This is a genomic window from Enterobacter sp. RCC_40, from assembly GCF_041360735.1.
GTDB lineage: Bacteria > Pseudomonadota > Gammaproteobacteria > Enterobacterales > Enterobacteriaceae > Enterobacter > Enterobacter ludwigii.
This window is the reverse complement of record NZ_JBFUPR010000001.1, coordinates 402831-459611: the sequence shown is the minus strand read 5'-3', so window position 1 is coordinate 459611 and position 56781 is coordinate 402831. Positions and strand designations below refer to the sequence as shown.

58 protein-coding genes and 1 pseudogene (1 of these 59 cut by a window edge) are annotated in these 56781 nt (G+C 55.4%); 24 read left to right on the top strand and 35 right to left on the bottom strand.

The features are described 5' to 3' along the window. From fliK to rcsA, 9 genes and pseudogenes are all read left to right on the top strand, one after another. Positions 1 to 462 carry the end of a flagellar hook length control protein FliK gene (fliK, locus tag AB6731_RS02110; protein WP_371005836.1) on the top strand. 783 nt of this gene lie to the left of the window's left edge, so the window shows 462 of its 1245 coding nt (coding positions 784-1245); its start codon lies beyond the left edge, outside the window; its stop codon occupies positions 460 to 462. A 106-nt stretch (positions 463 to 568) separates the two neighbouring features. Continuing rightward, positions 569 to 1039, top strand: coding sequence for a flagellar basal body-associated protein FliL (gene fliL / locus AB6731_RS02105; protein WP_020883336.1), 471 nt, complete (start codon positions 569 to 571; stop codon positions 1037 to 1039). A gap of 4 nt (positions 1040 to 1043) precedes the next feature. After that, positions 1044 to 2048 (top strand): flagellar motor switch protein FliM, encoded by a 1005-nt coding sequence (gene fliM / locus AB6731_RS02100; protein WP_014170737.1) that lies wholly within the window; start codon positions 1044 to 1046, stop codon positions 2046 to 2048. After that, complete coding sequence (gene fliN, locus AB6731_RS02095; protein WP_014170738.1) at positions 2045 to 2458, top strand: flagellar motor switch protein FliN; 414 nt, start codon at positions 2045 to 2047, stop codon at positions 2456 to 2458. The genes fliM and fliN overlap by 4 nt, the downstream gene beginning before the upstream one ends. 2 nt (positions 2459 to 2460) lie before the next feature. After that, a complete protein-coding gene (fliO, locus tag AB6731_RS02090; RefSeq protein WP_219373159.1) occupies positions 2461 to 2835 on the top strand; it encodes a flagellar biosynthetic protein FliO in 375 nt (124 codons plus the stop codon). After that, positions 2835 to 3572: a flagellar type III secretion system pore protein FliP gene (gene fliP, locus AB6731_RS02085; protein WP_008500316.1), complete on the top strand. Its 738-nt coding sequence runs from the start codon at positions 2835 to 2837 to the stop codon at positions 3570 to 3572. The genes fliO and fliP overlap by 1 nt, the downstream gene beginning before the upstream one ends. Before the next feature lie 9 nt (positions 3573 to 3581). After that, the gene (fliQ, locus tag AB6731_RS02080) at positions 3582 to 3851 is read left to right on the top strand and encodes a flagellar biosynthesis protein FliQ (RefSeq protein ID WP_008500315.1); all 270 of its coding nucleotides are present in this window, start codon (positions 3582 to 3584) and stop codon (positions 3849 to 3851) included. Positions 3852 to 3858: 7 nt separating this feature from the next. Then, positions 3859 to 4660, top strand: a pseudogene (fliR, locus tag AB6731_RS02075) (flagellar biosynthetic protein FliR). 278 nt (positions 4661 to 4938) lie between these two features. Further along, entirely contained in the window at positions 4939 to 5562 is a 624-nt protein-coding gene (rcsA, locus tag AB6731_RS02070) for a transcriptional regulator RcsA (protein WP_008500313.1), read from the top strand. 104 nt (positions 5563 to 5666) lie between these two features. Here rcsA and dsrB read toward each other — a convergent pair whose 3' ends face one another. Next, on the bottom strand, positions 5667 to 5855 hold the full coding sequence (dsrB, locus tag AB6731_RS02065; protein ID WP_020883333.1) for a protein DsrB: 189 nt from the start codon (positions 5853 to 5855) through the stop codon (positions 5667 to 5669). A 129-nt stretch (positions 5856 to 5984) separates the two neighbouring features. On the opposite strand from dsrB, the gene yodD reads away from it, so the two are divergent. After that, a complete protein-coding gene (gene yodD / locus AB6731_RS02060) occupies positions 5985 to 6212 on the top strand; it encodes a YodD family peroxide/acid resistance protein (RefSeq protein WP_008500310.1) in 228 nt (75 codons plus the stop codon). 302 nt (positions 6213 to 6514) lie between these two features. After that, positions 6515 to 7315 carry a mannosyl-3-phosphoglycerate phosphatase-related protein gene (locus tag AB6731_RS02055; protein ID WP_371005835.1) on the top strand — a complete coding sequence of 267 codons (801 nt, stop codon included), beginning with the start codon at positions 6515 to 6517 and terminating at the stop codon, positions 7313 to 7315. On the opposite strand, the gene dgcQ is transcribed toward AB6731_RS02055, so the two are convergent. The 3 genes from dgcQ to AB6731_RS02040 form a co-directional block, all read right to left on the bottom strand. Continuing rightward, positions 7300 to 9000: a cellulose biosynthesis regulator diguanylate cyclase DgcQ gene (gene dgcQ, locus AB6731_RS02050; RefSeq protein WP_025203799.1), complete on the bottom strand. Its 1701-nt coding sequence runs from the start codon at positions 8998 to 9000 to the stop codon at positions 7300 to 7302. The genes AB6731_RS02055 and dgcQ overlap by 16 nt on opposite strands. A 73-nt stretch (positions 9001 to 9073) precedes the next feature. After that, the gene (locus AB6731_RS02045) at positions 9074 to 9256 is read right to left on the bottom strand and encodes a YodC family protein (protein ID WP_014170745.1); all 183 of its coding nucleotides are present in this window, start codon (positions 9254 to 9256) and stop codon (positions 9074 to 9076) included. 78 nt (positions 9257 to 9334) lie between these two features. Next, positions 9335 to 10246, bottom strand: a complete 912-nt coding sequence (locus AB6731_RS02040; RefSeq protein ID WP_020883330.1) for a DUF808 domain-containing protein — start codon at positions 10244 to 10246, stop codon at positions 9335 to 9337. Positions 10247 to 10424: 178 nt separating this feature from the next. Between AB6731_RS02040 and yedA the strand changes: the two genes are divergently transcribed. Further along, positions 10425 to 11339, top strand: a complete 915-nt coding sequence (yedA, locus tag AB6731_RS02035) for a drug/metabolite exporter YedA (protein ID WP_020883329.1) — start codon at positions 10425 to 10427, stop codon at positions 11337 to 11339. Here the strand turns inward: yedA and AB6731_RS02030 are convergent. From AB6731_RS02030 to AB6731_RS02020, 3 genes are all read right to left on the bottom strand, one after another. After that, positions 11311 to 11802 (bottom strand): very short patch repair endonuclease, encoded by a 492-nt coding sequence (locus tag AB6731_RS02030; protein WP_020883328.1) that lies wholly within the window; start codon positions 11800 to 11802, stop codon positions 11311 to 11313. The genes yedA and AB6731_RS02030 overlap by 29 nt on opposite strands. After that, a complete protein-coding gene (locus AB6731_RS02025; protein ID WP_047355482.1) occupies positions 11783 to 13198 on the bottom strand; it encodes a DNA cytosine methyltransferase in 1416 nt (471 codons plus the stop codon). The genes AB6731_RS02030 and AB6731_RS02025 overlap by 20 nt, the downstream gene beginning before the upstream one ends. 61 nt (positions 13199 to 13259) lie before the next feature. Beyond that, positions 13260 to 13961, bottom strand: a complete 702-nt coding sequence (locus AB6731_RS02020; protein ID WP_020883326.1) for a phosphohydrolase — start codon at positions 13959 to 13961, stop codon at positions 13260 to 13262. Positions 13962 to 14313: 352 nt separating this feature from the next. On the opposite strand from AB6731_RS02020, the gene ompC reads away from it, so the two are divergent. Continuing rightward, positions 14314 to 15480, top strand: coding sequence for a porin OmpC (gene ompC / locus AB6731_RS02015; protein ID WP_150343322.1), 1167 nt, complete (start codon positions 14314 to 14316; stop codon positions 15478 to 15480). A gap of 57 nt (positions 15481 to 15537) precedes the next feature. Here the strand turns inward: ompC and AB6731_RS02010 are convergent, their stop codons facing one another. Continuing rightward, the gene (locus AB6731_RS02010; RefSeq protein WP_020883324.1) at positions 15538 to 16401 is read right to left on the bottom strand and encodes an N-acetylmuramic acid 6-phosphate etherase; all 864 of its coding nucleotides are present in this window, start codon (positions 16399 to 16401) and stop codon (positions 15538 to 15540) included. A 164-nt stretch (positions 16402 to 16565) separates the two neighbouring features. Between AB6731_RS02010 and AB6731_RS02005 the strand changes: the two genes are divergently transcribed. Next, positions 16566 to 18182: a sensor histidine kinase gene (locus AB6731_RS02005; protein WP_108648137.1), complete on the top strand. Its 1617-nt coding sequence runs from the start codon at positions 16566 to 16568 to the stop codon at positions 18180 to 18182. Continuing rightward, positions 18179 to 18898, top strand: coding sequence for a two-component system response regulator DcuR (gene dcuR, locus AB6731_RS02000; protein WP_014170753.1), 720 nt, complete (start codon positions 18179 to 18181; stop codon positions 18896 to 18898). The genes AB6731_RS02005 and dcuR overlap by 4 nt, the downstream gene beginning before the upstream one ends. Here dcuR and AB6731_RS01995 read toward each other — a convergent pair. Both AB6731_RS01995 and AB6731_RS01990 read right to left on the bottom strand, forming a co-directional pair. After that, positions 18879 to 19841: an FAD:protein FMN transferase gene (locus tag AB6731_RS01995; protein ID WP_032678478.1), complete on the bottom strand. Its 963-nt coding sequence runs from the start codon at positions 19839 to 19841 to the stop codon at positions 18879 to 18881. The genes dcuR and AB6731_RS01995 overlap by 20 nt on opposite strands. Before the next feature lie 65 nt (positions 19842 to 19906). Continuing rightward, on the bottom strand, positions 19907 to 22687 hold the full coding sequence (locus AB6731_RS01990; RefSeq protein ID WP_371005834.1) for a flavocytochrome c: 2781 nt from the start codon (positions 22685 to 22687) through the stop codon (positions 19907 to 19909). A gap of 612 nt (positions 22688 to 23299) precedes the next feature. Here AB6731_RS01990 and AB6731_RS01985 point away from each other — a divergent pair. Further along, positions 23300 to 24808 (top strand): anion permease, encoded by a 1509-nt coding sequence (locus AB6731_RS01985; protein ID WP_371005833.1) that lies wholly within the window; start codon positions 23300 to 23302, stop codon positions 24806 to 24808. A gap of 55 nt (positions 24809 to 24863) precedes the next feature. Beyond that, positions 24864 to 26513 (top strand): class I fumarate hydratase FumA, encoded by a 1650-nt coding sequence (fumA, locus tag AB6731_RS01980; RefSeq protein WP_371005832.1) that lies wholly within the window; start codon positions 24864 to 24866, stop codon positions 26511 to 26513. Here fumA and AB6731_RS01975 read toward each other — a convergent pair. Continuing rightward, on the bottom strand, positions 26502 to 27383 hold the full coding sequence (locus tag AB6731_RS01975; protein WP_262104809.1) for a LysR family transcriptional regulator: 882 nt from the start codon (positions 27381 to 27383) through the stop codon (positions 26502 to 26504). The genes fumA and AB6731_RS01975 overlap by 12 nt on opposite strands. A 118-nt stretch (positions 27384 to 27501) precedes the next feature. Between AB6731_RS01975 and AB6731_RS01970 the strand changes: the two genes are divergently transcribed. The 3 genes from AB6731_RS01970 (at position 27502) to AB6731_RS01960 (ending at position 31161) form a co-directional block, all read left to right on the top strand. Then, a complete protein-coding gene (locus AB6731_RS01970; RefSeq protein WP_371005831.1) occupies positions 27502 to 28797 on the top strand; it encodes a serine hydrolase domain-containing protein in 1296 nt (431 codons plus the stop codon). A 261-nt stretch (positions 28798 to 29058) separates the two neighbouring features. Then, positions 29059 to 30354, top strand: a complete 1296-nt coding sequence (locus tag AB6731_RS01965; protein WP_262104681.1) for an MFS transporter — start codon at positions 29059 to 29061, stop codon at positions 30352 to 30354. A 15-nt stretch (positions 30355 to 30369) separates the two neighbouring features. Continuing rightward, positions 30370 to 31161 carry a substrate-binding domain-containing protein gene (locus AB6731_RS01960; RefSeq protein WP_371005830.1) on the top strand — a complete coding sequence of 264 codons (792 nt, stop codon included), beginning with the start codon at positions 30370 to 30372 and terminating at the stop codon, positions 31159 to 31161. Here the strand turns inward: AB6731_RS01960 and AB6731_RS01955 are convergent. From AB6731_RS01955 to flgB, 20 genes are all read right to left on the bottom strand, one after another. Next, the gene (locus AB6731_RS01955) at positions 31136 to 32035 is read right to left on the bottom strand and encodes a LysR family transcriptional regulator (protein ID WP_262104683.1); all 900 of its coding nucleotides are present in this window, start codon (positions 32033 to 32035) and stop codon (positions 31136 to 31138) included. The two genes, AB6731_RS01960 and AB6731_RS01955, sit on opposite strands and share 26 nt — an antisense overlap. Before the next feature lie 101 nt (positions 32036 to 32136). Next, positions 32137 to 32658 carry a chemotaxis protein CheW gene (locus AB6731_RS01950; protein ID WP_262104685.1) on the bottom strand — a complete coding sequence of 174 codons (522 nt, stop codon included), beginning with the start codon at positions 32656 to 32658 and terminating at the stop codon, positions 32137 to 32139. Further along, positions 32655 to 34610 carry a chemotaxis protein CheA gene (cheA, locus tag AB6731_RS01945; RefSeq protein WP_262104687.1) on the bottom strand — a complete coding sequence of 652 codons (1956 nt, stop codon included), beginning with the start codon at positions 34608 to 34610 and terminating at the stop codon, positions 32655 to 32657. The genes AB6731_RS01950 and cheA overlap by 4 nt, the downstream gene beginning before the upstream one ends. Then, positions 34597 to 35502: a flagellar motor protein MotB gene (gene motB / locus AB6731_RS01940; protein WP_262104689.1), complete on the bottom strand. Its 906-nt coding sequence runs from the start codon at positions 35500 to 35502 to the stop codon at positions 34597 to 34599. The genes cheA and motB overlap by 14 nt, the downstream gene beginning before the upstream one ends. Beyond that, positions 35499 to 36395 carry a flagellar motor stator protein MotA gene (motA, locus tag AB6731_RS01935; protein WP_252008055.1) on the bottom strand — a complete coding sequence of 299 codons (897 nt, stop codon included), beginning with the start codon at positions 36393 to 36395 and terminating at the stop codon, positions 35499 to 35501. Before motA ends, motB begins: the two co-directional genes overlap by 4 nt. An 84-nt stretch (positions 36396 to 36479) precedes the next feature. Continuing rightward, on the bottom strand, positions 36480 to 37055 hold the full coding sequence (gene flhC / locus AB6731_RS01930) for a flagellar transcriptional regulator FlhC (protein WP_041909315.1): 576 nt from the start codon (positions 37053 to 37055) through the stop codon (positions 36480 to 36482). 2 nt (positions 37056 to 37057) lie between these two features. Beyond that, positions 37058 to 37408 (bottom strand): flagellar transcriptional regulator FlhD, encoded by a 351-nt coding sequence (gene flhD, locus AB6731_RS01925; RefSeq protein WP_041909314.1) that lies wholly within the window; start codon positions 37406 to 37408, stop codon positions 37058 to 37060. Between the two features lie 367 nt (positions 37409 to 37775). After that, on the bottom strand, positions 37776 to 38495 hold the full coding sequence (gene fliA, locus AB6731_RS01920) for an RNA polymerase sigma factor FliA (RefSeq protein ID WP_262104691.1): 720 nt from the start codon (positions 38493 to 38495) through the stop codon (positions 37776 to 37778). 158 nt (positions 38496 to 38653) lie between these two features. Then, entirely contained in the window at positions 38654 to 40279 is a 1626-nt protein-coding gene (locus AB6731_RS01915; protein ID WP_371005829.1) for a methyl-accepting chemotaxis protein, read from the bottom strand. A gap of 76 nt (positions 40280 to 40355) precedes the next feature. Next, positions 40356 to 41249: a flagellar hook-associated protein FlgL gene (gene flgL / locus AB6731_RS01910; protein WP_371006126.1), complete on the bottom strand. Its 894-nt coding sequence runs from the start codon at positions 41247 to 41249 to the stop codon at positions 40356 to 40358. Between the two features lie 10 nt (positions 41250 to 41259). Next, positions 41260 to 42900 carry a flagellar hook-associated protein FlgK gene (gene flgK / locus AB6731_RS01905; protein ID WP_371005828.1) on the bottom strand — a complete coding sequence of 547 codons (1641 nt, stop codon included), beginning with the start codon at positions 42898 to 42900 and terminating at the stop codon, positions 41260 to 41262. Positions 42901 to 43007: 107 nt separating this feature from the next. Further along, positions 43008 to 43928 carry a flagellar assembly peptidoglycan hydrolase FlgJ gene (gene flgJ, locus AB6731_RS01900; RefSeq protein WP_262104697.1) on the bottom strand — a complete coding sequence of 307 codons (921 nt, stop codon included), beginning with the start codon at positions 43926 to 43928 and terminating at the stop codon, positions 43008 to 43010. Continuing rightward, a complete protein-coding gene (locus AB6731_RS01895; protein ID WP_315986161.1) occupies positions 43928 to 45055 on the bottom strand; it encodes a flagellar basal body P-ring protein FlgI in 1128 nt (375 codons plus the stop codon). The genes flgJ and AB6731_RS01895 overlap by 1 nt, the downstream gene beginning before the upstream one ends. Position 45056: 1 nt before the next feature. Beyond that, positions 45057 to 45743 (bottom strand): flagellar basal body L-ring protein FlgH, encoded by a 687-nt coding sequence (locus AB6731_RS01890; protein WP_080337425.1) that lies wholly within the window; start codon positions 45741 to 45743, stop codon positions 45057 to 45059. Positions 45744 to 45807: 64 nt separating this feature from the next. Continuing rightward, positions 45808 to 46590: a flagellar basal-body rod protein FlgG gene (gene flgG, locus AB6731_RS01885; RefSeq protein WP_044856822.1), complete on the bottom strand. Its 783-nt coding sequence runs from the start codon at positions 46588 to 46590 to the stop codon at positions 45808 to 45810. Positions 46591 to 46611: 21 nt separating this feature from the next. Beyond that, a complete protein-coding gene (locus tag AB6731_RS01880) occupies positions 46612 to 47349 on the bottom strand; it encodes a flagellar basal body rod protein FlgF (RefSeq protein WP_371005827.1) in 738 nt (245 codons plus the stop codon). A gap of 9 nt (positions 47350 to 47358) precedes the next feature. Continuing rightward, on the bottom strand, positions 47359 to 48561 hold the full coding sequence (gene flgE, locus AB6731_RS01875) for a flagellar hook protein FlgE (RefSeq protein WP_371005826.1): 1203 nt from the start codon (positions 48559 to 48561) through the stop codon (positions 47359 to 47361). 23 nt (positions 48562 to 48584) lie between these two features. Further along, positions 48585 to 49292 carry a flagellar hook assembly protein FlgD gene (locus tag AB6731_RS01870; protein WP_262104701.1) on the bottom strand — a complete coding sequence of 236 codons (708 nt, stop codon included), beginning with the start codon at positions 49290 to 49292 and terminating at the stop codon, positions 48585 to 48587. Between the two features lie 8 nt (positions 49293 to 49300). Further along, positions 49301 to 49705 carry a flagellar basal body rod protein FlgC gene (gene flgC, locus AB6731_RS01865; RefSeq protein WP_029882533.1) on the bottom strand — a complete coding sequence of 135 codons (405 nt, stop codon included), beginning with the start codon at positions 49703 to 49705 and terminating at the stop codon, positions 49301 to 49303. Positions 49706 to 49711: 6 nt separating this feature from the next. Then, a complete protein-coding gene (gene flgB, locus AB6731_RS01860; RefSeq protein WP_262104703.1) occupies positions 49712 to 50122 on the bottom strand; it encodes a flagellar basal body rod protein FlgB in 411 nt (136 codons plus the stop codon). 237 nt (positions 50123 to 50359) lie between these two features. Here flgB and flgA point away from each other — a divergent pair, with 237 nt between their 5' ends. The 3 genes from flgA to AB6731_RS01845 all read left to right on the top strand — a co-directional run bounded on the left by flgA (position 50360) and on the right by AB6731_RS01845 (position 51886). After that, the gene (flgA, locus tag AB6731_RS01855) at positions 50360 to 51058 is read left to right on the top strand and encodes a flagellar basal body P-ring formation chaperone FlgA (protein WP_262104705.1); all 699 of its coding nucleotides are present in this window, start codon (positions 50360 to 50362) and stop codon (positions 51056 to 51058) included. A 73-nt stretch (positions 51059 to 51131) separates the two neighbouring features. Beyond that, a complete protein-coding gene (flgM, locus tag AB6731_RS01850) occupies positions 51132 to 51425 on the top strand; it encodes a flagellar biosynthesis anti-sigma factor FlgM (RefSeq protein WP_044856816.1) in 294 nt (97 codons plus the stop codon). Between the two features lie 17 nt (positions 51426 to 51442). Beyond that, the gene (locus AB6731_RS01845) at positions 51443 to 51886 is read left to right on the top strand and encodes a flagella synthesis protein FlgN (protein ID WP_262104707.1); all 444 of its coding nucleotides are present in this window, start codon (positions 51443 to 51445) and stop codon (positions 51884 to 51886) included. Between the two features lie 136 nt (positions 51887 to 52022). Here the strand turns inward: AB6731_RS01845 and AB6731_RS01840 are convergent, their stop codons facing one another. From AB6731_RS01840 to fliD, 3 genes are read right to left on the bottom strand one after another with little or no spacing between them, the layout of a single operon-like run. After that, positions 52023 to 52343 (bottom strand): flagellar protein FliT, encoded by a 321-nt coding sequence (locus AB6731_RS01840; RefSeq protein WP_262104709.1) that lies wholly within the window; start codon positions 52341 to 52343, stop codon positions 52023 to 52025. After that, positions 52336 to 52743 carry a flagellar export chaperone FliS gene (fliS, locus tag AB6731_RS01835; RefSeq protein WP_262104711.1) on the bottom strand — a complete coding sequence of 136 codons (408 nt, stop codon included), beginning with the start codon at positions 52741 to 52743 and terminating at the stop codon, positions 52336 to 52338. Before fliS ends, AB6731_RS01840 begins: the two co-directional genes overlap by 8 nt. A 43-nt stretch (positions 52744 to 52786) precedes the next feature. Further along, positions 52787 to 54262 carry a flagellar filament capping protein FliD gene (gene fliD / locus AB6731_RS01830; protein WP_371005825.1) on the bottom strand — a complete coding sequence of 492 codons (1476 nt, stop codon included), beginning with the start codon at positions 54260 to 54262 and terminating at the stop codon, positions 52787 to 52789. A gap of 300 nt (positions 54263 to 54562) precedes the next feature. Here fliD and AB6731_RS01825 point away from each other — a divergent pair, with 300 nt between their 5' ends. Continuing rightward, on the top strand, positions 54563 to 56053 hold the full coding sequence (locus AB6731_RS01825; protein WP_371005824.1) for a flagellin: 1491 nt from the start codon (positions 54563 to 54565) through the stop codon (positions 56051 to 56053). Positions 56054 to 56220: 167 nt separating this feature from the next. On the opposite strand, the gene AB6731_RS01820 is transcribed toward AB6731_RS01825, so the two are convergent. Continuing rightward, complete coding sequence (locus AB6731_RS01820; RefSeq protein ID WP_262104717.1) at positions 56221 to 56670, bottom strand: hypothetical protein; 450 nt, start codon at positions 56668 to 56670, stop codon at positions 56221 to 56223. Between the last annotated feature and the right edge of the window lie 111 nt (positions 56671 to 56781).

The window sequence follows — 56781 nt, the reverse complement described above, 5'->3', positions numbered from 1 at the left end:
ACCGTTGCCACGGCACCGGTATTGAGCCAGCCGTTGGGAACCCAGGAGTGGCAGCAATCCCTGAGTCAGCACATTACGTTGTTCACGAAACAGGGCCAGCAGACCGCAGAGTTGCGTCTGCACCCGGAAGATCTGGGCCAGGTCCAGATTACCCTGAAACTGGATGATAACCAGGCACAGCTGCAAATGGTGTCGGCGCACAGCCACGTACGTGCGGCCCTGGAAGCTGCACTGCCGGTCCTGCGCACGTCGCTTGCTGAGAGTGGCATTCAGCTCGCGCAAAGCAGTGTCAGCAGCGAGAGCTTTGCCGGACAGCAGCAGTCCTCCTCTCAACAACAGCAACAGGCTTCACGTTCCGGTAATACCGGCGGTTTTAATGAGGAGAGCGATGAGTTACTGCCTGCCCCTGCCGCCCTGCAATCCGCGGCGCGTGGCAACAGTGCCGTAGACATCTTTGCCTAAACGCCAGAGGTAGCGTGATTATCCCCGTCTTTTCCACGCTTTGACGACAGCAGGACACGGGATAATCACCTTATTAAGCTGTACCGAAACAGGAAGCTCGTATCAGATGACTGACTCCGCGATCACCAAAAAAAGCAAGCGTTCCATCTGGATCCCGCTGCTGGTGTTAATCACGCTCGCCGCCTGCGCTACCGCGGGCTATAGTTACTGGCGTATGCAGCAGGAACCTTCTACCGCTGCGGCCAAAGCCGAACCGCCTCCTCCGCCGGCACCGGTATTCTTCCCACTGGATACCTTCACCGTGAATCTGGGTGATGCGGATCGTGTGCTGTATGTGGGTATTACGTTACGCCTGAAAGATGAAGCCACGCGTGCGCGCCTGAATGATTATCTTCCTGAAGTGCGTAGCCGTCTGCTGCTGCTGTTCTCTCGTCAGGACGCCTCAACGCTTGCTACCGATGACGGTAAGCAAAAGCTGGTCGACGCCATTAAACAGACGCTGGCGACCCCGCTGGTAAACGGTCAACCCAAGCAGGAAGTCACTGACGTTCTGTATACAGCCTTCATACTGCGGTAACGACATGGGCGACAGTATTCTTTCTCAGGCAGAAATCGACGCGCTTCTTAACGGCGACAGCGATAAGAACGATGATCCGCAACCGGGTATTGGCGGCGATAGCGATATTCGTCCTTATGATCCCAATACCCAGCGCCGCGTAGTACGTGAACGTCTACAGGCGCTGGAGATCATTAACGAACGCTTTGCACGTCAGTTCCGTATGGGGCTGTTTAACCTGCTGCGTCGTAGCCCGGATATCACGGTCGGTGCGATCCGCATCCAGCCGTATCATGAGTTTGCCCGCAACCTGCCGGTGCCAACGAACCTTAACCTGATCCACCTGAAACCGCTGCGCGGCACAGGTCTGGTGGTGTTTTCGCCAAGCCTGGTGTTCATTGCGGTGGATAACCTGTTTGGTGGCGACGGGCGTTTTCCGACCAAAGTGGAAGGGCGTGAATTTACCCACACCGAGCAGCGCGTCATCAACCGCATGCTGAAGCTGGCGCTGGAATCTTACAGCGACGCGTGGAAAGCGATTAACCCACTGGAAGTGGAGTACGTACGTTCTGAGATGCAGGTGAAATTTACCAATATCACCACCTCCCCGAACGATATCGTTGTTAATACCCCGTTCCATGTGGAGATCGGTAACCTGACCGGTGAGTTCAACATCTGCCTGCCGTTCAGCATGATCGAACCGCTGCGTGAACTGCTGGTCAACCCGCCGCTGGAGAACTCACGCAACGAAGATCAGAACTGGCGTGAAAACCTGGTGCGTCAGGTTCAGCATTCTCAGCTTGAGCTGGTGGCGAGCTTCGCGGATATCCCGCTGCGCTTATCCCAGATCCTGAAATTACAACCCGGCGATGTTTTGCCGATAGAAAAACCCGACCGCATTATTGCCCATGTGGATGGTGTCCCCGTGCTGACAAGTCAGTACGGCACAATTAACGGTCAGTATGCGTTACGCGTTGAGCACTTGATCAACCCGATATTGAATTCGCTGAATGAGGAACAGCCCAAATGAGTGACATGAACAATCCGTCCGATGAAAACAGCGGAGCACTGGACGATCTGTGGGCTGACGCGTTAAACGAGCAAAAAACGACTCCGGCCAAAAGTGCAGCGGATGCTGTGTTCCAGCAGCTCGGCGGCGGCGATGTCAGCGGTACGCTGCAGGATATTGATCTGATTATGGATATCCCGGTTAAGCTGACCGTGGAACTGGGCCGCACCCGCATGACCATTAAAGAGCTGCTGCGTCTGACGCAGGGTTCCGTGGTGGCCCTTGACGGTCTCGCTGGCGAACCGCTGGATATTCTGATCAACGGTTATCTCATTGCCCAGGGTGAAGTCGTGGTGGTTGCCGATAAATACGGCGTGCGCATCACCGACATTATTACGCCATCTGAACGTATGCGTCGTCTGAGCCGTTAAGCATGAAAACCCAGGCAACAATATCACAGCCCTCTGCCGTTCCCGGCTCTCCGCTGCTCCAGGTGAGTGGCGCGTTGCTCGGTATTATTGCCTTTATTCTTATCGCCGCATGGCTGGCGAAGCGCTTCGGCCTGGCGGGTAAAACCGCCGGCACCCGCGGTCTGAAGGTCAGCGCCAGCACGACACTGGGGCCACGCGAGCGCGTGGTCGTTGTCGATGTGGAAGATGCACGGCTGGTGCTGGGCGTGACTACCTCCAGCATCAACGTCTTGCATAAACTGCCGCCAGCCCCGGCAACGGGTGACGAGCGCGCAGAAGTCCCTGCGGATTTTCAGTCCGTCATGAAGAGTTTGCTTAAGCGTTCCGGGAGATCCTGATGCGCCGTTTGTTATCCCTTACGCTTGCGGGCGTCGGCCTGTTTGCCCCTGCGGTTTACGCGCAACTGCCCGGTCTGGTCTCAACCCCTCTTGCAGGCGGCGGGCAAAGCTGGTCGCTGCCAGTGCAGACGCTGGTTTTCATCACCTCGCTGACGTTTATTCCGGCGATCCTGCTGATGATGACCAGTTTCACCCGAATCATCATCGTCTTTGGTCTGCTGCGCAATGCGCTGGGCACCCCGTCCGCGCCGCCTAACCAGGTACTGCTGGGTCTGGCGCTGTTTTTAACCTTTTTCATTATGTCGCCGGTTATCGACAAGATTTATACCGACGCATACCAGCCGTTTAGCGAAGATAAAATCTCCATGCAGGAGGCGCTCGATAAAGGGGCTCAGCCGCTGCGGGAGTTCATGCTCCGCCAGACCCGGGAAGCGGACCTGGCACTCTTTGCCCGCCTGTCCAATACCGGCGAGCTTCAGGGACCGGAAGCCGTTCCGATGCGTATTCTGCTGCCTGCGTATGTCACCAGTGAGCTGAAAACGGCCTTTCAGATTGGCTTTACCATCTTTATTCCGTTCCTGATTATCGATCTGGTGATCGCCAGCGTTCTGATGGCGCTCGGGATGATGATGGTGCCCCCGGCCACCATTGCCCTGCCCTTTAAGATCATGCTCTTTGTCCTGGTCGATGGCTGGCAACTGCTGGTCAGTTCGCTGGCGCAGAGTTTCTACAGTTAAGGAGCCGTAATGACGCCAGAATCGGTCATGATGATGGGCACGGAAGCGATGAAAATCGCGATAGCCGTTGCCGCGCCGTTACTGCTTGTCGCGCTGGTGACCGGTCTGATTATCAGTATCCTGCAGGCCGCCACGCAGATTAACGAAATGACGCTGTCATTTATCCCAAAAATCATCGCCGTGTTCGTGGCGATTATCGTTGCCGGGCCGTGGATGCTGAACCTGTTGCTGGACTATATGCGCAACCTGTTTACCAATCTGCCGTACATCATCGGCTGACCCGACGATGCTGCACTTCACCAGTGACCAGTGGGTTCAATGGCTTGGCGTCTATTTCTGGCCGATGCTGCGTATCCTGGCGCTGATTACAACGGCCCCCATTCTCAGTGAGAAAACGATACCCAAGCGCGTCAAAGTGGGGCTGGGCATCATCATCACCATTATCGTCGCCCCTTCTCTCCCGCCCGTGGATATTCCGATCTTCTCGGCGAAAGCGGTGTGGGTTGCACTGCAACAGGTGATGATTGGCGTGGCCGTAGGCTTTACCATGCAGCTTGCCTTCGCGGCCGTGCGGACCGCCGGCGAACTGATTGGCCTGCAAATGGGTTTATCATTCGCCACGTTTGTGGATCCCGGTAGCCACCTCAACATGCCGGTGCTGGCGCGCATTATCGATCTGCTCGCCATGCTGCTGTTCCTGTCGTTCAACGGCCATCTGTGGCTCATCTCCATGCTGGTGGATACCTTCCATACGTTGCCGATTGGGGAAAACCCGGTGAACAGCAACGCGTTTCTGGCGCTTACGCGTGCGGCCGGGCTTGTTTTCCTGAACGGCCTGATGCTGGCGCTGCCGATCATCACCCTGCTGCTGACCGTGAACCTCGCCTTAGGCTTACTCAACCGAATGGCACCGCAGCTCTCAGTGTTCGTCATTGGTTTTCCGCTGACGCTGACGGTCGGTATTTTATTAATGTCATTACTGATGCCCCTTATCGCCCCCTTCTGTGAGCACTTATTCGGCGAGATATTCAATCTGTTAGCAGATATTGTCAGTGAGCTACCGCGTAAATAATAGCCCTCACAGTTGATATTGTCTTTCTGAGGATATTCCTAAAATAAAACGTGAAAAACATCTTCCAGGATATATCTGACGCGGTTTAATTGTTTCTAACCACCTCACAATACTTAATATTTACTTTACTTTAAGAAGATTCCTGGCAAATTATACGTAACTTTACGGGATAGTGAGTCCGCCTGAAAGTCTTTGTCATGCTCACAGGTTTATTAATTTTTTCCATCCCGTATGGCTGTTATGAGCTCTCAGGCAGATGGTGAATTATCGTTACGCATTGAGTGAGGGTATGCCATGTCAACGATCATTATGGATTTATGCAGCTACACCCGGCTAGGGTTAACCGGGTACCTGGCAAGCAGAGGGGTAAGAAAGAGAGACATCAACGATGCACACACCGTTGACGAACTCGCAGCCGCTTGTGACGAACTTAAACCAGGCGTGGTGTTTATTAATGAGGACTGTTTCATTCACGATCCAGCCAACAGTCAGCACATTAAGCAAATCATTAATCAGCATCCAAAAACCCTGTTTATTGTTTTTATGGCGATCGCGAATATCCATTTCGATGAGTATTTGTTGGTTCGTAAAAATTTATTGATCAGTTCTAAATCGATTAAACCAGAGTCGCTGGATGACATTCTGGGTGATTATTTGAATAAAGAAGTTAAAAATGTAGGAGCGGTTAACTTACCCACCCTATCATTAAGCAGGACTGAATCAAGCATGCTGCGAATGTGGATGGCAGGGCAAGGGACTATTCAGATCTCAGACCAGATGAATATTAAAGCCAAAACCGTTTCGTCACATAAAGGAAATATTAAAAGGAAAATTAAAACGCATAATAAGCAAGTGATCTATCACGTGGTACGCCTCACCGATAATGTGACGAACGGGATTTTCGTCAACATGCGTTAGTCGCTAAAAAAACCCTTTGCACCCTACCTTTGATCTCTGGCCTGGCCAGAGATTTTTGCTTCTGTGGACAGTGTCGGGCGCGCCAGTCGCCACCCGACGCCATGCTATTGCGCCTTCTCTACAAAGATGCCATCCGGGTGTCCCAGTTCGTTAAAAAACCAGATGCCGAGCGGGTAGTCTTCAAGTGATACCAGGTACATCGTGCCTTCACTAAACTCTTCAATTGCCAGGACCACACCCGGGCGGCGCGGTCCACCGTCCGTTTTAACGGTTACCCGATCGTTGACCTTCATACGTTCCTCCTCTGGTTTTGAGCCAGTGTAGAACAAAACGCCTTAACTGGCATCGCTGCCCGGTGTGAATGGCGTTTTTGTGCGCAGTCTATACTTACGGTTGGAGACGGCAAAATGAGGTACCCCGTAATGAAGACCGACAAAGAGTACAGCGACACCATCAAACGTGAGGTTGAGGTGGATGTCGATGCCCTGCTGGCCGCCATCAATGAGATCAGTGAGTCAGAAGTCCGTCGTTCAGACGACAATTCAGACAGGGTCATTGTGAACGGAAGGGATTATCACACCTACCGTGAACTGGCGGAGGCCTTCGAGCTTGATATCCATGATTTTAGCGTGTCTGAAGCAAATCGTTAGGACGAAAAAAATCCCGGTCATGGGGATGACCGGGATCAAAACTTGCTTATGCAAGAAGCACTTGAAAATTCGTTACACCAGGAAATCTGATGTACACAAAACACTATCCTCAACCATTTTGTATGACAAGCATATATTCTCATGGCGAATATAATATTTGGTACATAATAAATTTAGTTATGAGGGACAACATGCGCCGAATGCGGGTTTGGCAGGAGAGATACCCTTTTGCCTCACTTAAGCATTAGGAATTTTTTTAGGAATATTCTTAGGTGGCAGTTTGTCAGTTATCAGGAGTCGTTATGCCTTCACTGCAGGATAGCCTGCTGATCTTTTCCGATCTCGACGGCTCGTTGCTCGATATTCATACGTACGAGTGGCAACCGGCCATGCCCTGGCTGGACACCCTCCAGGATAACCAGGTGCCGGTTATTCTCTGCAGCAGCAAGACCGCGGCAGAAATGCTGGATATCCAGCAGGATCTGGGTCTGGAGGGGTTACCATTCATAGCTGAGAATGGCGCGGTGATTCAGCCCGACGTGCGCTGGGAGACAGGTCAACGCCACATCAGGGGGATGACGCACCGCGACATTCGCCCGCTGATCGACCAGATTCGCCAGCAGCGGGGCTTTAAATTCACCACCTTTGATGACGTCTACGAACGGGTTATCAGCGAGTGGACGGGGCTGACGCGCTATCGTTCGACCCTCGCGCGCCGACACGAAGCCTCCGTTACGCTCATCTGGCGCGACAGCGATGAAAAAATGGCGCAATTTGACGAGGCGCTGGCGCAGTGTGGCCTGAAATGCCTGCAGGGAGCCCGCTTCTGGCATGTTCTGGATGCTCGCTGCGGTAAAGACGTTGCGGTTGACTGGCTGATTGAGCAGTACCGTGCGCGGGAAGGCATCGTACCGGTCACCCTGGGGCTCGGCGATGGTCCAAATGATGCCCCGCTGCTGGACAGCGTGGACTACGCCGTGGTGATTAAGGGCATTAACCGGCAGGGCATCACGTTACGTGACGATAACCCCGCCCGGGTGTACCACACGCAACAGCCCGGACCCGCGGGCTGGCAGGAGGGGCTGGATCACTTCTTATCCTGATCGTGCCAGAACACCCGGTTGCGCCCGCACTGCTTGGCCTGATACAACCGGGCATCCGCCACTGACTGCAGCTGTTCGAAATCGTAATTGTCCTTTTCCTGGGCGCTACTTACCCCCAGTGAGGCACTGATACGCACGGTGGTACTCTTTTTCACTAGGATCTCTTTACTGTTGATGCGTGAGCGAATGCGTTCCGCAATCCCCCTCGCCTCTTCAAGCCCGCTGCCGGGCAGTACCACGCAGAACTCTTCCCCGCCCACGCGTCCGGCAACATCATTCTTGCGCAGTGCGCTGCCAATCAGGCCCGCGGCATGGGAAAGCACTTTGTCCCCGGCCTGATGGCCAAAGCGATCGTTAATGCTTTTAAAATGGTCGAGATCGATTTGAATCACCGAGAACGGCAGCGACTGCTGCCGACATTTTTCCGACAGCATTTTGGCACGCTCAAACAGGGCACCACGGTTATTCAGGCGGGTGAGCGGATCGTGCCAGGCCTGCCACTGCAAAGAGTGCTGAAGCGTGTACATATTGCTGACCATCCGACGGATAACCAGCCACGAGATAAGAAGCATGGCGGTGAAGAGTGCCCAGAGCAGCGCCAGCACGATACTGATACTGCCGAAGTCCCCCTTCACGCCTTCATGCAGGGTATGAACGCGTAAAATCACACCATCGAAGTGATCGAGCCTCTCCCAGCTGATAAAGCGGCTTCCGAGGCGGATCCCCCCGCCGGTATCGTTCTCGATTGCGTGTGCTATCTGCGCCGTTTCGCGTTCGTCAAACCGGTTCACCAGGCTACCGGCCTCTTCTGACGTGGCAATCATATTCAGCCGGGTGTCGTACAGCTGATATTCCCCCTCTGTACGCTCTTGCGTTGCCTCTTCCAGCAGATGTTTCATGGTCTTCAATGAGAAATCCATCGCCACAACGCCATACCAGTAATGGTCAAAATAGATCGGCACGCTGGCCGTGATCATCCGTTCACCACCGGTCCAGGGCGACGGGCTGGAGATAAACCAGCGCACCGCGCGAGCGCGATTGTTACGTTCAGACTGCTGGGTAAACCACGGCTGGGTAACCAGATAGTAATAGCGCTGGCTAATATCACTCGTCTGTTCAGGCGTGTCCGTCGCAAGGTAAAACCCGGCGCGTGACGCATAGATAACCCGCTCTTCACTTTGCCCCACCGAGGACGCCAGTCGGAGTAAATACCCCACTTCGAGGGCGGCAGAAATTTCATTGCTGATACGCTCAGGATCACGATTCAACAGCGTGGTTTTTTCGACGAACGCATCCGACACGCCGTTAATGGGGAGAGTGCGTTTTTTATCAACGGCGAGCTGCCAGCTGGGGCGTGTGCGAAAGGCGTTAAAGCGTGAAATCGCTTCATACAGGACATCAAAGGCCAGCGGCGTCTGGATGGCATCACGCATGCTTTTGCGGAAAAACAGCATTTTATCCACGCTGTACTGTAACTGCCGGTCCAGCGAAGTGGCTACCGTTTCCAGATGATTACGCTGGCTGGAGATATACGCATCTTCCAGTACCACCACCTCTCGCCAGGTCAGGAGCGTGGAAAATATCAGTACGATGAGAAAACAGAGATTAACAATCAACCCCGGATTGCTACGCATATGCAGCCATTGCAGAAAAGAGCGTCTTACAACAAAGGTCTCGCGCTGCACACACACTCCCTGATTACTGCCCGACGCCGGATACGGAAGGTAAAAACGCCCGGCAAAGCCGGGCGTTATGTCATTAAGCCTTGTCTCGCTTGCGCTGCCCGTCTCCCGGTTGAAGCTCATCTTCACGGAACGCTTCCCGCTTGATGCTATAACCGTCGTGCCACCGGCATTCCACCATACCGCTGGAATACCCGGTGACAATCATACGTGGGCCGCCCTTCTTAGGCTTAACTTCATCACTGACCAAAAAGACCATACCTGCCTCCTGTATCAGGGTGAAACGTTTTCAATTTAGACGAGGAATGATCTTTTTGCACCCCGCAACAGGTAACAATTAGTGCGACGTTCCGCGGATTTTTTCGACCAGTTTTACGGCCCCAACCACGATAATGCCAATGATAAAGCCCAGCACAAGATTAAGCAGCGTGGGCAGAATCGCCGCCACTATGCTGCCCTGCGCCGAGGCGAAATGTTCAATAGCATGGTGCAGCGGCGCGATACCGTGAACCACAATACCGCCTCCGACAAGGAACATCGCCAGCGTGCCAACCACTGACAGGCTCTTCATCAGCCAGGGCGCGGTCACCAGCAGGCTTTTGCCGATACCTTTGGCGATAGCGCTCGATTTTTCTTCCAGCCAGTAGCCGATATCATCCAGCTTAACGATAAGCCCCACCAGCCCGTACACCCCCACCGTGACCAGAATGGCGATCCCTGAGAGGATCAGGACCTGGTTCAGAAGCGGTGCTTCAGAGACAATACCTAACGTAATGGCCACGATCTCCGCCGACAGAATAAAGTCGGTACGAATGGCACCTTTCACCTTATCACGCTCGAAGGTTTTAGGATCCTGCGCGGCCAGCGCCTCAAGACGCTGCTGGCGCATTTCCGGCGTGTCGCTGTTCTTACGTGCGGCGAACGAGTGCAGGATCTTCTCAGCGCCTTCGAAGCATAAAAATGCGCCGCCAATCATCAGCAACGGCGTGATCGCCCATGGGATAAACGCGCTGATCAGCAGCGCAAGCGGCACCAGGATCACCTTATTCAGGAATGAGCCTTTCGCTACGCCCCATACCACCGGTAATTCACGGTTGGCCCGAACGCCGCTCACCTGCTGGGCGTTGAGCGATAAATCGTCTCCCAGAACCCCGGCGGTTTTCTTCGCCGCCAGTTTTCCCATCACCGAAATGTCATCCAGTAAGGTGGCAATATCATCCAGTAATGTTAATAAGCTACTTCCTGCCAAAATCTCATTCCTTCTTTTTTTGGTAATTAAGTGAATAGTATGGAGCAAAAGTGTAAACCCGGAAACAGGCACCTCGCGTCAACAAAAAATTCACATCAACTACACAATTAAAGGGCTCGCCAGGCCGATAGTTTTGGCGTTTACTGTCAGCGACCTTTTCATTTTGTCGCGAGGGATTATGCGTTTCCGGCAACTGCTACCGCTCATTGGGGCACTTTTTTCGCTGTATATCATCTGGGGTTCCACCTACTTTGTCATTCGTATCGGCGTGGAGAGCTGGCCGCCGCTCATGATGGCGGGCGTACGCTTTCTCTCGGCGGGCGTGTTACTGATGGCCTTCCTGCTGTTACGGGGCCATAAGCTGCCTCCGCTTCGCCCGATGCTCAATGCCGCTCTGATTGGCCTGCTGCTACTGGCCATAGGGAATGGGTTTGTGACGGTCGCCGAGCACCAGAACGTGCCGTCCGGAATCGCCGCCGTCGTGGTCGCGACCGTCCCGCTGTTTACCCTGTGCTTTAGCCGTCTTTTCGGCATCCGCACCCGCAAGCTCGAATGGGTAGGGATTGGGATCGGGCTTGCCGGGATCATCCTGCTCAACAGCGGCGGTAACCTGAGCGGAAATCCGTGGGGCGCAGTGATTATCCTGATCGGCTCGATGAGCTGGGCATTTGGGTCGGTATACGGTTCACGAATTGAGCTACCGACCGGCATGATGGCAGGCGCGATTGAGATGCTCGCGGCGGGAATTGTGCTGCTGATTGCCTCAACGCTGACGGGCGAAAAACTGACAGCCATGCCGGACCTTTCGGGCTTCCTGGCCGTGGGTTACCTGGCTCTATTTGGCTCTGTCATCGCCATTAACGCCTATATGTTCTTGATCCGCAATGTCTCGCCGGCGATCGCGACCAGCTACGCTTACGTGAACCCGGTGGTTGCCGTACTGCTGGGCACCAGCTTTGCGGGCGAAACGTTATCTCCGGTGGAATGGCTGGCGCTGGGCGTGATTGTCTTTGCCGTTGTGCTGGTAACGCTGGGGAAATATCTGCTTCCTGCGAAGCCGGTTGTTACGCCGTGTGAGGTGGAGAAACCGTAAGCGGGTGAATACCCTGGGTGTCGATCTGCGCGGCCTGCCCGCCGCCGCAGATCCACTCTTCCAGCCGTTCTGTCAGGTCGGCATCGGTACGTCTTAATCTGCCGCGCAGCGCGCACTCCCAGACAATCAACACCCGCCAGCCCTGCGCGAGAAGCGTGCTAAGGTCACGGTTGTCCCGCGCGACGTTCTTGCCAATCTTCTCCAGCCAGAAATCCGTACGCGTCGCGGGAACCTTAAACAGGTAGCAGTCGTGGTGATGCCAGAAACAGCCGTGGGTAAAGATGATGCATTGATACGCATCGATAACGAAATCCGGACGGCCCGCAAGCGCGGCATCCTGCACGCGGAAATCAAACCCCGCCTCGGTCAGCAGCCCGGCTAGCCGCTTTTCAATGGCGGTATCACGCGTGCCGATGGCACGCATGTTTTTACTGCGCGTCGCCTTATTGTGAACATCCGTCATTGACGGCCTCACTCTCACGTAACGCCACGGCCTGTCTGATGCGGGAGGCCAGCAGTTTTGCCACCGCCGCAAACGCGGGAACGACCACCGAGTTACCAAACTGCCGATAAGCCTGGGTGTCCGACACCGGAATGCGGAAGGTATAACCCTGCGGGGTCTCAAACCCCATCAGCCGAGCGCATTCACGCGGCGTTAAGCGGCGCGGACGGTGACGCTGGTTATCGGGATCGTCAAAATCTTTCTCCCCCAGCGCTTTATCCCAGCCCCGGTCGATCAGGATCTCTGCGCCATCTTTATAGTAGCGAGCGGACAACGTGCGCGTCACACAGTGCGGATCGTTCGGATTAACCATCCCGAAGCCAAAACCGTTGCCTTTGGCCTGGTGTTTTTTCGCATAGCGGTAGAGGTATTTCCACAGCACCGGGGTGAGGATAAATTTCGCGTCGACGACTGGTTCCAGCAGGTCGGCCACGGTTGGGCGACGCGCAGGATATAAAGAGGGAATATCCCGCAGGGTAAAATCCCCCTTCAGGTTGAGGTCGCGGCGAAAACCAACCAGCACAATGCGTTCGCGGTGCTGCGGCAGGAAATGCTTACCGTCGATGATTTTCGGGTCATCCGCGCCCATATGCTGAGCGTCCGCTACGTCATACCCCAGCTCATCGAGCGTTTGCATGATAATGCGGAAGGTCTTCCCGCCGTCATGGCTCTTGAGATTCTTGACGTTCTCCAGCACGAAAATCGCCGGACGACGGGCATCGATAATGCGGACAACATCAAAGAACAGCGTGCCTTGCGTATCGCAGGCAAAACCGTGGGCGCGTCCGAGGGCATTCTTTTTCGACACGCCGGCCAGCGAGAAAGGCTGGCACGGGAAACCTGCCAGCAGGACATCATGGGCCGGAATTGACTGGCGAATGTGCTCAGCCGCCTCTTCATCACTCACGCCGCTTTTGTGGCTCAGCGTAACATCACGGATATCGGCGTTGAAACGGTGTTCATGGGGATCGCAGTACCAGTTGGCTTTGTAGGTACGGACCGCATGTTTATTCCACTCGCTGGTAAACACACACTGCCCGCCAATAGCCTCAAACCCGTGTCGAATGCCGCCAATGCCGGCAAACAGATCGATAAAACGGAAGGCATAGTTCGGGTGCGCGGCTGAAGGACGCGGAAGCAGGTTTTGCAGGTAACGAAACTCGCCCTCACTCAGACGCTGCCCTGCTCGCTCGCTGGTCAGCAGTCTCTTCAGGATTGCCGGGCTCCAGTGGCTCTCACCGTGCGCCACCAGCTGATTCGCCAGCGTTTTAGCATCATAGATATCCAGCAGCTGGCGCAATAAAGCCTGCACCGTTGCCGTTGATTTCTCAGCCTGCTCTGGCGCGGGCTCACTCACTGATCGATTTTCCTGCATTCTTTTAACCGGAGAATAAAGACTGGAAACAGATTACCACAGTTCACTCGCTCAAACTGCGACGGAAGCGGCTCAGCACCTGGCTATCCAGCCCCAGGCAGTCGCCTTGTAATTCGGCACTTAATTTCGCCATAAACTGGATGAGAAAATCGGCGTTGTGTTGCGCAAGTTCGCGCCCCACGTCTGTGTGCATTGTATCAGGCAAGCGCAGAAGCTTGGTCTGAAAATGGTCGAGGGCAAAGGCGCGATCATTAAGGGTGCGTGCGTCGGCAAACGGGTCTTCTGCGTTAAAGAGCGCCACGCCCAGCGCCCCCGATACCGCAAAGACGCGCGCAAGACCAATAGCACCAAGCGCTTCCAGCCGGTCAGCATCCTGAACAATTTTGGCTTCAAGACTGTGCGGCGCGATACCGGCGCTAAAACTGTGCGCTTCAATGGCATGCTCCACGGCCGCATAGCGTTCAGAGGAGAAATCCGGAAAATCGCGACGCAGAATGTCGAGCGTCTTGCTGGCCGCCAGACGTGATGACTGGCTGCGTTGGGGATGGTTTTTCGGCAGGCTGACAATGTCATGAAAATAACATGCGGTCAGTACCACCAGTGAATCGACAGCCTGGTTCGCCATGATTTTTTGTGCCGTCATCCAGACACGACGAAAGTGCGAAATATCATGCGCGGCGTCGTGGGTCGCGTGGTTTTCATCGAGCCAACGCTCAAAGCGAGACTGCCACTGCGTAAGTTCCATCATCACGTCCTGTTGTTAAAACGGCTACAATAGCAACTTTCCCCGCCGCTATCACGGCTTGTCCTGACAGGGACGCGTGTACCCTGCATTCCCGAGGAAATATATTTAATATCAATTGGAGATATTAAATAATACTGCCGCCAAATACTTAATGATAATTTATTCCTATATATTCTAAACTCTAATTCACCAGAAAAATAAAGCGACAGATAGAAATTTTTTGCAATATTTCTACGATTTTAATTACATTTATTTTTGAACCAAAATGACATTGCGTAGAATAGTATCAATTCTGTAATGACAGAGAGTGATTACATATATTCATATTAATTATCTTTAAAGGGAATATATAATGAAAAGAAAAGTTCTGGCAATTCTCGTACCCGCGCTATTAATGGCTGGCGCAGCACATGCAGCTGAAATGTATAACAAAAACGGCAATAAAGTTGATCTGTACGGTAAGATCGATGCGCGTCATACCTTCTCTGACCACCCTGGGGATGATGGCGATGAAACCTATGTACAAATTGGTTTCAAAGGCGAAACACAAATCACCAACGATGTTATTGGTTATGGCCAGTGGGAATATAAAACTTACGCCAATAATACCGAAAGTGCCGGTGATACTTCATTTAACCGTCTGGCGTACGCTGGCCTGAAATATGGCGAATACGGTTCGTTCGATTACGGTCGTAATTACGGCGTCGTGTATGATGTTGAAGCCTGGACCGATATGCTGCCCGTATTTGGGGGCGATTCTTATACCTGGACCGACAACTTCATGGTCGGCCGTGCAAACGGTGTGGCGACCTACCGTAATGCCGATTTCTTCGGCCTGGTTGAGGGTCTGAATTTTGCGCTGCAGTATCAGGGGGCAAACGAAGGTCAGGACGCAACAGAAGATCAGGAAGGGACCAAGAACGGTCATGACGACGTGCGTTTCCAGAACGGTGACGGCTTCGGTATGTCCACTAGCTATGATTTCTCCGGCGATCTGTCTGGCCTGACCTTAGGCGCAGCCTACTCCTCTTCTGACCGTACCAATGAGCAGGAAGCGAAGGGTATACAAGACAGCGCACGTTTCGCCGGCGGTAAGACTGCGGAAGTGTGGACCGTTGGCGCGAAATATGATGCCAACAGCGTTTATCTGGCGATGATGTATGCGCAAACCCGTAATATGACGCCATATGGCGATACCGGGATTGCGGATGAGACGCAGAACTTTGAAGCCGTGGCACAATACCAGTTCGACTTCGGCCTGCGTCCGTCCCTGGCATGGGTTTACTCCAAAGGCAAGGACATGACTTATCCTGGCAATGCGGGTAACCCACAGGGCCAGCATGGCGACATGGATCTGGTTAACTATATCGACGTCGGTATGACCTACAGCTTTAACAAAAACTTCTCCACCTATGTTGATTACAAAATCAACATGCTGGACAACGACGAAAGCTTCTACGAAGCAAACGGCATCTCTACAGATGACATCGTTGGCGTAGGTATGACGTACCAGTTCTAACTTCCCACTATGATAAAAGCCCGCATCGCGGGCTTTTTTTTATTCAACAGAGAAATTTTACGGAGCTTCCTGCAGTGCCAGACGAATAAAGCCGTTGTTCTGCGCCAGCAGTTCATGCGCCTTCCAGGCATCCAGCCCTGTCAGCACCATCAGCACCGCTGTTTTACAGTTATGGTTGCAGCTCTCCAGCGCGGCTTTCGCCGCTGACCGGGTGCATCCCCCCGCTTCCATGACGATGGCAATTTGCCGTTCAGACCATTTGGTGTTGCTGGCGTCCAGATCCACGCGCAGGTTGCTGAATACGCGTCCGGTTCGAACCGCCAGGCCGGTGGTTATCATGGTCAGGATCATTTTTTGTGCGATCCCGGCTTTGGTATTGATATAACCCGCGATCGCGTCCGCGCCAAGCTCTGGGGCAATCACCATGCTCGCCAGCTGTGCGGCTTCACTTTGCGCGTCATCCGTAATAGCCGCGACCGGGGAACCCAACGACCACGCATGGCGCATCGCGCCCCAGACCCACGGTGTTTTTCCGCTGACGGTGACCGCCAGCATCATATCCTGTTCACCAAATTTGATGGCCTGCAGGTCGGCGACACCGCGCTCGTAGCTGCCCGCCTCCTCTCCCGCCGTTATGGCGATCACAGGCGTTTTTCCCGGGGCATACTCATCGGCTGCCTGCTGCGCGACACGGCCTGAGGGGCCGGCGCCAACAATGACCAGACGACCACCGTGACTCAGGGTCGCAGCGGCGTTATCCACCACGCGGGCGATCGTTGTTAAACATGGGGTTATTGCAGCGGAGATGAGGGCATCATCCTGGTGAATGACTTTCAGCATGTCCAGCGTGGACAATCTATCGATATTCATCGTGCTGGCGTGCCGTCTTTCCTTGACCGAACCGGTAAGCGTAATGCTCATAAACAACCTCCTTATTATGAGTACCCCTACACTATAAAGTGTTTTAGACAGGTGACCTGCGAGGAGGGTCACGAAAAGAGGACCGAATCCATGCCTTTACATGGCTTTAAGAAATGCGCGTCATCGGCGATAATTACCCCTTTCTTAATCATCGCGGAGTTTTGATGAGCGATTTGCAGCCCTTCCCCCTGACGCGCAAGCGCCCCATGAAACTGAACACCCTGGTCACGTTAATGGTGTGCGCGATTATCGGTTCTGTGCTGCTGTTGGTATTTGCGCTCTATTCCGTCCAAATCACCCGCGCCACCCGCGACGATGTTAAGGATACGGCCCTTGGGATCGCGCGAACGCTGGCCGACAGTCCTGAAATTCAACGCGGTCTGATGCAGGCTCCCCAGGCGGATATTATTCAGCCCATCGCCCAGGCGGTCACCAGGCGCAACGACCTGCTGTTCACCGTGGTCACCGACATGCGCGGTATTCGTTACTCGCACCCGAACGAAGCCCTGCTAGGTCTGCACTTTATCGGCGATGACCTGACGCCCGCGCTGGAAGGAAAGGAGCATGTCGCCGTTAACCGGGGTGCCCTCGCGGAAGCGCTTCGCGTCTTCACTCCCGTCTTTGATAGCCAGCACGAGCAGATCGGCGTGGTGGTGGTCGGTATCTCCCTTAAAAAAGTGGAAGATCAGATTGCCCGTGGGCGGCTTAACGCCATCTGGACCATATTATTCAGTATATTGATGAGCTCGCTGGCCATCTGGGGCCTGGTTCGCGTGCTCAAACGTATCCTGTTCGGCCTTGAGCCGTATGAGATCTCGGCGCTGTTCGAACAGCGGCAGGCGATGCTGCAGTCGCTTCGCGAAGGGGTACTGGCCGTGGATATTCAGGGCCGGGTGACGATGATTAACCACACCGCCAGAGAAATATTGCTTCTGCCTTCCGGCAAACAGACCGAAAATGCCAGTGCTCCCCTGCTGGCAAGCCTGCGGGAAGTCTCGAAGAGCGGCATTGCACGCAAGGATCAGGAGATCAGCTGCAACGGGCGACTCTTGCTGTGCAACATGGTACCTGTTAAAAGCCAGGAGCGGGTTATTGGTGCCATCACCACTTTTCGCGATAAAACGGAAATCAGCCAGCTGATGCAGCGTATTGATGGCATGGTCAATTATGTCGATGCCCTGCGCTCCCATACGCACGAGTTTATGAACAAACTGCACGTGATCCTCGGGCTGCTGCATATGAAGCGCTACGACAAACTTGAAGAGTACATCATCCAGACGGCGCATAATTATCAGACCGATATTGGTACCATTCAGAGCAAAGTTAAATCTCCGGTGATAGCCGGGTTCCTGCTGGGTAAAATCAACCGGGCTAAGGAAGCTGGGATCGCCCTGACGCTGGCCGATGAGTGCCAGATACCGGATACCGCCAACGAAGAGCAGGTTGCGGTGCTGATTACCGTGCTGGGTAACCTCATTGAAAACGCGCTCGACGCGATGGAAGGACAGCAGGAAGGCGAAATTGGCCTGCTGCTACATTATCAGAATGGCTGGCTCAGTTGCGAAGTCAGCGACGATGGCCCCGGTATTGATCCGGCTCAGCTCGAGGCTGTTTTTACAAAGGGCTTCTCAACCAAAGGCGAAAATCGCGGCGTTGGGCTGTTCCTTGCTCGTCAGCAGATCCAGAACCTGGGCGGAGACATTACCGTCGAGTCTGAGCCTGGTGTATTTACCCAATTTTTTGTTCACATCCCCTGGGATAGCGAGAGGAATATCGCGTGATAAATGTGTTAATTGTCGATGATGACGCCATGGTGGCCGACCTCAACCGTCTGTATGTCAACCGTGTTGAAGGCTTTAGCTGCTGCGGCGTCGCCTCCACGCTCAACCAGGCCAGGGCCATCATTAACGACCCCAGCCAGCCTGTCGATCTGGTGCTGCTGGATGTCTATATGCAGCAGGATAACGGGCTGGATCTCCTTCCCGTCATCCGTGCCTCAGGCCGGCCGATTGATGTCATTATGATCTCCTCCGCCGCCGATGCCGCCACCATCCAGACCTCCATCCATTACGGTGTGGTGGATTATCTGATTAAACCGTTCCAGTTCCCGCGTTTTGAAGAGGCGCTGAACGGCTGGAAGGCAAAGCACAGCCTGATGGGATCGCATCAGTACTATGAGCAGGCCGACGTCGACAGATTGATCCACGGCGGTGCGCCGGAACTGGCGGACAGTAAAAAACTGCCGAAAGGGTTAACGCCGCAAACGCTGCGTACGATTTGTCAGTGGATTGATGCGCACCCGGAGACGGAGTTTTCCACCGATGATCTGGCAAACGCGGTCAATATCTCACGCGTGTCCTGTCGCAAATACCTGATCTGGCTGGCGCAAATCAACATCCTGTTCACCAGCATTCACTACGGTGCCACCGGGCGGCCGGTGTATCGCTATCGCCTGCAGCCCGAGCAGACGGCACTGCTCAAGCAGTACTGTCAGTAACGCGGTAGCTGTTATCCAGCAAGGTAAAGCGGAAGTGGTGCGCTGAAGAGAGCACCACTTCTTTTGTTTTGGTCACGAAGATTGCTTCAATGTCGGGTCGTGCACGCAGCGCTGAACAGCCTTTACTGACGCCCATGCCGTACATCAGCGTGGTCCAGATATCACCATCAATGGAGTTTTTCGAAATGATGGTGACGCTGTCCAGTTCGTTATCCAGCGGATAGCCGGTGCGCGGGTCAAGTATGTGGTGATAACGCCTGCCGTTCTGCTCAAAAAAGCGTTCGTAGGTACCCGATGTCACCACCGACATGTTCTCTACGGTCATCGTACCGATCAGCGCCTCCCCGGCGAACGGTTTTTTGAGCCCCACGCTCCAGCCCCCTTCCGGTGAACCCAGCGTCTGGATATTACCGCCAAGATTTATAAGCCCCAGTTGAGCCCCCTCTTTACGCAGGTAATCGCGCACTCTGTCGGCGATATAGCCTTTGGCGATGGCCCCCAGATCAATCTCCATGCCCGCCCGGGTCAGGAACACGCTGCTGCTGGCCTCATCAAGGACCACATCCTCAGGATGGGTAATGGCGAGCAACGACGCGATTTCATCGGCAGGCGGAACGCTATCTCCCCGAAAACCGATTTTCCAGCGTTTCACCAGCGGGCCGATGGCCAGGTTAAATGCGCTGTCCTTGAGCTGGCTTGCCGCTTTCGCACAGCGGATAAGCTCAAAAACCGGGCGACTGACGGTGACAGGATGCTGGCCGGCAGCATGGTTGATATCCATCACCTGCGAGCTGGCACGGTTGACGGTCAGCAGGTCTTCATACTGTTTAATCAGTCTAAAAACGCGAGAAGCGAGGGCTTCATCATGAGAGAAAAGCTTCAGGAGAATGGGCGATCCCATCAGAACGGCGGAGTAACTGTAGACGCGGTGGTCAGAAGACATGGTGCAAGCTCCCTGGTTGAAATGCCAGATACACGGTGCGTATCCGGCATACCCTTACGGCTGACTTACGCCCTTTTCGCGCGCATCGCCGCCTGATGTCCGGCAAGCGTACCAAAAATAATGATATCTGCCACCGCGTTACCCCCGATGCGGTTACCACCGTGGATACCACCGACCACTTCACCGGCCGCAAACGCCCCTGGCAGCACGTTGTGGTTGCTGTCCAGTACGCAGGTTTCGGTGTTAATGGTCACACCGCCCATGGTGTGGTGCACGCCCGGCGCAATCTGAATGGCATAGAATGGCCCTTCGTTGATTGGTGCACGCAGCGCGGTCGTACGGCCAAAATCGTCATCGTGCTGTTTTTCAACAAAGCCGTTGTAACGCTCCAGGGTCGCCAGGAAAGCGTGATAATCCATACCCAGGGCTTCAGCCAGCGCTTTAGGTGAGCTGGCGCTGGTAACAAACCCTTTGGCGATGTACTCATCTGCCGCTTTGTTTTTGGCGCGGACATGCTCATCAAAGACGATGTAAGCGTATTTCTCCGGCAGGGCGATAATCTGTGCAGAGACTTTATCGCGGGTTTCCATCTCGTTGAAGAAACGGTTCCCCTGCTGGTTCACCAGAATCGCCCCGCCACCGCGGATGGATTCGGAAATCAGGTACGAGGTTTTCTGCTCAACGGTTGGGTGGATCTGGATTTCACCCATATCGACCGTACCGGCGCCAATACGCTCCAGCAGCGCGATACCGCCCCCTGTCGCCCCTTTGTGGTTGGTGGTCACGAAACCTTCCAGGTCAGGACGGTACTTAACCACCATCTGGCTATTGGCGCTGAAACCACCGGTAGCCACAATGACGCTTTTGGTTGCTACGGTAAGGGTTTCGTTTTCTTCCGTGGTCAGACGTACGCCGGTGACTTCGCCGTTCTCGAAGAGAATGTCGCTGACCGACGTATCGAGCATGACCTCGATGTTGCGTTTGTTGACGTTACGCACCAGGCCGCTAATCAGATAGCCGCCCACCGCAGAACCGTCTTTTGGACGGTGAGTACGGTCGATGCTCATCCCGCCGGTGGTGGTGATGTCGTTGAGCATAATGCCGCGGGTCGCCAGCCACTCTATCGCCTGTGGGGCATTTTCCACAAAGCGGCGCAACAGTTCCGGGTTGTTCTTGTTTTTACCGCCTTTCAGGCTTTCCTGATAGAACAGCTCTTTGCTGTCCTGAATTCCTTTCACCCGCTGGAAGCGTGTTTCCGCGGCGTTCATCCCCGCAGACGCTTTAATGGTGTTACCGCCGATGGAGGGCATTTTCTCAACAATCAGCACGCTTGCGCCTTCGTCATGCGCCTGGATTGCTGCGGCCAGACCCGCGCCACCGCTACCGACCACCACAACGTCAACGCTTCGGGTCTCGTTCGGGTCGACACCCTCTTCGGCTGCCAGCGCTTTGCTGGATTTCAGCATGGCTTTAGACACCGCTTTTTTGACCGCTTCACTCTGGCTGGTTGCACCGGTAATGGCATCCACGTGCGGGGTGTTTGCATCCAGAATACGGGTGCGGATCTCTTCGAAGCTGGTGACAAACTCAACGTCCTGGGTCGGGCCAGAAGCCAGTTCAATGTCGGCGATGCGGTCGGTCTCCAGGCTGACGTTAATCACCAGTTCGTTGCTATCGTCCCGAACATTCTCAATAAACATGCCCGTTTTAAATTTCGATTCACCCATGCTCATATCGCGGATCATCGCCTCCACCAGCGAGAAACGCCATAGCGGCTCAGGGATGCTTAGCGCTTCGCGTCGGGTGCTGTCCATAAACAGTTCCAGCGTTTCTCCCGCCGCGATGCGGTCTGTCCAGTCTGGATAGGCGATGGTCGCGCGGCCTACGGCGATAAGATCGTAGCCATGTTCCAGCGCCTCGTTCGCATCCGCGGCATTGACCACGCCACCGACGCCCATGACCGGCACCTGCGCCAGCGTGTCAGAACGCATTGCGCGGTATTTTTCGATAAGCGGGGTCGGATCCTGCGTGTCGACAATAGAAGGACGCAGGGTTGCGCCAACGGAGAAGTGCAGATAATCCACACCGCGCGCGGCCAGCTTTTCCAGCAGGTACATGGTGTCTTCAAAGCGGATGCCCGGCTCTTCCAGCTCTTCAGGGGAGAAGCGATAGCCGATGATAAAGGCGTCATCGGCGTACTGGCGCACCATTTTATGGGTGATGTCGAGCACGGCCAGCGGGAATTTCGCGCGGTTATCGCGGCTGCCACCCCACTCGTCGTCACGCTGGTTAGAGTTTGGAGAGTAGAACTGCTGAATCAAATAGGTGTTGGCCCCATGGATTTCAACGCCATCGAAACCCGCCTGAATCGCACGGCGTACTGCTTCACCGAACTTACCAATCATCCCTTCGACTTCTTCTCCCGTCAGGGCAACCGGCGTGGCGGCGCCGTCACGTGGCGCGGCAACGGCACTTGGCCCCACCGGCGTGCGGCCACCGATCAGTTTCGGATCAACCATGCGGCCGCCGTGGTAGATCTGCAGCAGCGCTTTAGATCCTTTGGACTTAATCGCCTCAGCGATCTTCGCCAGCCCGGCGATTTTCTCGTCGTTATCAATGCCAATCGCCCCCGGGAAGGCGAGACCGAGATCGTCAACAAAGCAGCACTCAACAATAATGGTACCAATACTGCCTGAGCGGGCGCGATAGTACTCAACCAGCTCGCTGGTCACCGTACCGTCGTAATAACCGGTACAGGTCGTCATAGGGGCCATTAACAAACGGTTTTTCAGTTCGGTACCATTCGGTAATGTGAAGGGGCTTAGAATACGTTCGTTAGTGCTCATAATAGAAACTCCAAACTTTAAAATTAAGAATTCGTTATCGGGCTCAGTTTTATTTCGATTTTTTATTCCGATGTCATAATACTAATATAATGATTTTTTTAGTTTCTAAAGCCATTACGTTAGTTAAAAAACTATTTAATCCCTTCAATAACATTAATAACACATTGGTGTTAGCAATATTAATTACTCTATTCACAATCCTTTAAACACTGTTAACGTATCAATGACCTTTTCACGATCCCAAGAGACAAAAACAAACCATTAAAAACATAGAGTTATATGAAAATGGTTATTTGAAATGTTAACAACATTGAGTAAAATCCATATCAAAAATAAATAATACCCACATACGCCAGAGTGGTTATTATCAACTGAACAAAAACACCCCCGCAATTCTATTTTTTTGATCGCGATCAAGCATCGAGACAGTCAAAAGCGCAATATATAAATATCATCAATTTTTAATTTAGCGCATCAAAAATGCGTTAAATCGCTATTACTGAAATAGCAAATGCGCACCTTTAGCAACTAAATAAAATAAAAACAAACTAAAGAAAGCAAATGAATATTTCAGCGCATAACCGAATTCCTGACAACTTAAGACGCGAAACTATGAATACAAAAACTGCTGTAACGCCCCCTTGGGCGAGTCACGCATCCAACGGAAAGGCAAAACGTCTGCTAATGATGGCATTGCCCGTTGTCGTTGCCGTGCTGTTACTGTTTGTTCCGGTCCCGGAAGGGCTTCCTCCTTACGCGTGGCACTACTTCGCTATCTTTGTCGGCGTGATTGTCGGTTTGATCTTCGAACCGCTGCCAGGCGCGGTCATTGGCCTGACCGGCGTCGTGGCGATTGCGCTCTGCAGCCAGTGGGTGTTGTTCAGCCCGGAACAGCTGGCTGACCCGAAATTCAAACTGGCGGGTGCCTCCTTTAAATGGGCCGTGAGCGGTTTTGGTAACTCTACCGTATGGCTGATTTTCGGTGCCTTCATGTTTGCCGCAGGCTATGACAAAACCCGCTTCGGCCGCCGTCTGGCACTGATTCTGGTGAAATATCTGGGTCGTCGCAGCCTGACGCTCGGTTACGCTATCACCTTCGCGGACCTGCTGCTGGCACCGTTTACACCTTCCAACACCGCGCGTAGCGGCGGGACCATCTATCCGATTATCGCTAACCTGCCGCCGCTGTATGGTTCAAAACCGAACGATCCAAGCGCGCGTAAAATTGGTTCTTACCTGATGTGGGTGGCGATCACCGCGGCCTGTATTACCAGCTCAATGTTCCTGTCTGCCCTCGCACCGAACCTGCTGGCGCTGGCGCTGGTGAAAAGCACCGTGGGGATCGACATCTCCTGGGGCACCTGGTTTATCGCATTCCTGCCGCTGGGCGTGCTGCTGATTCTGACCATGCCGCTGCTGGCCTACTGGTTCTACCCGCCTGAAGTTAAAGTGAACAACGAAGTGCCACTGTGGGCGACCCGTGAACTGGAAAAACTGGGCAAACTGTCCCGTAACGAAATCCTGCTGCTGATTTTCGTCTGCTGCGCGCTGCTGATGTGGATTTTCGCCGCCGCGTGGATTGAACCGGCAATGGCTGCACTGTTAATCGTGGGTCTGATGCTGTGGACCGGGGTGCTGGAGTGGAACGATATCACCGGGAATAAAGCCGCCTGGAACACCTTCGTCTGGTTCGCCACCCTGGTTGCGCTGGCGGATGGCCTCTCCTCCACGGGCTTCATTAGCTGGCTGGGTAAAGAAGGCGGTCTGCTGATGAGCGGTATCTCACCGGGTGTTGCCACCATCGTACTGCTGCTGGCGTTCTACCTGCTGCACTACCTGTTTGCCAGCACCACCGCACACACCACGGCGCTGCTGCCAGCGATGCTGACCATCGCCTCTACCATTCCGGGCATGAATATGGAGGTGTTCGTCCTGCTGATGGTGACCTCCCTGGGGGTCATGGGGATTATCACCCCTTACGGTACCGGCCCTAGCCCTATCTACTACGGTAGCGGCTACCTGCCAACCAAAGACTACTGGCGCCTCGGCACCATCTTTGGTGCCATCTTCCTGGCGGCCCTGCTGCTGATTGGTTATCCGTGGATGTCCATGATGTTCTGATCCCTGACCGCCGGGCTACCTCTCCGGCGGTTTTATTTTTTTGGAGCAATACGCTATGTCAAACAAACCGTTTAACTACCAGAACCCCTTCCCTCTCGCACACGACGATACCGAATACTATCTGCTGACCAAAGAACACGTCTCTGTTGCCGAATTTGAGGGTCAGGAGATCCTGAAAGTGGAACCCGAAGCGCTGACGATGCTGGCACAGCAGGCCTTCCACGACGCCGCCTTTATGCTGCGCCCTTCGCATCAGAAACAGGTTGCCGCTATTCTTAACGACCCACAAGCCAGCGAAAATGATAAATACGTTGCCCTGCAGTTCCTGCGCAACTCTGAAATCGCGGCCAAAGGCGTGCTGCCCACCTGCCAGGATACCGGCACGGCGATCATCATGGGTAAAAAAGGCCAGCGCGTCTGGACCGGTGGCAGTGACGAAGCCGCGCTGAGTCAGGGTGTCTATAACACCTACATCGAAGATAACCTGCGTTATTCCCAGAATGCCGCGCTGGATATGTATAAAGAAGTCAATACCGGCACTAACCTGCCTGCGCAGATCGATCTCTACAGCGTCGACGGGGACGAATATAAATTCCTGTGCATGGCAAAAGGCGGCGGTTCCGCGAATAAAACCTATCTCTATCAGGAAACCAAAGCGCTGATTACCCCGGCGAAGCTGAAAAACTATCTGGTTGAGAAAATGCGTACCCTGGGTACCGCGGCCTGCCCGCCTTACCATATTGCCTTCGTGATTGGGGGAACGTCGGCTGAAGCGACGCTGAAAACCGTTAAGCTCGCCTCAACGCGCTATTACGACGCACTGCCCACCGAAGGTAACGAACACGGTCAGGCGTTCCGTGATGTTCAGCTCGAACAGGAACTGCTTCAGGAAGCACAGAACCTCGGCCTGGGCGCACAGTTTGGCGGGAAATACTTCGCCCATGATATTCGTGTGATCCGCCTGCCGCGCCACGGTGCCTCCTGCCCAATCGGCATGGGCGTCTCATGCTCCGCTGACCGTAATATCAAAGCGAAAATCAACCGCGACGGGATCTGGATTGAGAAGCTTGAACACAATCCGGGCCAGTATATTCCTGAGTCCCTGCGTCAACAGGGGGAAGGCGAAGTGGTCAGCATCAATCTCGACAAGCCGATGAATGAGATCCTGGCGCAGCTTTCCGCGCACCCGGTCTCCACCCGCCTGTCGCTGAACGGCACCATCATCGTGGCGCGCGATATCGCCCACGCGAAGCTGAAAGAACTGCTGGATAATGGCGAAGAACTGCCGCAGTACGTTAAAGATCACCCGATTTACTACGCAGGCCCGGCGAAAACGCCAGAAGGCTACGCGTCTGGATCACTCGGCCCGACCACCGCGGGACGTATGGACTCCTATGTAGATTTACTGCAATCCCACGGCGCGAGCATGATCATGCTGGCGAAAGGTAACCGCAGCCAGCAGGTGACGGACGCCTGCCATAAACACGGTGGCTTCTACCTCGGCAGCATCGGCGGCCCGGCAGCGGTACTGGCGCAAAACAGCATCAAGAGCCTGGAGTGCGTGGCGTATCCGGAGCTGGGTATGGAAGCCATCTGGAAAATTGAAGTCGAGAACTTCCCGGCCTTTATCCTGGTGGATGACAAAGGCAACGATTTCTTCCAGCAAATCCAGAACAAACAGTGCAAAGGGTGTTCACAGCGCTGAGCGTTTCCATAGTGCCGGCAGCAGCGACAACGTATCATTGATCCTCTCGCGCTTGTCGCTGCCCGGCTTCCAGATGGTCACTATCGTCTGACTAATCCCCTGGCTGCCCACTTCCGTGTGCAGCCTTTCTACCTTTTTCCACTGCTGCGCCTGAAAATGGGTCGGCAGAAATCCCCAGCCGCACCCTTGCTCCAGCAGACCGCGTAACATTTCCAGATCATTTGTAAAAAGGGTATGTCCGGAGATTTGCAAACGACGCGCAACCGGCTCATCAGATGCCGTATGCATGATGACCTGCGGCACCAGAGAGAGGTCGAGCAGCGAAAGCGGCGATGTACTCTCGCAAAAAAGCGAGGTCGCGGCGTAAAAGTCCATATCAATCGCTCCCAGCGCCCGCCACTCCATCTCATTGCCTACGCTGCGATTGCGCGCCTGGCAGATACCTAAATCCGCCTCTCCGCTCGCCAGCATGGCTTCCGCCTCGTCACGCGACGCACTGGTCAGGCTCAGGCGTATGTTTTGGGTTGCCATGTTTTCTATCAGCGCCTGCAGAAAATCCCGGGGAGTGAAAGGATCGTAAACGAGGGAAATGTCCTGCGTCGCGCTGTCCGGAACCGCTCTGGCAAAGGCCTCAAAGGCCCTGACCTGCCGCATCAGCAGGTGCGCCTGTCGCTGGAGCTGTTCCCCTTCCGGCGTTAATTGCAGGTGGCGTCCCTCGCGCAGGAACAGGGCATAGCCCAGCCCGTCTTCCAGAAAATCGATCAGATCGCGCAGGGTGGTGCGATCTTTTTCGAGCTTGCTGGCCGCCTTCATCAGGCTGCCGTGCTCAGCCACGGCGGTGAACGCCTCAAGCTGGGCAAACGAATACATCAATGTCGCCACACCACACTCCCGTTAATTTACGGGGGGATTTTCCCCCATAACGCGTTTTTTATTATAGGCCGCGGGTTCGTAAACTGAAGTCCTTCCTGAGCCAAACGAGATAAATATGAAAATCAAAACAAACCACACGCTGCTCGCGGCGCTGGTTGTCAGCAGCCTGCTCTCGCCCGCCGTCATGGCGGCCTGCAACGGTACCGACCTCACTACCTGTCCGGCACCTTTCGATGCCAAACTGCCGGATGCGCATACCATGCTGACCTGGAGCCAGTCCGACCGCGTCGTGGGCTTTCGTAATGACTACCGCAACTATGCGGGAGACGTGTTCCGCCACGGCAACGCTACGCCGCTGCTGGCGGCAGACAAACCACTCACCGATGCCCGCTACCAGGTTAACGGCAAGACCTGGAACCTTCATGATTACCTGAAACGCCAGAACGTCAGCGGTATGCTGGTGCTGAAGAACGGCAAAGTGGCCTATAAATATCTGGGTGAATGCAATACCGACTCCACGCTCTGGACCTCACGTTCCGTGGGCAAATCCGTGGTCTCGGCGCTGGTTGGGGTCGCGATCAAAGAGGGAAAAATTCGCTCCCTTGATGACCTCATCACCCAATACGAACCGGATTTGAAAGCCACCGCATGGGACGGCGTGACGCTGAAACAGCTCATCACCCACACCTCCGGCGTGGCGTGGAATGAAGACTACACCGATCCGAAATCAGACTTCGCTCAGATGACCCAATGTGAAGCGAAACCGGGAACCTATGACTGCGTGCGCACGCTGGTGAAAGGGTTACATCGCGAACATCCGGCGGGCGAAAACTGGTCATACTCCTCGGGCGGCGCATGGCTACTGGGGGACGTGCTTGAACGCGCCACCGGCATGACGCTTGCGGCGTATCTGGAGAAAAGCATCTGGCAACCGTACGGGATGGCGAGCGACGGCGTATGGCATGCCTACCGCAAGAGCCAGCACGACGTCGGCGCCCACGGCTTTAACGCCACGCTGGAAGACTGGGGCCGCTTCGGCGAATTTATCCTGCATAACGGTACGCTCCCCTCAGGCAAACAGATCCTGCCTGACGGCTGGGTGAAGCAGTCCGCAGACTGGACGCAGGCAACGGGATCGGTGTCGAAGGCGCACCCGAAAGGGTTGTACGGCTATCAGTGGTGGAACAACGAGGTGCCCGCTACGGCCACAGACGTTAAGCCAGCGGTGCAGGACTCTCTGAAAGATTCACTCTGGGCGCTGGGGATTTTTGGTCAGATGATTATGGTGAATCAAAAGGAAAACCTGGTGATCGTCCAGTGGTCCACCTGGCCGCAGGCGGAACCGTCGTTCAGCGCCCAGCCGCTGGAAGCGTCGCTGATGTTTAGCGCGATAGCGAACGCGCTACGCTGAATAGAATAAGCCAGGCCCTGCCTGGCTTATCTTCTGCGCAATGTCACAAAACAGGGATATCAGCCACTTAGCAGAATGCGGTGAATGAAAAACAAAGGAATTGTTAAGTTATTGTTAGAACCGTAAATCCTGGTCAACGTCCTGTCATTGATGCACACCACGCATCAGTTCATGCGCGATTTGCGCTTATTAATTTCCGTTTAATGAGCCAGTTTTCAGAAACAGACGGACAACACGTCAATAATAAAACTGGAGACTACGATGATTTCCTCAACCCCACCTGCAACCGTTCGCGCAAGAGCGGGCGCGATACTTCGCGTCACCTCCGGCAACTTCCTTGAGCAATTCGATTTCTTCCTGTTCGGGTTTTATGCCACCTACATTGCGCATACCTTCTTCCCGGCGAGCAGTGAATTTGCCTCGCTGATGATGACCTTCGCCGTCTTCGGCGCGGGCTTTTTGATGCGCCCCATCGGGGCAATCATGCTCGGCGCGTATATTGATAAGGTTGGCCGCCGCAAAGGGCTGATCGTCACGCTGTCGATTATGGCGGCGGGAACCTTCCTGATCGTGCTGATCCCTTCCTATGAAAGCATCGGCCTGTGGGCGCCGCTGCTGGTGCTGATGGGGCGCTTGCTGCAGGGCTTTTCCGCCGGGGCGGAGCTTGGCGGGGTGTCGGTCTATCTGGCGGAAATCGCCACGCCGGGCCGCAAGGGCTTTTATACCAGCTGGCAGTCCGGTAGCCAGCAGGTGGCGATTATGGTGGCGGCGGCAATGGGCTTTGCCCTGAACGCACTGATGGAAGAGAGTGCCATCCGCGAATGGGGCTGGCGCATTCCGTTCCTGTTTGGCTGCTTAATCGTGCCGTTTATCTTTATCCTGCGCCGCAGGCTTGAAGAGACGGAAGCGTTTCGCGCGCGCCGCCACACGCTGGCGATGCGTCAGGTCTTTACCACCCTGCTGGCGAACTGGCCGGTTGTGGTTGCAGGCATGCTGATGGTGGCGATGACCACCACCGCGTTCTATCTGATCACTGTCTACGCACCAACCTTCGGCAAAAAAGTGCTGATGCTGAGCGCCTCTGACAGCCTGCTGGTCACGCTGCTGGTGGCAATCTCTAACTTTATCTGGCTGCCGGTGGGCGGCGCGCTGTCGGACCGCTTCGGACGCAAACCGGTACTGATTGCCATGACGCTTCTGGCGATGGCGACCAGCTACCCGGCGCTAACTCTGCTGGCGCAGTCCCCAAGCTTCTCCATGATGCTGAGCGTGCTGCTGTGGCTCTCTTTCCTGTACGGCCTGTATAACGGCGCGATGATCCCGGCACTGACGGAGATCATGCCCGTTGAAGTGCGCGTGGCCGGTTTCTCGCTGGCGTACAGCCTCGCTACCGCTGTCTTCGGCGGGTTTACGCCGGTCATTTCGACGGCGCTGATTGAGTACACCGGTGACAAAGCCTCCCCAGGGTACTGGATGAGCTTCGCGGCGGTCTGTGCCATGCTGGCAACGCTCTATCTCTACCGTCGCAGCGCGCTGCATCTGCAAACAGCCCGTTAATCCGGAGAGGATGATATGCACACATTTATGCGTTCAGGACTGACCGGGCTGGTATTGCTGGCAACCAGCGCAGCGGCGCTGGCCCAGGAGGTGACCGTCATGATCTCGGGCGGTTTTAAAGCCGCCCTGGAAAAGCTCGCGCCAGAGTATGAAGCCAAAAGCGGCGACCGCATTGTGCTGATCCCGGGGCCATCCATGGGACAAACGCCCCAGGCCATCCCCAACCGCCTGGCGCGCGGAGAAAAAGCGGACGTGGTGATTATGGTCGGGGATGCGCTGGCGCATCTGGCGAAGGACAGGATGGTCAAAGACGGCTCGCGCGTTGAGCTGGCGGATTCGCCCGTCGGCGTGGTGGTGAAAGCAGGCTCGCCGGTGCCGGATATCGCCACGGAGGCCACCCTGCGCCAGACCCTGCTGAAGGCGAACGCTATCGCCTACTCCGACAGCGCCAGCGGGCGGTATGTGCAAACTCAGCTGTTTAAAAAACTGGGGATTGAAGAGCAGGTTGCGGGAAAAGCGCACAAGGTTGAGCGGATCCCGGTCGCGTCGGAAGTGGCAAAAGGGAAGTACAGCATCGGGCTCCAGCAGGTGAGCGAGCTGCTGCCTGTTCCGGGGGTAACCTTTGTCGGCAAGCTCCCGGATAATCTGCAATACATTACCCGTTTTGCCGGTGCAGTGACGGCCCACGCGGATCATCCCTCAGAGGCAAAAGCGCTGCTGGATTACCTCGCGTCAGCCAGCGCGCGGGAGACGATAACCGCTACCGGGATGATCCCCGTCGCTACGCCGCGCGATAGCGCGCGGTAATCAGCGTTTCCAGCTCGGCGGCAATCCATGATTGAATACGCCCGCTGCGCCGAATCAGCCCGACAGTGCGTTTGACTTCGGGTTCGGTCAGCGGGATCTGCGTCAGAATCGAATGTTCAGCGTTCGGCATTGACATCGCGGGAACGGCCGCAATGCCAATCCCCGCCTCCACCATCCCCAGCATCGTGGTGACGTGGCGCGTTTCACAGATCCCCGGACGCTCGGGCTTGATGTGGCCGAGCATCTGGTCGAGCAGGTTGCGGTTTCCGGAGGTGATATCCAGGCTGATGTAATCCTGCTGAAAAAACGCCTGCCAGGTCAGATTCTTACGCCCCGCCAGCGGATGATCGCGACGGCATGCGGCAACGTACACATCCTCCACCAGCGGAATGAACGCGATCTCCGGCTGCAGGCTTCTTGCAAAACAGATACCAAAATCCGCCTGACCGCTGGCCACCGCCTCAATGACATTCCCCGCGCTGCTGTCGATAAGCTTAATGCGCACGCGTGGATAGCGGCTGTGGAACTGGCGGATGACCTCGGGCATAAAATGACAGGCAGCCGAAGGCACAGTGGCGACGGTGATCAGCCCGGTGCGCTCCTCGCTCACCTTGTCGATATCGGCCAGCATCGACTCCACGTTTTCCAGAAGCACCCCACAGCGCTCGGCAAAGGTTTGCCCGAAGAGCGTCAGCGTCACGCGCCGGGTGGTTCTGTCGAACAGTTTGGCCCCCACTGCCGCCTCCAGCTTTTCGATGCGGCGGCTTAAGGCAGACTGAGAAATGCAGATAGATTCTGCCGCAATACGGAAATTACCGTATTCCACCAGGGCTCTGAAGGCGTAAAGATCGTTGAGGTCGAAATTGACGGGCATACTTTCTGGCAATCCTTAGCGCTTTCTGGAAACTCGAACATTCATAATAGCGAGTTATGCATCAGCGGCAACCTTCGCCGCTGATATGCGCCCGGAAAGTGCTATGCGCAACGGTGTTCGTCAATGTATGACTCGGCCGCCGACTCTACCAGCGCCATCTCCTCGCGGCTCAACAGCCTCTCAATATTCACCAGAATAATCATTCGGCTGTCGAGCACCCCCAGCCCAAGCAGGTAACGGCCGGAGAGTACCGAGGCCACGTCCGGGGTCGGCTTGATGTTATCCACGTCAATCGACAGCACGTCCGCCACGCCGTCAACCACAATGCCCACCACGCGGTCATTCAGATTGAGCACAATGACCACCGTTTTGTCGTCCTGCGACGGGTCAGGCAGTTCAAAGCGCACGCGCAGATCCACAATCGGCACTATCACGCCGCGCAGGTTAGTGACGCCGGTAATAAAGTTTGGCGCGTTCGGAATACGCGTCAGGCGGTCGCAGCCGCGGATCTCCTGCACTTTGAGAATATCAATGCCGTACTCTTCGTCGCCCAGGCGGAATACCAGGTACTCCTGCGCGGTAGCGTCAGCGGCGGTGGGTTTACTGGCGGTTGCTACAGTCATGCTATTACCCCCTCCCTCTGGGGTTGTGGAACGTTGAGCGTCGACAGCTCAACCACATCAAGGATCAGCGCCACGCTGCCATCTCCGAGGATGGTCGCTGCGGAGACGCCAGGCACTTTGCGGTAGTTATGTTCAAGATTCTTCACCACCACCTGCTGCTGGCCGATAAGCTGATCGACCCACAGCGCATAGCGGCAGCCCGCGCTTTGCACGATAACCACAATGCCGTCGTCGGCAGGCGCTTCGCCCGCCACCGAGAGGCGCTGGCGCAGCAGCACCAGCGGCAGATATTCACCGCGCACCTGCAGCAGCCGCTCTTCACCCACAAAGCGGCACAGCATCTCGTCGGTTGGGCGCAGCGATTCCATCACCGCGCCCAGCGGCAGAACGTAAATCTCGTCCCCCACCTTCACCAGCATGCCGTCGAGGATCGCCAGCGTCAGCGGCAGGATAATGCGGATAGTCGTTCCGGCACCGGGCGTCGAGAGCACGTCCACGTGGCCGCCCATCGCCAGAATATTGCGTCGGACCACGTCCATGCCCACGCCGCGCCCGGACACGTCCGTTACGCTCTCGGCGGTGGAAAAACCGGCGGCGAAGATCAGCATCCACACGTCGTCATCGCTCATGGTGTCGCTGATGGCCATCCCCTGCGAACGGGCTTTGGCGAGGATTTTTTCCCGGTTAAGGCCAGCCCCATCGTCGCTGACTTCAATCACAATATTGCCGCCGTGGTGCTCAGCGGAGAGCGTCAGGTTTCCGGTCACCGGTTTCCCTTTGGCAACGCGCGCCTCTTTCTCTTCAATACCGTGGTCGAGGCTGTTACGCACCAGGTGGGTTAGCGGGTCGATAATGCGCTCGATCAGGCTCTTATCCAGCTCGGCGGACCCGCCTTTGAGCGTCAGTTCGACCTCTTTATTGAGACGGGAGCCCAGGTCGTGCACCAGCCGCGGGAAGCGGCTAAAGACGTAATCCATCGGCATCATACGAATGGACATCACCGACTCCTGCAGCTCGCGGGTGTTGCGCTCCATCTGCGCCACGCAGCCGGACAGCAGATCGTAGCTGGCCGGATCGAGGGTTCGCGACAGCTGGGAGAGCATCGCCTGAGTGATGATCAGTTCGCCGACCTGGTTGATGATCTGGTCAACTTTGCTCACCGCCACGCGAATGCTGCCCGACTCCTGATTCGCCGCCCGCGAGGCTGGCGACGCTTTTTTGGCGACGGCCTCCGGCGCGGCAGCCGGTTTTTGCTCCGGCTCTGGCGCAGGTGCGGTCACGGGCTCTGCAGGGGTCACCTCAATTTGCTTACTGTCGAGTACAAAGCAGAGTACGGCGGTGATATCGTCCCCCGAGGCGGTGGTCAGCAGCGTGACCGTCATGCTGTCCGGCGTCGTCTCGACGTGCGTAATCTCACCCATATTGGTCAGCTCGTCGCGCAGCATCGTCTGCTCGCGCTCCCCAACGTTATGCAGGGTCACCACCAGCGAGGTTTCCGTCTCCTGCGCCGCGCTGACGGGCTGCGGTGCTACGGGTTCAGGGGTTGCCGCTGGCGGCGCGGGCTGTTGGCCCTCAAGGGCAATCTCCCTCAGGGCTTCACAGATATAGCGATAACGGGCTTCATCAGGCTCCTGCGAAGACTGATAGGCTTCCAGCTGCGCTTGCATAATGTCCTTACATTCCAGAAAAAGGTTGATGATTGACCGACTGAGCGCCCTCTCCCCTGCCCGCGCCTGATCGAGGAGGTTTTCCAGCAGGTGGGTTGTCTCCTGTAATGCACTGAAGCCAAAGGTGGCCGCGCCCCCTTTCAGCGAGTGCGCCGCGCGAAAGATGGCGTTCAGCTGCTCCAGGTCCGGCGCCGCGACGTCAAGCTGCAGCAGCAGCTGTTCCATTTCGGCCAGCAGCTCTTCCGCCTCGGTAAAAAAGATCTGCGAAAAATCATTCATGTCCATCGGTATAACCCTGCACGTTTTGCAGATTGATATCGTTCAGCACGCTGTCTGCGCGCTGGGCCTGGGTATCCTCCAGGCGGATCTCCTGCTCTTTCGCGCGACTGAGGACCAGAATGCTGATGCGGCGGTTGACGGCGCTCTCAGGCGACGAGTTGTCCAGCGGCATCCGGCTGGCGGTGCCGATCACGCGTAAAAAGCGCTCATCGCTTAGCCCGCCGCGGACCAGCACCCGGCGGGCGGCGTTGGCGCGCCCGGCGGAAAGCTCCCAGTTGCTGTAGCCGCCGTCGCCCCCGGCATACGGCAGCGAGTCGGTATGCCCCGTCAGGCTCAGCGCGTTGGGCAACTCCTGAAGCAGCGGCACCAGGGCCTGCAGAATGCCGTTCATATAGGACTCCGGCAGTTCGCTACCGACGCGGAACATCGGGCGGTCCTGCGAGTCGGTGATCTGGATCAGCAGGCCGTCGTTGGTGAGGTTCAGCAGGATGTTGGATTTAAAGTTGTTCAGCCGCGGATCGGTTTCGATCATCTTCTGCAGCTTCTCTTTCGCCTGCTTCAGGCTTTCGAAGCGCTTGTGCTTATCAATCGCGCTGAGTTGCCCTTTGAACACTTCACCCTGCCGCTTGAGGATGTCATCCCCACCGCCGGGAATGACGCTGTCGCTCAGGCTGGTTTTATCACCGTTTGCCATCGACGGCTTAAGCGGCATGCGGAAGTAATCCGCAATCAGCTCTCTTTCCATGTCCGTGGACTGGGAAAGCAGCCACATGACCAGAAAGAAGGCCATCATCGCGGTCATAAAATCGGCATAGGCAATCTTCCACGTCCCGCCGTGATGGGCATGTTTCTTCTTTTTACGCTTACGTGAAATGATGACAGGCGTGACGTTCTTCATGCGGCGCTGTCCGAGGCTTTGGTTTTCAGCGTGGCGTTAGATTTGACCTCGCGCACGTGCTCTTCCAGCTCTTCAAACGACGGACGTTCGCTGGTAAAGATAGTTTTACGACCAAACTCCACCGCAATCTGCGGGGCGTAGCCGTTCAGGCTGGAGAGCAGCGTCACTTTGATACACTGAAGAATTTTGACCTGATCGGAGCTTTTCTGACGCAGCAGCGTCGCCAGCGGCAAAACAAAACCATAGGCAATAAGAATACCGAGGAAGGTGCCCACCAGCGCGTGGCCAATCAGCATGCCCAACTCCGCCGCCGGGCGGTCGGCAGCGCCCAGCGCATTTACCACCCCCATCACCGCCGCCACAATACCGAAGGCCGGAAACGCATCGCCCACGGTATTCAGACTGTGGGCTGGTACTTCCAGCTCTTCTTCGCAGGTTTCAATCTCTTCATCCATCAGGGCTTCGATTTCATGAGAATTCATGCTGCCACCAATCATCAGGCGGAAGTAGTCGAGGATAAAATTGGCGAGCATCGGGTCGCTCATCAGGCGGGGATAGGCGCTAAAAATATCGCTGTTCTGCGGATCTTCGATATCCTTTTCCAGCGACATCAGCCCGTGAACACGGCTTTGCGACAGCAGCAGGAACATCAGCGCCATCAGGTCCATATAGACCGCTTTGTTATAGCGCTTGCCCACGAAAACTTTCACCAGCGCTTTTCCGGTGGCCTTCAGGGATTTCACGTTGTTACCGACAATGAACGCCCCGACGCCAGCACCGCCGATAATCAGCAGCTCCAGCGGCTGAAACAGCGCCATCAGATTACCGCCGGACAGAATAAAGCCACCAAAAACGGTCAGTATGACAACAAGATAGCCAACAATAACTAACACACTCTCTCCTTTTACTTTTTTGACCGATGCCGGTTGTCCCGGCATCAGGTAAACGCCATCTTGCGCACAGCTGTCCGTCAGGGATTACGCCGTCATGATTTCTGGCGAGATCGCGTTCCTTAATAATCCGGTGTTATTCACCTGGGATTTCTTCAGCGCACGCGACGGCGGGCTGCACAAGCTGCAGGTAAATGGGTTTTTAATAAACTCGGTGGTGACGACAAAACCTCCGCCACACACGCTGCAGGCTTTACGCGAAATAATGCCGCAGTCGATAAAGCGTAATAATGTCCAGGCACGCGTCAGCCCCAGTACCGGCTTCTCATCAGCACAGGTACTGCACTGCTCCAGATAAAGACGATAGGTCTTCATCAACATTTCAATCGAGCGACCCTGCTCGGTCTTTTTTAAATAGAGGTAAATGTTGTAGAACATAGAAGAATGAATATTCTGTTCCCACGACATAAACCAGTCTTCGGAAAACGGCAGCATGCCTTTCGGCGGTGGGCAGCCGCGTAATTCTTTGTATAAACGAAGCAGACGACGACGGCTCAGCGACGTTTCCGACTCCAGTACCTGCATTCTTGCGCCAAGGGAAATCAAGCCCATGGCAATGTTGACCTCATCAATTTCCTGCAGCAGACTTTTTTCACCACACATAATTATGCCCCCTCAGCGGTAATGGCTTCTTCTTCGCTTAAAGCGTTAAGAAGATTGGTCGACAAAATAATGCCGGTATGAATTTGCTGCAGTGCTTCAATACGTGAATCTTTGGTCAGATTTTCAATCACCACTTCATCATCAACGCGCAAACGACAAATAAGCTGATTGGTGGCCGCCAGCTTCATTAACTGCGGTAACGACAGTTCTTTCAGGTTATCAATTGTCCCTTCAGACAATCCCAGGCGAAAACCCGCCGCAAATTTATCCTGGCGGATCAGCTGCTGGGCGAGCAGAAGATAGGACAGGTTAATATCATGAATATTTTGCAGGTACTCGTCGAAATTAGACACAGGCGAAAACTCCCAATGTTATTTAGCCATCAGTTGGCATGTCAGTTTAGTCAGATAACGTTTTCGAACTGATACAGAGAGTCTTTTGGCATTGATATTCACTCAGGTAAGTCAATCTTCCTCAGTAAATGAATGACAATCATGTCAATGCCAAAGGAGGCTGCATCACAAAACTGGCAAAATCATAAACACTAAGTATTTTCCTAACAAGCGACAGAAATTTCTCTAAATCCACGAATTACAGTTAAATCATTGATTTTAAAAATCAATAAAGGATTGTTAAACCTTATTAAACCTTGATATCAATGATTAAACCTGCATTAAAGACTGTATTAACAGGATTAATGTTAATGCCTTGTAATTATCTCTACGCCGATTCCATTCGACTGCGTAACCTTTTAACCGCCAGGCTGTGCAACTGACTCACGCGTGTTTCCGTAATCCCTAAAATCAGTCCAATCTCTTTCATATTCACATCCTGAAGATAATAAAGCTGCAGCAATTGCTGCTCTCTCTCCGGGATGAACTGAATATGCCCGGCGATCTGCTCCATCAAATTTTCCTTGATGGTGTCATTAAGCGGATTAAGCTGCTCATGATCGTCACCGCTTGTTTCCCAGCTGTCAGCATAATTTTCCTGCAGCTCGTCAACCGAGTACATCTGGCTGGTGTTATTATCCGCCAGCATCTGCTGAAATTCCTGCAATGACACGCCCATGCGCTCTGCAATTTCAGCTTCCGTCGCTTCCCCGCCTTTTTCCTGCTCAATTTGCTGAATAATGGCGACGATTTCACGCGTATGGGTTCGTACCCGCCGCGGAACCCAGTCACTTTCTCTCAGCTCATCTAATAACGCCCATTTTACCCGCTGGGTGATCCACGCGGTGAGCGTCACCCCTTTTTTCGGGTCAAAGCTTTCGACTGCGCTTAAAAAACCAATCGAACCCGCCTGAATTAAATCATCCAGCTCGACGCTGGCAGGAAGCCGCTTATGTAACCGCAATGCTTCCTGCCGCACCAGATAGTGATATTTAGACCAGACTACCGATTTATCTTCCAGCCCTTCGGCCGTATAAATACCATCCACGATTGCATTCCACCTGCTATTCTCTGCGAGAATTATCCGGTGAAATGGCGCATTCAAATAGTGCAATAAGCCTTTATAAAAATGCGCATTCTGTTACTTCATTTGTATTAACGGGCTATTTTAAAAAACAGCGCTATTAATGATGGTAATTAATAAGATTAAAAGGTTTCCCACTGGGCCAGGTCAGGCTCTTTTTGACGCCGTGGCTTATTAGGCTCTTCAGCCACGTTCGCCGCGGTGCTCTCCTGGTTCAGCCTGAACTGCGCCACCAGCCGCTCCAGCGCGTCGGACTGCGACTCCAGATCGCCCGCCGCCATCGCCGCCTCTTCCACCATGGCCGCGTTCTGCTGGGTCACCAGATCCATTTCGTTAACCGCCTGTGAAATCTGGTTTATACCTGCACTCTGCTCGTCCGAGGCCGACGTGATTTCGCCCATGATCTGCGTCACCTGCGACACGGACGTCACGATCTCCTGCATCACGGTGCTGGCCTGCCCCACCTGACGCGAACCGATATCAATGTTGCTCACGCTGGTGTTAATCAGCTGATTAATCTCTTTGGCCGCATCGGCGCTGCGTTTTGCCAGATTACGCACCTCTTCCGCGACGACCGCGAAGCCGCGTCCCTGCTCACCGGCGCGCGCCGCTTCCACCGCCGCGTTCAGCGCCAGGATGTTGGTCTGGTTGGCAATACTGTCAATCACGCCATTGATGTCGGCAATCTGACGCGAACTGGTGGTGATCTGCGCCATGATCTGCTCCAGGCTCTGCATCACTTCGCCGCCGTTATGGGCATTGTTGCTGGCGCTTTCCGCCAGCTCGCGGGCCGCGTGGGCGTTGTCGGCATTCTGGCGCACGGTGGTCTTGATCTGCTCCATGCTGGCCGCCGTCTCCTGCAGCGCCGCCGCCTGCTCTTCGGTGCGGGAGGAGAGATCGTTATTGCCGTGGGCAATTTCCTGGGCGTTGGTGTGGATACGCTGCACGCTGTCGCGGATCCCGAGGATCGTGCTGGTCAGGGAGGTACGCATGGTCTCCAGCTCGGTCAGCATATTTCCGATTTCATTCTGGCTACCGCTTTCAATCTCCTGGCTGAGATCGCCCGCCGCCACGCGGCGCAGCATCTCTACCGTCGTTTCCATACGACGCACCAGGGTGTGGCGCAGCCAGAAACGAATGGCGAACAGCAGACCGACGGCCAGAACCATCACCACAATCCCGACGCCCAGCATGATCTGGTAACCGCGCTCGGAAGCTTCAATATAGCTCTGGCTCAATCTGCCGCTCGCATCGCTGTACCGATCAACCTTATTACGCAGCGCGGTGCGCAGCTCCATATCATGTTCCAGCGAACCGGAATACCCTGCCGGGTTTTGCAGGTAGCCCAGCTTATTTTCGGCAACCTTATATACCTCGTTGAACGCGGTATTCACCTCGGCGGCCAGACGGCTCTCTTCCGGGGTATTAAACGGCGACGCCATAAAGGCATCCATATTACGGCGCGCAATTTTTACTACATTCAGCGTATGTTTGGCCACGTTCTCAGAGACCGGATTACCCAGCGCCGCCTGCAGCATCAGGCCGTTGGTGTTGGCCATAACGGCGCTGATGTTATAGGCCGCATCGCGCATCTGGTCGTTATTTTCAGAGGCCACGACAATACGTTTAAAATTGGTGTTATTAGAGACCGCGTCATAGACGGAATAAGCGGTTACGCCGAACAGCATCACCGCAAACAGGCCAATAATAAGGCTGATTGCGCTGTAAATTTTGAGTTTCGTTAACATAGTTTCTCACCCGCCGCGCACGGCTTAACCGTACGCGGTGGCGCCTGAAGAAAAGGAAATTAAAGGGTCAGGGACGTCACATATTAAACAGATTCATCTTCTGCATATTTTTGTAGACGTACATTGAAGCGTTGAACGCCAGCTCGGACATTTGCGACTCCGACACCAGCGTCACCAGCATGCTGGTGTCGGCACCGATGGCATCCTGCACTTTGACAATGGTGTCGTTAATCAGCACGTCGCCGGTGAGATCCAGAGCGTCAAGCTGCTGCATATTGGTGCCGAGCTCGGCCTGAGCTTTCCCAAGGCGGTCGATGCCCGCGTCGATGCCTTTACTGGCAGCTTCAAGCGCGACTCGCATAGCGTCGTAATCAATATCATCTTTTGTTAGCTCCTCAACGGCTTTGTCGAGAAGCGCAAAAATGTCATCGAAGATCTCATCGCCGAGATGGCCGGTTTGCATCTCGGTTCCGTCGGCAACGGTTTGTTTCCGTGCTTCGTCTCCTCCCTGATATGAACCTGCATCATCAAACGCTGGGTTATCTGTTTTAAAGCCGCTGAAAATATAGCGACCAGAGGCGTCACGGCTGTTGGCTAAATCCAGCAGATTCGCGCGGATCCCCTCAATCTCTTTCCCCAGCGCCCGGCGGTCATCATCAGAATAGGCATCCGATCCCGCCGCCACTATTTTTTCCTTCAGGGTGGTGGTCATCAGATTCCCCACGCCGTTCAGAATATTGTCCTGGAACTCCAGCGCGCCGCGCGCGCGGGAGCGCACGCTGCTGTACATCTCCAGCTTCGCCAGCGCGTCCTGATGTTTTACTGCATCGGTCGCGGCAGTCGGGTCGTCCGAGGCTTTGAGCAGCGTTTTACCCGCAGACATTCGCAGATAAGCCTCATTACTTTGGCTCATGCGTTTTGTCATCGCTTCCGAACTTTGCTTGTACATATAAAGCGTACTTAATCGCATCATCTTTTCCTTATCGGATGGCCAGCAGGGCATCAAACATGGCGGTCGCCGTTTTCAGCAGCTGCGCGCTGCCGTTGTAGTACTGGCGGAACATGTCCAGGTTGATATATTCCTCGTCCATGTTGACGCCAGAGAGCGCCTGCTTCGTGTCATATTTGGTGCGTAAATCGTTTTCGGCACTGGTGGCATAGGACTTCACCTCGCGGGCGCTTTCACCGATTTTGCCTGCCAGGCTGGCATAGGCTTCACTGAGCGTGTTATTGCCAATTAATGCTTCTTTCTGGATATCCCGCATTTTTTCGAGGTTTTTGTTATTCCCCTCGCCGCCCGTCAGGTCGGCAGCCGCAAAGTCCTGCGCACTGGTTATCTTACGGCTGATGCCCTCGGCTGCACCCGCCATCGGGTTGAGTGTGAATTTATCCCCCGCTAAGGCAGTGGAAGGGGTTGGAAGGGTAATTTCGATACCATCGAACTTTAACGTTCCTGCTGGTGCAGCGGGATCGAGAGGTACGATACGACCATCGGCCCCTTTCACCACCCAGTTTGCGCCATCAAAGCTGATGTCATAGTTCTCCGACTTCACCTCTTTGAAATTGGTCACCGCGATCTGGTCAAGCGCGTCGCCGCCCCTGTTTTTAGCGTTGGCGATAGCTTTGATATCCGGCAGAGAGAAGAGATCGCCACCAGACTTACCCTCAGCCGTAAGCCCTTCGCCGTTCTGCTTGTTCATCCGGTGCGCCATCATAAAGGCCATCTGGTCCAGATCCTGACGCGCGACCACGAGGTCCTCGTTGCGGAATTTGAACAGCCCACCCAGACGTCCTTTGGTGATGGCGTTTTCATCCAGCGGCGACGCTTTGCCGTTCGCATCCACGTACGACACAATCATCTTGTTGGGTTCGGCATCCGACGGAGAAGTTTCCAGCTTGTAGGCAGTGTCGTCAGAGACCAGTGGACGCCCATCGGGCAGCGTGACGCTCACGCGACCGGAGATCTGATCCTCGGTGACGGTAATCCCCAGCTGTTCGCTCAGCCCTTCCAGCAGCGCATCGCGCTGGTCGAGCAGATCGGCAGGCGGCGCGCCGTTCCCCTGCAGACGCTCCAGCTGTTTGTTCAGCTGTGCCAGCTGTTCGGTATAGCTGTTGATCTCTTTGGCGCTGCGCTCAATCTGAGTATTGGTACTTTTTTCAAGGCCGGAAAGACGTTTGGCGCTGGCGTTATAGCGGTTGGCCAGCACGTCGAGGGAGGTAAACACCGCCGCACGCGCCGGGCCATCCGCCGGGTCGCCGCTCAGCGTCGCCATATCCTTAAACAGCTTGCCCAGCGAAACCGAGACGTTATCCGACTCGTCCGCCAACATGTTATCGATATCCGCCAGCTGTTCCATCCGTCCGGTGAAGGAGGCGTAGCCGGAGAGCGAGTCCCGCAGCTGGTTGTTGGCGAAGGCATCGTAGGCACGCTCTACGCCGCTGGCGCGGGCGCCATAGCCAAAGAATCCCTGCGCAGTCGACATGCCGCCAAGCTCACCGATAATCAGGCTGCGGCGGCTATAGTTGCCGGACATGCCGTTAGTCAGGTTATCACCGGTTACCCGGATCGCGGCCTGCGCCACGCTGATGCCGTTTCTGGCTAAATTAAATAGGTTATTCATACGTTCTGGATATTCCCTGATTGCGGGCCCGGGTTCGCATCCGGGCCAGAAAGTTCATGGCTCTTTTTATTTCATCGGTGATTCAAAAATTCTCTAAAACATCTTTGTCAGAAAATCTTGTCGATATCGTTTTTATAGGCATTTACGCCCTGCTGAATATCGCCTTTTACCTTCTGAATAATGGTGATGAGCTTTTTCGCGTAGGCCGGGTCGGTCGCGTAGCCGCCCGCCTGCAGCGCTTTCGCCCCCTGCTCTGCTGAATCTGACTGCACCACGCCGCGATAGCGCGGGTTTTTGGTCAGCAGCTTCGCGTAGTCCGAGAGCGCATGTTCATAGGAGTCGTAGACGCGGAACGCGGCTTTCACCTTCTGCTTCACGCCGTTGATATATTCAGTGGTGGTGATTTCGGTGGTTTTGCCGCGCCAGTCGCCCGTGGCCTTAATGCCGAACAGGTTGTGGCTCGGGCTGCCGTCAGCCGCGGGGATCTCCCGTTTCCCCCAGCCGGACTCCAGCGCCGCCTGAGCCAGAATCAGATGGGGATGCAGCCCGCTCTGCTGTGCAGCCGCCTGGGCCGGGCGCAGCAGACGGGATATAAACGGATGCGCCCCTTCGACCGGTTTGGCAAATGACACCGGCGCAGGCAGACGCAGCGGGCCGGTGGCGGGAGCAGACGACAGCCCTGGGCGTAAAACATCGCGCCCCGGCGGGGCGACGACCGGGACATCGCTTTCGCCCCCCAGCTGGCGAACGATAAGATCGGCAAAGCCGAGCTGACCACTCCCGGCAATGTTTTGCGCGATCTGCTGATCGTGCATGGCGGTGTACATCTCTGAAGACTGGCTGCTCAGTAAATCGTCCTTAAAGGTGGCATCGCGCATGCTCTTCATCATCATCTGCACGAAAATCCCCTCCATCTGCTTCGCCGCCGCCTTCAGCGCGCCGGGCGTCTGCCGCCCGGCCTCCCGTTTCAACGTGTCCAGCGAGCGGACGTCAAAGGCGGGTTGTTCGAACTTGTCGAAGGCGTTCATCAGTTCACCTCCAGCTTCGCCCGCAGACAGCCGGCGTTTTTCATCGCCTGCAGAACCGACATCAGCTCGTTCGGCGTCGCACCCAGGCTGTTCAGGGCGCGGATCACCGCGTTCAGATCGGTACTGCTGCGCACGTGCTGCAGCGAGCCGCCGCTGTCGCGTACCGAGATATCCGTCTGCGGCACCACCACCGTCTCCCCGCCGCCAAACGGCGTATCCGGCTGGCTGATGATGTTGTTCTGCATCACTTCAACCGTCAGGGAGCCGTGCGCCACCGCGCAGGAATCGAGCGACACGTGGCGGTTCATCACCACCGAGCCGGTGCGCGAATTCACAATCACCTTCGCGTCCTGCACGTTCACCTTCAAGGGGATGTCCTGAATGTTGGCGAGGAAACGCACGCGGGACGGGCCGTCCGGCGGCGCGAACAGACGCACGGTGCGGGCATCTTCCGGCAGCGCCGCCCCGCCGCTGTAGCGCTGGTTGATGGCGTCGCTGATCTGCTGCGCCAGCGAGAAATCGGTCTCGTTCAGCTGCAAACGCACGATGTTCTGGGTCGCGAAATCGTTCGGCACTTCACGCTCGACGGTTGCCCCGCCGCTGATGCGCCCGCCGTTAAGCTGGTTCACCTGCACGCGGCTGCCGCCCGCCTGCGCGCCTGCGCCGGAGATCAAAATATTGCCCTGGGCGATGGCGTAGATCTGGTTATCCGCCCCTTTGAGCGGGGTCATCAGCAGCGTACCACCGCGCAGGCTTTTGGCGTTACCGACCGACGAGACCACAATGTCCAGCTTGTCGCCGGGACGCGCGAAGGGAGGCAGCTCGGCGGTCACCATCACCGCCGCAATGTTTTTCAGCTGCATATTGGTGCCTGCGGGTACGGTGATCCCCAACTGGGAGAGCATGTTATTCAGGCTCTGGCCGGTAAACGGCGCCTGCATGGTCTGGTCGCCCGTACCGTCAAGGCCGACAATCAGGCCGTAGCCCATCACGGAGTTAGAACGCACGCCCTGCACCGTCGCCAGGTCGCGAATACGTTCCGCGTGCCCCACTTTGGGCACCGCCAGCGTCATGCCATACAGCAGGATGCTGAGAAAAAACAGGATAGATTCTTTTTTCATGGTCATATCAGAAAGGAGAAAGGTTCAGGAACAGGCGTTGCAGCCAGCCCATGTTCTGCGCTTCGTTGATGTAGCCGTTGCCGACGTACTCAATGCGCGCGTCCGCCACCTGGGTGGAGGGCACGGTATTGCTGCCGCTGATGGTGCGCGGGTTCACCACGCCGGAGAAGCGGATAAATTCGGTGCCCTGGTTGATGGCGATCTGCTTCTCGCCCACCACGCCGAGGTTGCCGTTGGGCAGGAGTTCTTTCACAGTCACGGTGATGGTGCCGGTAAACGTGTTACGCGCCGCCGCGCCGCCTTTGCCTGCGAAGTCATTCGTGCCCTGGGCTTTGAAATCCGCCTTCCCGTCACCCAGCCAGCTACCGGCTCCCGTCGGCACAGCAAGCAATTCCATCCCGGCCGATCCATTACGGTTGGCACTGGCGGAGGAACTTTTGCTGGCGCTCACGTTCTCCTGCAGCAGGATGGTCAGCGTATCGCCCACGTTACGCGGGCGGCGGTCTTCGAACATCGGCTGGTAGCCGTAGTTCATCCCCTGCCCTGCCTGAAACAGTGAGCCGCCGGTCGCTGCCGGTGCCATCGGTAATGGTGTTGCCGTTGTCGGGCCTTCAACAAGGGGCTTTTGCATAATGTGCGCGCAGCCGCTAAGCAGCAGCGTGCTGGCCAGCAGCGCGGCTGCCGGAATGTGCATAGACAATATTTTCATTTCAGTGTCGATAAAAAGTCTGGCCGCGCGAGCGGCCAGAGAGAGGACATTACAGCTGGGAAAGGCGCTGCAGCATCTGGTCGGATGCCGAGACCGCTTTGCTGTTGATTTCGTAGGCGCGCTGCACCTGAATCATGGTCACCAGCTCTTCCGCCACGTTGACGTTGGAGATCTCCACGTAGCTCTGCTTCAACGTGCCCGCGCTCTCCATGCCGGGGTTCAGCTCGTTCGGCGCGCCGGAAGACTGGGTCTCTTTGTAGAGATTGCCGCCGATGCTTTCGAGCCCCGCGTTATTGACGAAGGTGGTCAGCGTCAGCTGGCCAATCTGCTGCTCTTCCGCCTGGCCGGGCACCTTCACGCTGACGATACCGTCGCTGCCGATGTTCAGTTTGGTGGCATCCTGCGGTATCACGATGCCCGGCTGAATCGGATAGCCTTCGGCATTCACCAGCTGGCCGTCCGGGCTTTTGGCAAAGTGGCCGTCGCGGGTGTAGGCGGTGCTGCCGTCCGGCATCTGCACCTGGAAGAAACCTTCACCCTCGATAGCCACGTCGTACTCGTCGCCGGTCGGGTTCATGCCGCCCTGCGTGTGTACCCGCTGGGTGGAGACCGGACGCACGCCGGTACCCAACTGCAGACCGCTCGGCAGGGTGTTCTGCTCGCTCGACTGGGCGCCTGGCTGGCGCATGTTTTGATAGAGCAGATCCTGAAACACGGCGCGCTGACGCTTAAAGCCGTTGGTGTTGACGTTCGCCAGGTTGTTGGAGATGACGTCCATATTGAGCTGCTGTGCTTCCAGCCCGGTTTTTGCGATCCATAAAGAACGAATCATGTTGTGGCTCCTTGCGCGAATTTAGCTCACGCTTAATAGCTGATTGGCCTTCTGGGCGTTCTCGTCGGCGGTGCGGATCACCTTCATGTTCATGTCGAAGCCGCGGGAGTTGGCGATCATCGCCGTCATGGCCTGCACCGGGCTGACGTTGCTGCCCTCGATGGCCTCCGGCGTCAGGCGCAGGGTTTCGTCCTGCGCCAGCATCTCGCCGCCCGCCGCGCGGAACAGCCCGTCGTCGCCGTGGACCATGCCGTTCATCTCGGCGTTGACCAGCTTCAGGCGGCCAACGGGCACCAGCATCGTCGGGTCATCACCCATGCCGAGCGCCGACACGGTGCCGTCGCTGCCGATGGTGACGTGAGACTGCGACGGCACTTCCAGCGGCCCGCCATCGCCCATCAGCGGACGGCCGTTGATGCTCAGCGCCCCGTCCTGATCCACCTCAATGGCGCCGTTGCGGGTATAGCCTTCGCTGCCGTCGTCCAGCGCCACCGCCAGCCAGCCATTCTGCGGCAAGGCCACGTCCAGGCTGCGACCGGTGTGGGTAATCGGCCCCATGGTGGTGTCATGAAACGGTGTCGACTCTGCCACCAACGCGCGGGTGCGCAGGGTTTCCCCTTCAATGGGCACCGAGCGGAAGGCCGCCAGCTGGGCGCGAAAGCCTGCGGTAGAGCTGTTCGCCAGATTGTTTGAGGTGACCGCCTGGCGGTTGAGCGCCGCGTTGGCGGCACTCATGGCGGTATAAATAGCGCGATCCATCATTCAGCCTTAACGCAGGTTAACCAGCGTCTGCAGGACTTCAGACTGGGTTTTGATGGTTTGCGAGTTGGACTGGTAGTTGCGCTGGTAGACAATCATGTTGACCATTTCGTCGCCCAGTTCCACGTTGGAGGATTCCAGCATGCCGCCGGTGATATCCCCGAAACTGCCGGTGCCCGAGGGACCCAGGAACGGCTGGCCAGACTGCACGGTCTCCGCCCACAGGTTGTTGCCCTGCTGCTCCAGGCCGCCCGCGTTGGCAAAGTCTGCCAGCACCACCTGCGCGACGGTCTGACGCTTGCCGTTGCTGTAGATGGCAATCACTTCGCCCGTGTCGCTGACCTGGTAGCTATTAAATTTACCCGGTGCCTGACCGTCAATCTCGCCAAGCATCACCTGGGTATCGCTGGCGTTCTGGGTAATATTCAGATCAAGCGTCAAATCCAGTGGTGCTGAGCCGTTGTAAGCCCCCCCTTTGATGTTCATTGTCACCGGCGCGGTAAGTTTGCCGTCGGGCCCAAACGTAAGAGTCTGCACACTCCACTCATCCGCACCCGCGCCAGGCGCGGTGGAATCCTGAGCGTGTGCCTTCCACTCACCTTCTGCGGTATGCACGTAATAGACTTTAATGGCGTGCTTATTCCCCAGGCTGTCGGTGGCGGTCACTTCGCTGACGTAGTTGTAGGTGTTAGCGTCGTCAGGAGAGAAGCCCGGCGTCGCCGGAATAATTTTATCGTCGGACTTCAGGTTGCCGGTCACGTCGCCTTTGGTTGACGTCGCCGGAGGCATGTCGTCCTTCGGAATGCGAATCGGCCCTACCTGCGCGCCCGGGTTGATCACGCCGTCCGTCGCCTGATAGCCGGTCAAAAACAGCCCGTTTGTTTTGTTGACGATAAAGCCGTTCTGGTCCTGCTCAAACTGGCCGTTGCGGCCATAGAACACGCTGCCCGCCTGGTCGACCATGCGGAAAAAGCCACGACCGGAAATCCCCATATCCAGCGCGGAACTGCCGTTCATCAGCCCGCCGTCGCCCATATCCTGGTTGACGCCCGCCACCTGTACGCCCATACCGGTCGAACCGGCAAAGATATCGGCGAAGGAGACGGAGCCAGCTTTAAACCCTACGGTCTGAGAGTTGGCGATGTTGTTACCCACCACGTCCAGCGCTTTTGCTGCGGCACTCAGGCCGCTAAGACCTTGTGAAAAACCCATAATTAATTTCCAGAAAGTAATGACTATTTTTGAATGACAAAAACTTTGCCCATGCCAATCGGATCGTTATTCAGCAGATGCAGAATCGGTCCGCTCGGATCCATCGTGACGCCCTGAACCTGATCCTGAACCAGACCAAACACTTCCGGGTTTTCCCCCTCAGGATTGCTGGCTTCAAAGGAGAGGGTGTATTCCCTGTCGCGCGGCGGCCCTGGCTCCGGCTTGAAGTTTTCCAGGTCGTCGAGGTTGTAGGTATTCATGCCCTGCTTCACGTTCTTCAGCTCTGCGGTGTACGCCTTATCACCGTCGTGCAAGGTGACGGTCACCGTTTCGGCATCGCCCCCTAATACAAAATGGAAGTCGTCCGAATTACCCGGCTGTTCCACGCCTTCCTGCATGATGCCGATCCCCGGCTCGCCGAAGGAGACCTTCGCCTCCCCTTCAATCAGCACGCTGCGTCCGACCCAGGAGGAGGCGCTCATGCTGCCGAGCTGGACCATCATCGCCTGCACGCCCGCCACGGAGCTGTTGAGCTTCTCGACGCCCGCGGCCATGTTGAACTGCGCCAGCTGCGAGGTGAGCTGGTTGTTATCCATCGGGTTGGTGGGATCCTGGTTTTTCATCTGCGCCACCAGCAGGTTCATAAACTGGTTCGACAGATCCGCCGCGCTGTTGCCGGTGCCGGTGCCACCCGCACCGCCGTTATTGTTGTTAATCGAAGAGACCGCCATATGCGTCCTTACTGACCAAGGGTTAATGTTTTCAGCATCAGGCTTTTGGCGGAATTCATCACTTCCACGTTGGCCTGGTAGCTGCGGGAAGCCGAAATGGTGTTCACCATCTCGTTCATCACGTTGACGTTGGGCATCCGCACGTACCCTTGTTCATCCGCCAGCGGATTGCCCGGTTCATAAACCAGACGGTCCGGCGCGCTGCTCTCGACTACGTCGCTAACCTGAACGCCGCCGATCTCCTGACCGGCAGACGCGTCAACGGAAAACACCACCTGACGCGCGCGGTAGGGTTGACCGTCCGGCCCCGCCACGCTGTCGGCGTTGGCCATGTTGCTGGCGCTGACGTTGAGGCGTCGAGACTGGGCGGCCATCGCCGAACCCGAAATATCAAATACGCTAAAGAGCGACATCGTTGATTACCCCTGACTGAGCACAGTCATCATTTTTTTAATATCCGCGCCAAGGAACGTCAGTCCAGACTGATATTTCACGGCGTTATCCGCGAAAGTGACGCGCTCGCGATCCATATCCACGGTATTACCGTCGGCACTCGGCTGATCCGGTATGCGATACAGCACATTCGCATCGTCAAACGGCATCGCTTTACCTTCAATATGCTTCTGTGACGTTAATGCCAGCGACATGGGAGATTTCGCCATCGTGTTATTTTCCATGGCGGCTTTTAGCTGCTGAGTAAAATCAATATCGCGCGCCTTGTAGCCCGGCGTGTCGGCATTCGCAATATTCGAAGCCAATATATCCTGGCGGCGCGACAGCAAACCTAACGCCTGCTGTTGAAAGCGAAAGGCGTCATCAAGTTTATTCATGACAACAGCACTCCTGTCTTGCGTTATTTAAACTGCGATAGTGTAGTCAGCGCTGGTGAAATATCACACTGCGAAGACCCGACAGAAATAAGCCTATTTAGGGAAATAGAAATAATCCTAATAACGTTAACGTGACGATAGATTTAATTACCTTCAAAAGTGTCATTATTTGAAGCAATAAAACCCAGGTGCCTGCGTATATAATTTAGCCATCACAGATATGATTAAGGCAATACGATGAAGCTCCGAATAATCAGCACGGCGGTGGCCGCTTTGCTCTGTTCTGCATCCGCTGCAGCCAGCGTACCGTCTGACCAGACGGCAAAGCAGCGGCTGATGCTTAAACTGGATGCGCTGATCCCACAGCCTGAAGACGGTAGCGACATCGTGCGCACCGTCACCCTGCTCGCCTCACCCGCGCAGGTGGCCGCCGTGTGCGATAACCCGGAGCTGAGCCTGGTGGGAAGCAACAGCCGTCTGACCGGTAAACGCACCGTGCTCGCGCAGTGCGGCGCGCGTCGCCATTTCCTGCCGGTTCGCATCAGCGCGCAGGGCACCTGGTGGGTGGCAAGCCAGAGCCTGCCCGGCGGGGCAATTGTCCAGCGCAGCGATATCGAGCCGGTTAGCGGCAGTCTCGACCACCAGCCGGGGGGATTAATCTTTAACGCCGATGAGATTATTGGCCAACGCCTGACTCGCGCCATCGACGCCGGTAAGCCGCTGTTAGAAAACCAGCTGCGCCAGCAGTGGCGTCTGCGCGCCGGACAGACGGTCGACCTGGTGACGACCGGTTCAGGCTTTCGTATTCGCAGCCAGGGCAAGGCGCTCAACAATGCCGCGGTGGATGACCTGCTCAAAGTCAAAACGGCTGGCGGGCGCACCGTGAGTGGGAAAGTGGGGGCTGACGGGCAGGTGATGATTATTTCACAACAATAAATTTTAGGTTTTCTGTGAATCACCGATGAAGACAATATGTGAGTACAGAATATGTTTCCCTGAGAGGACCACCATGAGCATCAACAGCAGCCAGACCACCGCGCCGATTGCGAAAATCGCCCCAACTCAGGATCTGCGCGCCCGCACGCAGCCTCAGGAGAGTGACGCTGCGGCAAAACGTTCGGACAAGCGCGACAACACCAACGTCACCCTGAGCGAAATGACCAAAAAGATCCAGACTGACGACAGCCGCGACGTGGACTACGCGCGCGTCGCCGAGCTTCGCGCCGCGCTGTCGGCAGGTACCCTGCGCATTGAGCCTGAGAAAATCGCTCAGGCGATGGTGCAGGACATGTTTCAGTTTTAACCGTAAGCAGGACCCCTATGGACAAGCTTTACCCGATACTCGCGCAGATGAAAACGTCTCTGGATGAGCTGGAGGCGATCATGATTGAAGAGGTCAATCAGCTCAACCGCACGCAGATCAACCCGGTGTCGCTGCAAGTGTTGGCGGATAACAAAAACCAGCTGCTGTCGACCATTCAGTATTACGACGATATGCGCCGTCAGCAGGAGCAGAGCTGCGGCACGGAAGCCCCCTACCCGGGGCTCGGCAAGCTGTTTGCCAGCTGGCAGCAGGTGCATGAGAAGGTGCGCAACACAAAGTCGCTGAATCAAAAGGTGGAATCGCTGCTGCAAAGCCATATGAAGAAAAATCAGCATATCCGCAAGGCCATCGACCACGTGGGCCACGCTAACACGCTCTATGGTCCCGCAGGGGAATCCAGCCAGCTGCCCGCGGGCCGCAAGTACAACATCAGTATCTGATCGTTCCTGTCTGCGTTGTCCTCTTTTGCCCGCCTCTGGTGGGCTTTTTTTTTGCCCGGCGGCGCTTCGCTTGCGCGGGCCTACGGGCTGACAGTCCCCTCTCCCCTACGGGGAGAGGGTTAGGGTGAGGGGTAAATTAAACAGCGGTGTAAGATTTTGCCACGCTGCTGGTTTTGCGCATGGCGGAGAGTTCGGTGCTGATGATGCTCAGGCGTCCCTGAATGGCGCGCGTTAGCAGGGCATCGTTCTCAAGGAGGGTCGCCAGCCGGGCGCTGACCGACGTTTTAGTGTGCTGTGCCAGCTGGGTTAAATCGATATCACACAGCGTTCTCATTCCCATGCTGTACGCCACGGACTCGTCAAGAAACACATCCCACTCGCCGGCATCGGCCTGCTGACGCAGCTTCGCGTTGCTGATGAGCAACTCATCAATCAGCGCCATCACGTCGTTATCCATGTTTCACCTGCTTGTGCTGCGGGGCGATGGCCTGCCAGGTTTCCTGCATCCCCGTCATCAGGGCAATGAGGTGCGGCAGCTTTTCACCGGATTTGTTGAGATTCGCCTCCAGCAGCGTACGGGAAATATACTCGTACAGGCTCTCCAGCTCTTCGGCGATTTTCCCGCCCTTCTCGTGATCCAGCCCGGCGCGCAGGCCGTTATCGATAATATTGATAGCGCGGGAGATCATCTCGCCGCGACGGGCGATATTGCCCGACTGGAAATAAATCTCCGCCCGCTTCATGGCGTTAATCGCCCCGTCATACAGCAGAACGATCAGCTGATGCGGCGTCGCGCCAACGATCTGGCTGTCGAGTGAGACAGCGGTATAGGCACTGTTGCCCGTTTTAGTGTACATCGTCAAATCCTGCCGGGCAGCGCTCTGCCCGGGATAGTAGTGATTAAACCAGCCCCGCCAGCGACTGCTGCAACCGGGTGCTCATGCTGTTCATATCGCTCATGGCCTTATCGAGACGCTGGTACTCTTTCTCTCTGCGCAGCATGGTCTCTTCAATGCGTTTTTCAACGGCCGTGATCTGCTTACCAAGACGCTTTTCCTGCTCGCGCAGGGATTCAAGCGCGGTTTCGATAACGCCGTCTTTCTTTTCGATCGACTGTTTATCCCCGAGATAGGTATTAAAGATCCCCTCCATGCGGTCCTTAATCCCCTCTTTACCGCCTTTACCGAGGAACAGCGCCTCAACTTCTTTCAGGTTGTCCTTCAGGGCGGCATCAAGCTTTTTGCTATCGATTGAAAGGGTGCCCAGCGTGCCGGTTCGGTCATCGCCGGTCTTACCGTCAAAGGTGACGGTAATCCCTAATTTACCCAGCGTCTGAATGACATCCCCAACCTCGGGATAGCTGCCCGTCACGGTGGCTTTCAGCTCGCTGGTCAGTCGACGTAAGGAACCGTCGCTGAACAAGGCGCCGTTGGAAGGGTCAGGCTGAGGCAGAGAGTCCGAATTGCTGTCACGATCGGGAGCCGTATATTTGGTGGCACCGGCGACGGTGGTGAGGTAGCTGTTGTAGTTTTTGACGAACTCTTCAATCAGTGTTTTCACCTTTGAGGTGTCTTCGGTGATGGTCAGAGATTCGGTTTTGTAGTTTTCTGGGTCGTCTGGATCGAGTCCAGATTCCTTCAGTTCCGATACTTCACGCAGCTCAAGCGTCACGCCGGTGATCAGATCATTAACCGTATTAGAACTTCGAGTAATGGAATTCCCATTCAGAATAATTTCGGCATTCTGGAAATCCGTTTCGACATCCGCACCTTCAAGCTTTGCCTTTAACTGCGCATTACCTGTCACCTCGATCTTCATTTCCCCGGCTTCACCGGTTTTTTTCGAGGTCAGAACCAGCTTGTGCGTCCCGTCCTCAATGGTCATCACTTCCGCGGCCACGTCGCCTTTCTGCTCGTTGATCTTTTTAGCAATCTGATCGAGAGAGGTTTCATCTTTCGCTAAGTCCAGCTCCAGCGGTTTTTCACCCTCTTTCAGGGTAATGGTCACTTTCGCCGCGCTGTTGCCGATGGGTTTATCGCGCGTATCGTTCTCAACCGCCAGCTGATGCGCCTTCGCCAGCTGTTTGACGGCAATGGAGTAGCTGTTGGGGATCGCGCCCTGCCCTGCAGTCGCCTTAAAGGTTTTGTTGTCGCTCACGCTGACGCCGTTAAATCCCTCATCTTCCAGCTTGCCGAGATTGTCCTTCATCGTGCTCAGCGCGCTGGAAATAGAGCCCCACGCAGAAATCTGCCCTTTATAGGTGGTTTGCTTCTGCAGATAAGGATTGAGTTTTTGCGTAATACCTTTGCGCTCATCCGCCAGCCACTGATCAAACGGCAGTCCGGACCCCACGCCTAAAAAATTCGTTCCAGCCATAATAATGTTCCTCCAGAAATGAAATAGCTCACGCTACTTTCATCGGATAATAGAGAAGGAAGTTTAATTTTTCACAGGGGGCAGAACAATATGGCAGAAAGGTAAAGACAGTTTTGCGCGTTTATTTCGCCATTAGCCCTCTCCACTTAAACAATAAGCGACAGACCTGACGCTATTTCACGTCATTAATAAAAAAAACAAAAAAATAATTCAGTCTTTTTTATTCCCCCCGATGAAAGAAGTATGCGCAACAACGAACGCATATCACTTATTACTGTTATCACTTAGAAGGATATAACAATGGCACAGGTCATTAATACCAACGCGCTGAGCCTGATGGCTCAGAACAACCTGAACAAATCTCAGTCTTCTCTGGGTACCGCTATTCAGCGTCTCTCTTCCGGTATGCGTATTAACAGCGCAAAAGACGATGCGGCAGGCCTGGCAATTTCTAACCGTTTCACCTCGTCCATCCGCGGTATGACCCAGGCGGCACGTAACGCCAACGACGGTATCTCCCTGGCGCAGACCACCGAAGGCGCGCTGGAAGAAGTGACCGAAAACATGCAGCGTATCCGCGAGCTGACTGTGCAGGCGAAAAACGGCACCAACTCCGCCAGCGACCTGGACTCCATCAAGAAAGAGATCGGTACCCGTCTGGAAGAAATTCAGCGTGTGGCAGAAACCACCAACTTTAACGGCGTGAAGGTCTTTGACGGCTCTAAGGATAAAATCACCATTCAGATTGGTGATAAAGACGAAGACACCATTGACATATCTCTGAACAAACTGGACATGGAAACCCTGGGTCTGGATAAATTCATGGATGATTTCGCAAAAATCGGTACAGGCAACGGCGCAGGTGCAGGTAGTAGCTATACCGGTAAAGCCACTCAGAAAGCAGCGACTGACGACACGGGATTGGTTGTAGGTGGTGGTACTGATAAATGGAAAATTGATGCCGCAGATATTGATGCGCTCAAAGCGGCTATGCCGGGTGGTGCTGCGACCGCCGCTCCTGAGGTTTATATCAAGGACGATGAGGCCTTTGTCCTGAACAAAGACGATGGCAAGTTATATAAACTCGATCTCACTCAGGTAACCTGGACTGCTAACAGTGCAGGCTTCCAAAAGATTGATGCCGTGACTTCCGCAGCAATGGAGGAAATGAGTGAAGCCGATACCGACATGCTGCTGAACGGACCTACTCAACTGACCGATGCTAAGCTTGTGAATGCGGATGAAAGCGTTACGGTTGGTGGCAATCCAGTGCAGCTTGATGCCGCGAAGATGGATGCGATTTCAACCGAACTCTTCGGCGGTGATGTAGCAGCCTCTGGTATGCAGTTCTTCTCTGCAACTGGCGCAGCAGCGGATACATTCTATGCAATCAATGAAGCGGGTGAAGTGAAATCATTTAAACTTGATGCCACTGGCGCAGTCGATCCAACGTCTAAAGCCGACGCCGGTTATGGCGATGCCGCAGTAATCAAGAAAGCAGCAGGGGTTGCAGTGGGTGACGGTCTGCTGGCCGACATGGATGCGGCTATCACGCAGGTTGCCGACTTCCGTGCCGACCTGGGTGCCGTTCAGAACCGCTTTAGCTCCATCATTGCGAACCTGAACACCAACATCATCAACACCACCGAAGCGCGCTCCCGTATTCAGGACGCCGACTTCTCCGTGGAAGTGTCAGCCATGAGCCGCGCGAACATCCTGCAGCAGGCAGGCGTGTCCGTACTGGCCCAGGCTAACCAGGTTCCGCAGAACGTGCTGTCCCTGCTGCGTTAATCTGTAACAAACCACCTTACATTGTCATTACGCGCGTGCCTCACGCGCGGTTGCCCTCCCTGGCGGAGGGCTTTTTTGTTTGTGTGCATCATCTTCTTGCCTGGCGGCGCTGCGCTTGCACAGCAAATGTAGGCCGGGTCAGGCGGAGCCGCCACCCGGCTTTGTTTTTAAGCGTGCAGGTAAGGTTCCTTCACAAAATCGGCTAACAGATACACCATGTCATGCAGTAATCCTGTCAATGCCTTATTCACGCTCTGCGGCAGAGTATTACCCAGAATCGCCTGTGCCAGCGCTTGCGCATAACTAACCGGTGTGGCCGTATCCTGCCAGCTATCCGGCATACATGACGGCGCAGCGTCCCCTGCAATGAGCTGTTCAATCAAATGCGGTGGCAGATCATCGTCGCAACGATGCTCCAGCTCATCCAGAGCGTGTAGCAAGCGCCCGCAGAGCGCGTTGCGTTCGCGTATATTGTCGACCTCAACCAACGCGCTCGCGAATGCCGCACAGATATCGACCACATCAAAAAGGTCGGCAGAGGCTGGAAGCGGTAAGGCAATGAGCTGTTCGATAAAGTTAACGCGGGATGATTCAGAGAGTGTGGAAAGAATAGTCATATGAAAGTCTCCTTGTATATTCATATAACCACCACCCGAGTTCTCACGCTCAAAGGTGGTGGCGCTGACGGAGGTGAGAATCGACATACAAGGGAGCCGACCAACCTAACG

Bases quoted from the DNA above. Each gene is read 5' to 3' on its own strand.
- AB6731_RS01825 (WP_371005824.1), top strand. From the start codon at position 54,563: ATGGCACAGGTCATTAATACCAACGCGCTGAGCCTGATGGCTCAGAAC.
- flgK (WP_371005828.1), bottom strand. From the start codon at position 42,900: ATGAATAACCTATTTAATTTAGCCAGAAACGGCATCAGCGTGGCGCAG.
- cheA (WP_262104687.1), bottom strand. From the start codon at position 34,610: ATGGACATGAATGATTTTTCGCAGATCTTTTTTACCGAGGCGGAAGAG.
- flhC (WP_041909315.1), bottom strand. From the start codon at position 37,055: ATGTGTGGTGAAAAAAGTCTGCTGCAGGAAATTGATGAGGTCAACATT.
- AB6731_RS02030 (WP_020883328.1), bottom strand. From the start codon at position 11,802: ATGACGGATGTTCACAATAAGGCGACGCGCAGTAAAAACATGCGTGCC.
- AB6731_RS01965 (WP_262104681.1), top strand. From the start codon at position 29,059: ATGATTTCCTCAACCCCACCTGCAACCGTTCGCGCAAGAGCGGGCGCG.
- fliQ (WP_008500315.1), top strand. From the start codon at position 3,582: ATGACGCCAGAATCGGTCATGATGATGGGCACGGAAGCGATGAAAATC.
- AB6731_RS02055 (WP_371005835.1), top strand. From the start codon at position 6,515: ATGCCTTCACTGCAGGATAGCCTGCTGATCTTTTCCGATCTCGACGGC.
- fliM (WP_014170737.1), top strand. From the start codon at position 1,044: ATGGGCGACAGTATTCTTTCTCAGGCAGAAATCGACGCGCTTCTTAAC.
- AB6731_RS01915 (WP_371005829.1), bottom strand. From the start codon at position 40,279: ATGTTAACGAAACTCAAAATTTACAGCGCAATCAGCCTTATTATTGGC.
- AB6731_RS01975 (WP_262104809.1), bottom strand. From the start codon at position 27,383: ATGTATTCGTTTGCCCAGCTTGAGGCGTTCACCGCCGTGGCTGAGCAC.
- AB6731_RS02010 (WP_020883324.1), bottom strand. From the start codon at position 16,401: ATGAGCATTACGCTTACCGGTTCGGTCAAGGAAAGACGGCACGCCAGC.
- AB6731_RS01895 (WP_315986161.1), bottom strand. From the start codon at position 45,055: ATGACCATGAAAAAAGAATCTATCCTGTTTTTTCTCAGCATCCTGCTG.
- AB6731_RS02005 (WP_108648137.1), top strand. From the start codon at position 16,566: ATGAGCGATTTGCAGCCCTTCCCCCTGACGCGCAAGCGCCCCATGAAA.
- AB6731_RS01970 (WP_371005831.1), top strand. From the start codon at position 27,502: ATGAAAATCAAAACAAACCACACGCTGCTCGCGGCGCTGGTTGTCAGC.
- fliP (WP_008500316.1), top strand. From the start codon at position 2,835: ATGCGCCGTTTGTTATCCCTTACGCTTGCGGGCGTCGGCCTGTTTGCC.
- yedA (WP_020883329.1), top strand. From the start codon at position 10,425: ATGCGTTTCCGGCAACTGCTACCGCTCATTGGGGCACTTTTTTCGCTG.
- flgG (WP_044856822.1), bottom strand. From the start codon at position 46,590: ATGATTCGTTCTTTATGGATCGCAAAAACCGGGCTGGAAGCACAGCAG.
- dsrB (WP_020883333.1), bottom strand. From the start codon at position 5,855: ATGAAGGTCAACGATCGGGTAACCGTTAAAACGGACGGTGGACCGCGC.
- fliS (WP_262104711.1), bottom strand. From the start codon at position 52,743: ATGTACACTAAAACGGGCAACAGTGCCTATACCGCTGTCTCACTCGAC.
- AB6731_RS02020 (WP_020883326.1), bottom strand. From the start codon at position 13,961: ATGGAACTTACGCAGTGGCAGTCTCGCTTTGAGCGTTGGCTCGATGAA.
- ompC (WP_150343322.1), top strand. From the start codon at position 14,314: ATGAAAAGAAAAGTTCTGGCAATTCTCGTACCCGCGCTATTAATGGCT.
- AB6731_RS01890 (WP_080337425.1), bottom strand. From the start codon at position 45,743: ATGCACATTCCGGCAGCCGCGCTGCTGGCCAGCACGCTGCTGCTTAGC.
- AB6731_RS01955 (WP_262104683.1), bottom strand. From the start codon at position 32,035: ATGCCCGTCAATTTCGACCTCAACGATCTTTACGCCTTCAGAGCCCTG.
- AB6731_RS01960 (WP_371005830.1), top strand. From the start codon at position 30,370: ATGCACACATTTATGCGTTCAGGACTGACCGGGCTGGTATTGCTGGCA.
- fliL (WP_020883336.1), top strand. From the start codon at position 569: ATGACTGACTCCGCGATCACCAAAAAAAGCAAGCGTTCCATCTGGATC.
- AB6731_RS01995 (WP_032678478.1), bottom strand. From the start codon at position 19,841: ATGTCTTCTGACCACCGCGTCTACAGTTACTCCGCCGTTCTGATGGGA.
- AB6731_RS01820 (WP_262104717.1), bottom strand. From the start codon at position 56,670: ATGACTATTCTTTCCACACTCTCTGAATCATCCCGCGTTAACTTTATC.
- fliO (WP_219373159.1), top strand. From the start codon at position 2,461: ATGAAAACCCAGGCAACAATATCACAGCCCTCTGCCGTTCCCGGCTCT.
- AB6731_RS01840 (WP_262104709.1), bottom strand. From the start codon at position 52,343: ATGGATAACGACGTGATGGCGCTGATTGATGAGTTGCTCATCAGCAAC.
- rcsA (WP_008500313.1), top strand. From the start codon at position 4,939: ATGTCAACGATCATTATGGATTTATGCAGCTACACCCGGCTAGGGTTA.
- motB (WP_262104689.1), bottom strand. From the start codon at position 35,502: ATGAAGAACGTCACGCCTGTCATCATTTCACGTAAGCGTAAAAAGAAG.
- flgC (WP_029882533.1), bottom strand. From the start codon at position 49,705: ATGTCGCTCTTTAGCGTATTTGATATTTCGGGTTCGGCGATGGCCGCC.
- AB6731_RS01985 (WP_371005833.1), top strand. From the start codon at position 23,300: ATGAATACAAAAACTGCTGTAACGCCCCCTTGGGCGAGTCACGCATCC.
- flgB (WP_262104703.1), bottom strand. From the start codon at position 50,122: ATGAATAAACTTGATGACGCCTTTCGCTTTCAACAGCAGGCGTTAGGT.
- yodD (WP_008500310.1), top strand. From the start codon at position 5,985: ATGAAGACCGACAAAGAGTACAGCGACACCATCAAACGTGAGGTTGAG.
- AB6731_RS01880 (WP_371005827.1), bottom strand. From the start codon at position 47,349: ATGGATCGCGCTATTTATACCGCCATGAGTGCCGCCAACGCGGCGCTC.
- AB6731_RS01990 (WP_371005834.1), bottom strand. From the start codon at position 22,687: ATGAGCACTAACGAACGTATTCTAAGCCCCTTCACATTACCGAATGGT.
- flgM (WP_044856816.1), top strand. From the start codon at position 51,132: ATGAGCATCAACAGCAGCCAGACCACCGCGCCGATTGCGAAAATCGCC.
- flgJ (WP_262104697.1), bottom strand. From the start codon at position 43,928: ATGAACGCCTTCGACAAGTTCGAACAACCCGCCTTTGACGTCCGCTCG.
- AB6731_RS01950 (WP_262104685.1), bottom strand. From the start codon at position 32,658: ATGACTGTAGCAACCGCCAGTAAACCCACCGCCGCTGACGCTACCGCG.
- AB6731_RS02045 (WP_014170745.1), bottom strand. From the start codon at position 9,256: ATGGTCTTTTTGGTCAGTGATGAAGTTAAGCCTAAGAAGGGCGGCCCA.
- fliN (WP_014170738.1), top strand. From the start codon at position 2,045: ATGAGTGACATGAACAATCCGTCCGATGAAAACAGCGGAGCACTGGAC.
- fliD (WP_371005825.1), bottom strand. From the start codon at position 54,262: ATGGCTGGAACGAATTTTTTAGGCGTGGGGTCCGGACTGCCGTTTGAT.
- AB6731_RS01845 (WP_262104707.1), top strand. From the start codon at position 51,443: ATGGACAAGCTTTACCCGATACTCGCGCAGATGAAAACGTCTCTGGAT.
- flgE (WP_371005826.1), bottom strand. From the start codon at position 48,561: ATGGGTTTTTCACAAGGTCTTAGCGGCCTGAGTGCCGCAGCAAAAGCG.
- flgL (WP_371006126.1), bottom strand. From the start codon at position 41,249: ATGCGATTAAGTACGCTTTATATGTACAAGCAAAGTTCGGAAGCGATG.
- fumA (WP_371005832.1), top strand. From the start codon at position 24,864: ATGTCAAACAAACCGTTTAACTACCAGAACCCCTTCCCTCTCGCACAC.
- AB6731_RS01870 (WP_262104701.1), bottom strand. From the start codon at position 49,292: ATGGCGGTCTCTTCGATTAACAACAATAACGGCGGTGCGGGTGGCACC.
- flgA (WP_262104705.1), top strand. From the start codon at position 50,360: ATGAAGCTCCGAATAATCAGCACGGCGGTGGCCGCTTTGCTCTGTTCT.